At 30.2% G+C, this 57671-nt stretch carries 54 protein-coding genes and 3 pseudogenes (2 of these 57 cut by a window edge); 40 read left to right on the top strand and 17 right to left on the bottom strand.

Going from position 1 to position 57671, the window contains the following annotated elements; all coding sequences use genetic code 11:
* Nucleotides 1–375 carry the 3' portion of a serine hydrolase domain-containing protein gene (locus tag CUEA01_RS21715; RefSeq protein ID WP_234124221.1) on the top strand. 609 nt of this gene lie to the left of the window's left edge, so the window shows 375 of its 984 coding nt (coding positions 610–984); the start codon falls outside the window, past its left edge; the stop codon is at nt 373–375.
* A 226-nt stretch (nt 376–601) separates the two neighbouring features.
* Here the strand turns inward: CUEA01_RS21715 and CUEA01_RS21710 are convergent, their stop codons facing one another.
* From CUEA01_RS21710 to CUEA01_RS21695, 4 genes are read right to left on the bottom strand one after another with little or no spacing between them, the layout of a single operon-like run.
* Nucleotides 602–1738, bottom strand: coding sequence for a 4Fe-4S binding protein (locus CUEA01_RS21710; protein WP_234124220.1), 1137 nt, complete (start codon nt 1736–1738; stop codon nt 602–604).
* On the bottom strand, nt 1735–2124 hold the full coding sequence (locus CUEA01_RS21705) for an SHOCT domain-containing protein (RefSeq protein ID WP_234124218.1): 390 nt from the start codon (nt 2122–2124) through the stop codon (nt 1735–1737). The genes CUEA01_RS21710 and CUEA01_RS21705 overlap by 4 nt, the downstream gene beginning before the upstream one ends.
* Nucleotides 2125–2141: 17 nt before the next feature.
* Nucleotides 2142–3935, bottom strand: a complete 1794-nt coding sequence (locus tag CUEA01_RS21700; protein WP_234124217.1) for an ATP-binding protein — start codon at nt 3933–3935, stop codon at nt 2142–2144.
* Nucleotides 3928–4620 (bottom strand): response regulator transcription factor, encoded by a 693-nt coding sequence (locus CUEA01_RS21695; RefSeq protein ID WP_234124215.1) that lies wholly within the window; start codon nt 4618–4620, stop codon nt 3928–3930. Before CUEA01_RS21695 ends, CUEA01_RS21700 begins: the two co-directional genes overlap by 8 nt.
* A gap of 269 nt (nt 4621–4889) precedes the next feature.
* On the opposite strand from CUEA01_RS21695, the gene CUEA01_RS21690 reads away from it, so the two are divergent.
* From CUEA01_RS21690 to CUEA01_RS21680, 3 genes are all read left to right on the top strand, one after another.
* The gene (locus CUEA01_RS21690) at nt 4890–5372 is read left to right on the top strand and encodes a hypothetical protein (RefSeq protein ID WP_234124212.1); all 483 of its coding nucleotides are present in this window, start codon (nt 4890–4892) and stop codon (nt 5370–5372) included.
* A gap of 226 nt (nt 5373–5598) precedes the next feature.
* Entirely contained in the window at nt 5599–6477 is an 879-nt protein-coding gene (locus CUEA01_RS21685) for a cation diffusion facilitator family transporter (RefSeq protein ID WP_234124210.1), read from the top strand.
* Between the two features lie 218 nt (nt 6478–6695).
* Nucleotides 6696–7508: a metallophosphoesterase family protein gene (locus CUEA01_RS21680; protein ID WP_234124765.1), complete on the top strand. Its 813-nt coding sequence runs from the start codon at nt 6696–6698 to the stop codon at nt 7506–7508.
* A 115-nt stretch (nt 7509–7623) separates the two neighbouring features.
* On the opposite strand, the gene nhaA is transcribed toward CUEA01_RS21680, so the two are convergent.
* The gene (gene nhaA / locus CUEA01_RS21675; protein ID WP_234124208.1) at nt 7624–8820 is read right to left on the bottom strand and encodes a Na+/H+ antiporter NhaA; all 1197 of its coding nucleotides are present in this window, start codon (nt 8818–8820) and stop codon (nt 7624–7626) included.
* Between the two features lie 258 nt (nt 8821–9078).
* Between nhaA and CUEA01_RS21670 the strand changes: the two genes are divergently transcribed.
* Nucleotides 9079–10386: an IS110 family RNA-guided transposase gene (locus CUEA01_RS21670; RefSeq protein ID WP_234121630.1), complete on the top strand. Its 1308-nt coding sequence runs from the start codon at nt 9079–9081 to the stop codon at nt 10384–10386.
* A 97-nt stretch (nt 10387–10483) separates the two neighbouring features.
* Here CUEA01_RS21670 and CUEA01_RS21665 read toward each other — a convergent pair whose 3' ends face one another.
* The gene (locus CUEA01_RS21665; protein ID WP_234124206.1) at nt 10484–10972 is read right to left on the bottom strand and encodes a DUF421 domain-containing protein; all 489 of its coding nucleotides are present in this window, start codon (nt 10970–10972) and stop codon (nt 10484–10486) included.
* A 156-nt stretch (nt 10973–11128) separates the two neighbouring features.
* Between CUEA01_RS21665 and CUEA01_RS21660 the strand changes: the two genes are divergently transcribed.
* The 12 genes and pseudogenes from CUEA01_RS21660 to CUEA01_RS21605 form a co-directional block, all read left to right on the top strand.
* Nucleotides 11129–11608, top strand: coding sequence for a spore coat protein (locus CUEA01_RS21660; protein ID WP_234124204.1), 480 nt, complete (start codon nt 11129–11131; stop codon nt 11606–11608).
* A gap of 266 nt (nt 11609–11874) precedes the next feature.
* Complete coding sequence (locus CUEA01_RS21655; protein WP_234124202.1) at nt 11875–12150, top strand: ArsR/SmtB family transcription factor; 276 nt, start codon at nt 11875–11877, stop codon at nt 12148–12150.
* Between the two features lie 36 nt (nt 12151–12186).
* Entirely contained in the window at nt 12187–12426 is a 240-nt protein-coding gene (locus CUEA01_RS21650) for a thioredoxin family protein (RefSeq protein ID WP_234124200.1), read from the top strand.
* Nucleotides 12427–12817: 391 nt separating this feature from the next.
* Nucleotides 12818–13786 carry a permease gene (locus tag CUEA01_RS21645; protein ID WP_234124198.1) on the top strand — a complete coding sequence of 323 codons (969 nt, stop codon included), beginning with the start codon at nt 12818–12820 and terminating at the stop codon, nt 13784–13786.
* 112 nt (nt 13787–13898) lie between these two features.
* On the top strand, nt 13899–15065 hold the full coding sequence (locus CUEA01_RS21640) for an MFS transporter (protein ID WP_234124196.1): 1167 nt from the start codon (nt 13899–13901) through the stop codon (nt 15063–15065).
* 275 nt (nt 15066–15340) lie between these two features.
* A complete protein-coding gene (locus CUEA01_RS21635) occupies nt 15341–15718 on the top strand; it encodes a carboxymuconolactone decarboxylase family protein (RefSeq protein WP_234124195.1) in 378 nt (125 codons plus the stop codon).
* Between the two features lie 36 nt (nt 15719–15754).
* The gene (locus CUEA01_RS21630) at nt 15755–16306 is read left to right on the top strand and encodes a putative zinc-binding protein (protein ID WP_234124194.1); all 552 of its coding nucleotides are present in this window, start codon (nt 15755–15757) and stop codon (nt 16304–16306) included.
* A 64-nt stretch (nt 16307–16370) separates the two neighbouring features.
* Nucleotides 16371–17759: an MFS transporter gene (locus tag CUEA01_RS21625; protein ID WP_234124193.1), complete on the top strand. Its 1389-nt coding sequence runs from the start codon at nt 16371–16373 to the stop codon at nt 17757–17759.
* A gap of 90 nt (nt 17760–17849) precedes the next feature.
* Nucleotides 17850–18554 (top strand): cation diffusion facilitator family transporter, encoded by a 705-nt coding sequence (locus CUEA01_RS21620; protein ID WP_234124192.1) that lies wholly within the window; start codon nt 17850–17852, stop codon nt 18552–18554.
* Nucleotides 18551–18769 (top strand): cation transporter dimerization domain-containing protein, encoded by a 219-nt coding sequence (locus CUEA01_RS21615; RefSeq protein WP_234124191.1) that lies wholly within the window; start codon nt 18551–18553, stop codon nt 18767–18769. The genes CUEA01_RS21620 and CUEA01_RS21615 overlap by 4 nt, the downstream gene beginning before the upstream one ends.
* A gap of 284 nt (nt 18770–19053) precedes the next feature.
* Nucleotides 19054–19293 (top strand): ATP-binding protein, encoded by a 240-nt coding sequence (locus CUEA01_RS21610; RefSeq protein ID WP_234124190.1) that lies wholly within the window; start codon nt 19054–19056, stop codon nt 19291–19293.
* 69 nt (nt 19294–19362) lie between these two features.
* Nucleotides 19363–19752 (top strand): annotated as a pseudogene (locus tag CUEA01_RS21605) (permease); the annotation flags it as partial.
* 556 nt (nt 19753–20308) lie between these two features.
* On the opposite strand, the gene CUEA01_RS21600 reads toward CUEA01_RS21605, so the two are convergent.
* Both CUEA01_RS21600 and CUEA01_RS21595 read right to left on the bottom strand, forming a co-directional pair.
* Nucleotides 20309–20647: a rhodanese-like domain-containing protein gene (locus tag CUEA01_RS21600; protein ID WP_234124188.1), complete on the bottom strand. Its 339-nt coding sequence runs from the start codon at nt 20645–20647 to the stop codon at nt 20309–20311.
* 35 nt (nt 20648–20682) lie between these two features.
* Nucleotides 20683–22332, bottom strand: a pseudogene (locus tag CUEA01_RS21595) (CoA-disulfide reductase); the annotation flags it as partial.
* A gap of 253 nt (nt 22333–22585) precedes the next feature.
* Between CUEA01_RS21595 and CUEA01_RS21590 the strand changes: the two are divergent.
* From CUEA01_RS21590 to amrS, 6 genes are all read left to right on the top strand, one after another.
* Nucleotides 22586–23143 (top strand): carboxymuconolactone decarboxylase family protein, encoded by a 558-nt coding sequence (locus CUEA01_RS21590; protein WP_234124186.1) that lies wholly within the window; start codon nt 22586–22588, stop codon nt 23141–23143.
* Between the two features lie 276 nt (nt 23144–23419).
* The gene (locus tag CUEA01_RS21585) at nt 23420–23890 is read left to right on the top strand and encodes an acyl-CoA thioesterase (protein WP_234124184.1); all 471 of its coding nucleotides are present in this window, start codon (nt 23420–23422) and stop codon (nt 23888–23890) included.
* Between the two features lie 76 nt (nt 23891–23966).
* Complete coding sequence (locus CUEA01_RS21580; protein ID WP_234124182.1) at nt 23967–24605, top strand: 4Fe-4S binding protein; 639 nt, start codon at nt 23967–23969, stop codon at nt 24603–24605.
* A 345-nt stretch (nt 24606–24950) separates the two neighbouring features.
* A complete protein-coding gene (locus CUEA01_RS21575; protein WP_234124181.1) occupies nt 24951–25634 on the top strand; it encodes a Crp/Fnr family transcriptional regulator in 684 nt (227 codons plus the stop codon).
* A gap of 125 nt (nt 25635–25759) precedes the next feature.
* Entirely contained in the window at nt 25760–27169 is a 1410-nt protein-coding gene (gene amrA, locus CUEA01_RS21570; RefSeq protein ID WP_234124179.1) for an AmmeMemoRadiSam system protein A, read from the top strand.
* A 4-nt stretch (nt 27170–27173) separates the two neighbouring features.
* The gene (gene amrS, locus CUEA01_RS21565; protein ID WP_234124176.1) at nt 27174–28028 is read left to right on the top strand and encodes an AmmeMemoRadiSam system radical SAM enzyme; all 855 of its coding nucleotides are present in this window, start codon (nt 27174–27176) and stop codon (nt 28026–28028) included.
* 179 nt (nt 28029–28207) lie between these two features.
* Here amrS and CUEA01_RS21560 read toward each other — a convergent pair whose 3' ends face one another.
* The gene (locus CUEA01_RS21560) at nt 28208–31111 is read right to left on the bottom strand and encodes a glycosyl hydrolase 115 family protein (RefSeq protein WP_234124173.1); all 2904 of its coding nucleotides are present in this window, start codon (nt 31109–31111) and stop codon (nt 28208–28210) included.
* A gap of 133 nt (nt 31112–31244) precedes the next feature.
* Here CUEA01_RS21560 and CUEA01_RS21555 point away from each other — a divergent pair, with 133 nt between their 5' ends.
* The 3 genes and pseudogenes from CUEA01_RS21555 (at nt 31245) to CUEA01_RS21545 (ending at nt 34049) form a co-directional block, all read left to right on the top strand.
* A complete protein-coding gene (locus tag CUEA01_RS21555) occupies nt 31245–32078 on the top strand; it encodes an AraC family transcriptional regulator (RefSeq protein ID WP_234124170.1) in 834 nt (277 codons plus the stop codon).
* Between the two features lie 9 nt (nt 32079–32087).
* Nucleotides 32088–32363 (top strand): annotated as a pseudogene (locus tag CUEA01_RS21550) (radical SAM protein); the annotation flags it as partial.
* A 126-nt stretch (nt 32364–32489) separates the two neighbouring features.
* Complete coding sequence (locus CUEA01_RS21545) at nt 32490–34049, top strand: AAA family ATPase (protein ID WP_234124168.1); 1560 nt, start codon at nt 32490–32492, stop codon at nt 34047–34049.
* Between the two features lie 325 nt (nt 34050–34374).
* Here CUEA01_RS21545 and CUEA01_RS21540 read toward each other — a convergent pair whose 3' ends face one another.
* Nucleotides 34375–35190, bottom strand: coding sequence for a MerR family transcriptional regulator (locus tag CUEA01_RS21540; protein ID WP_234124165.1), 816 nt, complete (start codon nt 35188–35190; stop codon nt 34375–34377).
* Nucleotides 35191–35505: 315 nt separating this feature from the next.
* On the opposite strand from CUEA01_RS21540, the gene CUEA01_RS21535 reads away from it, so the two are divergent.
* Genes CUEA01_RS21535 through CUEA01_RS21520 form a run of 4 tightly spaced genes read left to right on the top strand, consistent with a single transcriptional unit; the run spans nt 35506 to nt 38668 of the window.
* Complete coding sequence (locus CUEA01_RS21535) at nt 35506–36690, top strand: ROK family protein (protein WP_234124162.1); 1185 nt, start codon at nt 35506–35508, stop codon at nt 36688–36690.
* 1 nt (nt 36691) lies between these two features.
* On the top strand, nt 36692–37528 hold the full coding sequence (locus tag CUEA01_RS21530; protein ID WP_234124160.1) for a sulfite exporter TauE/SafE family protein: 837 nt from the start codon (nt 36692–36694) through the stop codon (nt 37526–37528).
* On the top strand, nt 37528–37887 hold the full coding sequence (locus CUEA01_RS21525) for a DUF1634 domain-containing protein (RefSeq protein WP_234124157.1): 360 nt from the start codon (nt 37528–37530) through the stop codon (nt 37885–37887). The genes CUEA01_RS21530 and CUEA01_RS21525 overlap by 1 nt, the downstream gene beginning before the upstream one ends.
* 13 nt (nt 37888–37900) lie before the next feature.
* Entirely contained in the window at nt 37901–38668 is a 768-nt protein-coding gene (locus CUEA01_RS21520; RefSeq protein ID WP_234124154.1) for a prolipoprotein diacylglyceryl transferase, read from the top strand.
* A gap of 1 nt (nt 38669) precedes the next feature.
* On the opposite strand, the gene CUEA01_RS21515 is transcribed toward CUEA01_RS21520, so the two are convergent.
* Nucleotides 38670–39548 carry a LysR family transcriptional regulator gene (locus tag CUEA01_RS21515; RefSeq protein ID WP_234124149.1) on the bottom strand — a complete coding sequence of 293 codons (879 nt, stop codon included), beginning with the start codon at nt 39546–39548 and terminating at the stop codon, nt 38670–38672.
* Between the two features lie 118 nt (nt 39549–39666).
* Here CUEA01_RS21515 and CUEA01_RS21510 point away from each other — a divergent pair, with 118 nt between their 5' ends.
* The 9 genes from CUEA01_RS21510 to CUEA01_RS21470 all read left to right on the top strand — a co-directional run bounded on the left by CUEA01_RS21510 (nt 39667) and on the right by CUEA01_RS21470 (nt 49454).
* Entirely contained in the window at nt 39667–41220 is a 1554-nt protein-coding gene (locus CUEA01_RS21510; protein ID WP_234124147.1) for a nitrite/sulfite reductase, read from the top strand.
* A gap of 45 nt (nt 41221–41265) precedes the next feature.
* The gene (gene hemA, locus CUEA01_RS21505) at nt 41266–42462 is read left to right on the top strand and encodes a glutamyl-tRNA reductase (RefSeq protein WP_234124146.1); all 1197 of its coding nucleotides are present in this window, start codon (nt 41266–41268) and stop codon (nt 42460–42462) included.
* On the top strand, nt 42420–43100 hold the full coding sequence (locus CUEA01_RS21500; protein ID WP_234124145.1) for an NAD(P)-dependent oxidoreductase: 681 nt from the start codon (nt 42420–42422) through the stop codon (nt 43098–43100). The genes hemA and CUEA01_RS21500 overlap by 43 nt, the downstream gene beginning before the upstream one ends.
* Nucleotides 43069–43941 (top strand): hydroxymethylbilane synthase, encoded by an 873-nt coding sequence (gene hemC, locus CUEA01_RS21495; RefSeq protein WP_234124144.1) that lies wholly within the window; start codon nt 43069–43071, stop codon nt 43939–43941. Before CUEA01_RS21500 ends, hemC begins: the two co-directional genes overlap by 32 nt.
* Before the next feature lie 4 nt (nt 43942–43945).
* A complete protein-coding gene (cobA, locus tag CUEA01_RS21490; RefSeq protein ID WP_234124143.1) occupies nt 43946–45412 on the top strand; it encodes a uroporphyrinogen-III C-methyltransferase in 1467 nt (488 codons plus the stop codon).
* Nucleotides 45405–46673, top strand: a complete 1269-nt coding sequence (hemL, locus tag CUEA01_RS21485; protein WP_234124142.1) for a glutamate-1-semialdehyde 2,1-aminomutase — start codon at nt 45405–45407, stop codon at nt 46671–46673. The genes cobA and hemL overlap by 8 nt, the downstream gene beginning before the upstream one ends.
* Nucleotides 46674–46687: 14 nt before the next feature.
* Complete coding sequence (hemB, locus tag CUEA01_RS21480) at nt 46688–47653, top strand: porphobilinogen synthase (protein ID WP_234124140.1); 966 nt, start codon at nt 46688–46690, stop codon at nt 47651–47653.
* Between the two features lie 362 nt (nt 47654–48015).
* Nucleotides 48016–48792: a sirohydrochlorin cobaltochelatase gene (locus CUEA01_RS21475; RefSeq protein WP_234124139.1), complete on the top strand. Its 777-nt coding sequence runs from the start codon at nt 48016–48018 to the stop codon at nt 48790–48792.
* 89 nt (nt 48793–48881) lie between these two features.
* Entirely contained in the window at nt 48882–49454 is a 573-nt protein-coding gene (locus CUEA01_RS21470; RefSeq protein ID WP_234124138.1) for a class I SAM-dependent methyltransferase, read from the top strand.
* A gap of 174 nt (nt 49455–49628) precedes the next feature.
* Here the strand turns inward: CUEA01_RS21470 and CUEA01_RS21465 are convergent, their stop codons facing one another.
* The 6 genes from CUEA01_RS21465 to CUEA01_RS21440 all read right to left on the bottom strand — a co-directional run bounded on the left by CUEA01_RS21465 (nt 49629) and on the right by CUEA01_RS21440 (nt 56291).
* Nucleotides 49629–51155 carry a sensor histidine kinase gene (locus CUEA01_RS21465; protein ID WP_234124137.1) on the bottom strand — a complete coding sequence of 509 codons (1527 nt, stop codon included), beginning with the start codon at nt 51153–51155 and terminating at the stop codon, nt 49629–49631.
* Nucleotides 51156–51270: 115 nt separating this feature from the next.
* A complete protein-coding gene (locus tag CUEA01_RS21460) occupies nt 51271–52656 on the bottom strand; it encodes a sensor histidine kinase (protein ID WP_234124136.1) in 1386 nt (461 codons plus the stop codon).
* On the bottom strand, nt 52637–53317 hold the full coding sequence (locus tag CUEA01_RS21455) for a response regulator transcription factor (RefSeq protein WP_234124134.1): 681 nt from the start codon (nt 53315–53317) through the stop codon (nt 52637–52639). The genes CUEA01_RS21460 and CUEA01_RS21455 overlap by 20 nt, the downstream gene beginning before the upstream one ends.
* 204 nt (nt 53318–53521) lie before the next feature.
* Nucleotides 53522–54097: a phosphatase PAP2 family protein gene (locus CUEA01_RS21450; RefSeq protein ID WP_234124131.1), complete on the bottom strand. Its 576-nt coding sequence runs from the start codon at nt 54095–54097 to the stop codon at nt 53522–53524.
* Nucleotides 54098–54176: 79 nt separating this feature from the next.
* Nucleotides 54177–54818 carry a DedA family protein gene (locus CUEA01_RS21445; RefSeq protein WP_234124129.1) on the bottom strand — a complete coding sequence of 214 codons (642 nt, stop codon included), beginning with the start codon at nt 54816–54818 and terminating at the stop codon, nt 54177–54179.
* Between the two features lie 786 nt (nt 54819–55604).
* A complete protein-coding gene (locus CUEA01_RS21440; protein WP_234124127.1) occupies nt 55605–56291 on the bottom strand; it encodes a DUF421 domain-containing protein in 687 nt (228 codons plus the stop codon).
* Between the two features lie 212 nt (nt 56292–56503).
* Here CUEA01_RS21440 and CUEA01_RS21435 point away from each other — a divergent pair, with 212 nt between their 5' ends.
* A protein-coding gene (locus tag CUEA01_RS21435; protein WP_234124125.1) for an amino acid permease crosses the window boundary here: on the top strand, nt 56504–57671 show its 5' portion. Its footprint extends 179 nt past the window's final position; only the first 1168 of its 1347 coding nucleotides appear in the window; it begins with the start codon at nt 56504–56506; its stop codon lies off the right edge, out of view.

Raw genomic sequence — 57671 nt, 5'->3', positions numbered from 1 at the left:
GGTTGGGTAAAGGATCCAAAAGGAAATTCTACAGGTGGATGGGGAATTACTTTAACACCAAGAGATATGGTTAGATTTGGACTTTTATATTTAAAGCAAGGTATTTGGAACGGAGAACAGGTTATTCCTAAAGCATGGATTGATGAAACAATAACTGCTCATTCAGAAGCAAAATTTAACAAATTCACATTAAAGTATGGCTACTTATGGTGGTTAAAAGAGGATAATGGTCTTTTATACTCGGCTATTGGAGATGGTGGAAATATTATTTGCTGCATACCTGACAAAGAATTAGTTATTGCAATTACAGCTGAGTGTACAGGTAAACAATTCAATGCGATAAAACTACTAACAAGTTTCGAAAAAACATTGTAAAGCAATGAGACTGTCGCAATAAAAAATATCTAACCGCAATTTTTAAACATTGAGAACTAAAAGAAGAGTAGAGTGAAGGATGATTTAACTTTTGCTTTACCTAGGTAAATCTTAGAGCTTAAGTATTCAGCTTCACTAAATGCCACTTACAACGCAATTGCGTTGTCATTAAGTTTTAAGATTTTTCGCAGCGTAAGCGGAGAAAAATCAACATTCACTCTACACTCTACTCTTTACTCTCTACTCTGTTTTTTAATATTTCCCTAGCTTCTTCAACTTCAAATTCTGGAGCAAAGTTTTTTATTTCTTTAAACTTAGTATTTTTAGATACAGATTTAGGTATATTAAGTTTTTGGTATAGAGTATCTAAGCTGATTTTTAAACCTTGAGATACTTCCTCTAAAGTCATGTAGCCTTTTATTTCTTCAGGTGTTAGTTTTGTTTCTGAAGTTATTTTTTGAGGTGTATCTTGGTATATCCCAGTAAATTTAGCCGTACCTATGCTTCCAAAGAATAATAAAACTACAAGGAGTACAACGTATAAAGGTTTAATAGATTTATTTTTAACTTTAAATTGTAATGTATTATTTTTAGGACAAGAAAGTATGCATTTTTGGCAGCTAATACATTCAGCAGATTTAACTTCTTTAAGCTCTGAAACTTTAATATTAACAGGGCAATTTTTGTTGCATAAACCGCAGTTAACACAAGTGTCTTCATTTCTTACAATTTTTGATGGACTTAATTTTGAAATTAATCCATAAAAGGCACCCATAGGACAAAGGTATTTACAAAAGAATCTATCATATAATAAAGAACCAATTAAAATAATTATGAGTATTATGGATGCAATTAGATATTCTCCAGTAAGTGTTTCTATGCCTTCAGAAATATGCCCATATGCAGCCCAAGGGTCATAAGTGTTCACCCACAAACCTGAAGTCTTAAATGCAAAATATAGAGTCGCTATTAAAATTACATATTTAATATATCTTAAAGGCTTGTCTACATTTTGGGGAATAATGAATCTCTTTTTAAATATCTTTTTACCAATTGCACCAAAGAATTCTTGAAGCGCACCGAAGGGACAAATGAGACCACAAAAGCTTCTTCTAAAAATTAATGATAGTAATACTGTTATTATAAGAAGAATAAGGGTGCCAGAAAATATTTTTTCTATGAAGGTTCCGCTGAAAATTAAACCATAGAGTGATTCTAATGCACCGTATGGACAAAGAGCATGTATAGATGGAGCTTTGCCGCCTCCAAGTACTTGATGAAGATAAGCTTCAATTGTAATTATTACTAAAAATACTGCAAGCAAGATGTAACGGAAATTTTTTATAAATTTATTATTTTTCATTTGTTTCCCTCCATGTTTAATTTAAATTCTTTGTAGGAAATAATGCCTTTTGCAAGCTGCTCACATATTAAGTCATTATTTTTATTACTTTCAATTTCGGCTTTGATATTTAAAAATTCTTGGGTAGTAATTAAACAGTTAGCATACCTTTCAAGAAGAATAGGGGTGTAAGAATTAGAGTATTTAGCATCTTCAATAATAGATTTCCTTTCAATAAATTCATCAGCGGTAATTTCACTTGAGGCATATTCTTCTTTAAGTATATTAATGAGCTTTTCTTTAAAAGGATTTACATTTGATTGATTTTTTAAAATTAAAAAAATTAGAATAAATATAATTATTAATAAAAATATCAAAATGTATGAACCATAAAAACCAATACCCACATGGCGGCCCCGCATCATCATAATCTCACCTCATCTTTCTGTAAAGTGTAAAAAGAAATAGTTATTTTAGTACCTTTTTTTAGTTTACTCTCGATTGTAAATTGTCCATTTAAAACTTTTACTAATCGTTTTGCTATTGAAAGGCCAAGACCAGTACCTTCAATATTTGAAGCCCTTGATTTATCAGCTTTGAAAAATTTTTCTCCCAAATATTCAATTTCATTTTGTGGTATACCTACTCCATTATCCCAAATAGTTATATATAAACCTTTGATATCTGAGTAAGTTGATACCTTAAGAATCCCGTTATTTGGTGAAAACTTAATTCCGTTATCTAAGAATATTATAAGTAGTTGTTTTAATTTGTCGTAATCGTTAAACAAGGGTGGTAAATCAGGCTGCAATGACAGTTCTAGATTTATATTTTTTTTATTTAATAAAGTTCTAAGACTTCGAAGAGTATCATTAATTAGCATATTCACATCTAGTTTAGAGAACTGAACTTCTAATTTTCCAGCTTTCAATCTGCTTAAATTAAGTAGGTCTTTTACCATTCTTTCCAGTCTATTTGCCTCTTTTAAGAGTATGGAACAATTATCTATTATTTGAGTTGGTTCAGTAATTCCGTCTATAATTGATTCTAAATTCCCTTTTATAACAGTTAAAGGTGTTCTAAATTCATGGGAAACATTTGAAATGAAGTCTTTACGAAGTTGTTCAAGTTTTTCCTTTTCACTTATATCTTGAATAAGGATAACACCCCCTATAACTTCCTTTAGGTTGCTTTTTATTGGGGATATGGATAAATTTAATACTTTGCTTTGGTATTCTCTTATAACAGAGGCTTTTGCATCAGTGGTTATGGCCAATTTAAATTCTTCAAGCATGTTTAGTTTAATGAGTTTTTGTTTAATGATTGCCTCATTACTAATACAAAGCATTTTTTTAGCAGAAGCATTGATATTTATAATGTTAAAGTCCCCATCTATAGCTAAAATCCCCTCACTCATACTTATCAATATGTTGTTTAACTTAGTTTTTTCTTCGAAAAGTTTACCGATTGTATATTTAAGCTTTAAGGATAATAAATCAAAGGAACTTGATAATTCTCCAATTTCATCTTTTTTATATATGTTTGTTTTTATTCCGTAATTACCTCGTGCAAGTTCAAGGGCAGAGGAATTTATTTTTCTTATTGGCTTTGATATATTTTTAGAAAAATAGTAGCTCATGAGCCCTGCAAGTAACATTTCAACTAAAAGAGCTAAAATTATATATATAAAAAATTTGTCCATAGAATTTGATAAATCATACAAAGAAGAATTGAGAATTACTGCGCCTATTACGCTGCCACTGCTATTTTTTATTGGAACTGTTATCGCCATCATGTACTGCTTGTAATAGGGATTGTAAATTTCATCATATGCTTCTTTGGACCTTAGAGCTTTTGATATAATTGCAGTATATGCATTTTTAACCTCTATATCATTAATGTAAGTAAGAACGCTGCTTTTTCTATCCGATGCAGTTACAATATTTTTATTTGAGTCAAGTATCCAAAGCTTAGCATTATCAATTGAATCTATTAAATTTATTATGTCTATAAATTCTTTTTTATTAGCGTTTTTTGACATATATGGACTAAGAGTTTTGGAGATTTCCAAAGCATGGTTTTTCATATTGTTTCTTTTTATAGAATATATATTGTTTTTAAAAATATTCAATGAAATAATACCTATTACGAGTGTTGAAATAATGACGATTGTTATAAAGCCAGCAGTAAGTTTAAAGGTTATATTTTTTTTAAACATCTTCCACCTCGAATTTATATCCAATTCCCCAAATAGTTTTGATATCCCAATTATACTGTCCAGCAAGAGCAAGCTTTGCCCTAATTCTTTTTATATGTGTGTCTACTGTTCTAGGATCTCCAAAGTAGTCCATTCCCCATATGTTATCAAGCAAATCATTTCGTGAAACTATTTTATTTGGCGAACTTGAAAGCATCCATAAAACTTCAATTTCTTTTTTCGTTAAGTTAATGCTTTTGTTATTTAACTTCACGGAGTAATTATCAATATCGATTTCAAGAGGAGGATATTTAATTAAGGATAATTTATTATTTTCCGGTATAGAAATTCTCCTTAAAACAGCATGTATTCTTGCCACTACTTCTCCAGGACTAAAAGGTTTTACAATATAGTCATCAGCCCCAGAATTTAATCCTAAAATTTTATCAGCATCTTCACTTTTAGCTGTAATCATTATTATTGGTGTGTTTGATTGTTCTCTAATCTTAGTACAAACCTCAATTCCATCTTTTATAGGCATCATAATATCAAGTAATATTAAATTAGGATTATATTGTTTGAATTTTGATAATGCTCCTTCTCCATCAAGTGCAAAAACCACAGTGAATCCTGCTTTTTCTATATATGGTTTTAAAATTTTAATTATTTCTATATTATCATCAGCAATTAAAATGTAATTATTCATTTCATCACCTCTCAATTTTGATTAGATTGTAGCATACATGTTAATTACAATTGTGAAATGATTGTGACGTAATTAAAGATATACCATTGTGAAATTTAAAATTTATGTGTACCAAAATGCCGTCTTCTAGGCATTTTGGTGCAAATTGATTTTGGTAGTTGAACTGGTATATCTGAAGATAACACAATTAGGACACTTTTTAATATTCCAATTGATTTATCATAGTATTATCAAAACAAAAAACAATTATTAATGGGAGGAAATATAAAATGAAAATTAAAAAATTATTAGTAGCTTTTGCAATGACAGCTGTGATTGGTGTAGGAGTAAGTGCTTATGCAGAAACAACAACTAATACTGAAAATCATGGACAAGGTCTTGGAAGAATAACTTCAATGAGAGGATATGATTATGTTTCAGCTGTGTTAAAGGACAAGCTTCATATGACAGATAAGGAAATAACGGATGGATTGAATTCTGGAAAAACTATGTATGATTTAGCAAAGGGTAAGGGCATGTCTATTGAAGAATTTAGAAAAGCATTAATTGAAGAAAAATCAAAAGCTATTGATTCAGCAGTGGAAAAAGGCTCGGTTACAAAAGAGCAGGGAGAGTCTTTAAAAGCAAATATAAATACTAACATAAATAATTGTGATGGAACTTCTGGCAGTGTTAGAAGAGGAAATGGTCAAATGTCAGGAGGCAATCATAGAGGTGGAGCAAATTGCTATATTAATGCTGAGAATAAGTAGGTAGAGTAATTATAATTAATTGAATAAGAGCTATTACATTAAATAAAAATTTAGTGTAATAGCCCTTTTTATATTTACAAAATTATATTAAAAAGCACTATTTGCTTATATATCATATAAAGTAGTTCTAGTTTTAGAATACAAAATTTGAGTCCTTAAAATAATAAATAATAAAGGGATTATAGGAAAGTATATATGATAGAACTTAATTATAGGAGGAAGTTTTATGGATAGAAAAGTGTCGATAGCTAGGATTTCTATAATATCTAATTCAAGCCTTATTGTATTGAAGTTAATAGTTGGAGTTTTAACTGGTTCTGTAAGTATAATTTCAGAAGCAATACATTCAGGAATGGATTTAGCAGCAGCAATTATTGCATTTTTTTCAGTAAAAATATCAAGTACACCAGCAGATGAAGAGCATCCATATGGACATGGGAAAATTGAAAATATATCTGGGGTAATTGAAGCCTTGCTTATATTTATAGCTTCAATATGGATAATATATGAGTCAACATTAAAAATAATGCATCCATCACCTATTGAAGCTGCTGGTATGGGATTTTTAGTTATGATTGTTTCATCAGTAGTTAACTTTTTTGTGTCTAAAAAACTATATAAGGTTGCGGAGGAGGAAGATTCTATAGCACTAAAAGCAGATGCACTTCATCTTAAAGCAGACGTATATACTGCATTAGGTGTTGGAATAGGATTATTGTTAATTTGGATTACAAAAATATATTTTCTAGATCCAGTTTTTGCTATTATGGTTGCAATATTTATTTTAAAGGAAGCAGCTCATCTATTAAAAGAAGCATTTAATCCATTACTAGATGTAAGATTAGAAGATGCAGAAATGGATATAATTAAAGCTGCAATAAATAAGCATGAAAACTTATTTTGTGATTTTCATAATCTTAGAACAAGAAAATCAGGAAATGTTAGGTACATAGATATTCATATAGTATTTCCTGCTGATACTTCTATAAGGGAAGTTAACGATATTTGTGATGTATTGGAAAAAGAACTTGAAAATTCATTGAGAAATGTTGAAGTAATGATACATGCTGAGGCATGTGAAAAAAAGTGTGATAGCTGTAAATAAAGATAAACCACCTTGAAACTTAAAATTTATTTGTACCAAAATGCCGTCTTCTGGGCATTATGGTGCACATAAATTTTAATAGTTGAAATGGTATATCTATATTAAAAGTAGTTGCAAAAATCCTTAACAAATACATTCAATTTTGCATAGAGTATATAGAGATATACTACTTGTTTATCAAAGCAAAAGATTAAAAATTGGGGGTAATGTATTTGAGGATGTATGAAGAGCAATTACAATTACTTGAGGAAAGAAAAAAATATCTTAATCCTAAAAATTATAATATAGTTTTTATGGGAGACAGCTGGGTTGAGCAAAATGGTCATACAAGTATTCAAATTTTTAAAAATGCTATGGAAGAAGCTAAGAAATATAATCCTTTGTTAATTTTACACGGTGGAGATATTGTATTTAGTGGAAGTGAAAAAGATAATTTTCAATTTTTTATTGATACTAAAAATAGTGCTGCGCCTAATTTACCACTCTTTACGGCAATAGGAAATCATGAAATGAATATACAATTAACAGGAGATGCAGCTGTCGCTAATTTTGTAGAAATGATTGGTCCACTGCATTTCACGTTAAATATACCAAGATATGACTTAACACTTATTGCATTAGATTCATTATATCATCATGTATATCACGATTATGGACTAACTAAAGAGGAACTTGAGTATTTGAGAGAAAATTTGCGGGGGAGGTACCAAAATACACTGGTAGGTATGCATGTGCCTCCAGCAACAGATGAATGGATTCCAGAGCCGGGAGATGACTCATTTTTCACAAAAGGAAGCCAAGCCTTTTTTAGAGAGGTTAAAGAAAAAATAGTAGCTGCCCTTGTAAGTCACGTTCACACCTTTGCTACTACAAAGTATAAAGGTACAAGATTGTATTTATCAGGTGGAGGTGGAGCTGCCTTGGTGAAAAAGTCTATATTTCATATCTTAGTCATTAATATTACAAATTATAGTAGTGGCAGTAGGTTATGCTTTAGTGTAGTTCCTGTTGGAGAGGAATCACCAGTATAAAGAGTACAGTTGACAGAGTACAGTGAAGGTGTATTTATTTTCTTCTGTACCTTATACTTGTACTCTGTAATTCCTTTAATTGTACCACAAATAGAGTTTTCTTTTAGTGCATTCTTTAATGATAATTTTTTAGTTGTATAAGTTTAAAAACTATAGCACCTAATATTGCAGATAAGATTGAAGATATCATAATACTTAATTTTGCTGTAGATAGTACAGTTTCATCTACAAATGATAGCGATGAAACAAACATTGACATAGTAAAACCAATACCACCTAGCACACTTGCACCATATAAATGGCTTTTATTTACATGAGATGGAAGTTTAGCAATTTTAAGTTTTATCAAGATGTATGAAATTCCAAATATGCCTATTTGTTTACCAATAAATAAACCTAATATAATACCTAAACCAATCGGTTTAAATAGAATTGTCGATAAGTTATTGATATCAATAACTATACCAGAATTGGCTAGTGCAAATATTGGCATAATTACAAAGCTAGACAATGGAACTAATTTGTATTCAAGTTTGTGCAAAACAGATGTCTTGAATTCGTTAATATCTTTTCCTATTGGAAGTACCATTCCAAGTAATACACCAGCAATTGTTGAATGTATACCTGATTTTAACACACAAATCCATAGAAAAATTCCACCAATAATATATATAGAAGTATAATTAACTTTAAATTTATTAGCTAGTATAATTGAAATTAAAATAAAGAAACCTATAAGTAAAGCAATCCAAGAAATTTGAGTAGTATAAAAAATAGCAATTACAAGGATAGCTCCTAAATCATCAACTATAGCTAAAGCTGTAAGAAAGACTACTATTCCTTTAGGTGCTTTTCTTCCAACCAACGAGAGTATTCCTAATGCAAATGCAATATCAGTTGCTGTTGGGATTCCCCATCCTTTAATGGTTGGTTCTTTATAATTAAATATTATATAAATAATTGCTGGTATAATCATGCCTCCTATGGCTGCTGATATAGGCAATATAGTATTTTTGAAAGATTTAAGTTCTCCAAATAATAACTCTCTCTTTATTTCCATACCAACTACTAAAAAGAATATTGCCATTAATCCATCATTAATCCAATGGAGAATTGACATTGTTAGAGAAAATTTTTTATAACCAATACATATAGAAGTATGAAGTATATTATTGTATATTGTAGCATAACTAGAATTTGCAATTATTATTGCAATAAGTGCAAAGATTAAAAGTATCACCCCACTCATAGATTCAGTTTTAAAAAAATATAGAAAAGTTTTTAAATTTTTATTGTAACTTTTATTTTTCATAATTTATCTCATTCCTTTCGCTTCGCTCAAGGCACAAACAAGTTATGAAAAACTGTTGCACCTATCCTCCATTTGGTATAATATTTTTTATGGAATAGCAATATACTACAGAGCACGGGAGGAGAAGTGGCGAATTTATTTCGACCCCGTATAATTATATGTGCCGTCATCCTTTCAAGCACAAACAAGTGGGACATTGAGCCCGGACTCTTATCATTGGTAATAAACCATGTTTATTTAGTCGTAGGATGACAGTCAATGTTGCTATTTCCTTTTTATTTAGGTGGTGATGTTATTATGAGGCTTATTTACCCCATATGCTGTGGACTTGATGTCCACAAAAATGTTATCGTTGCAACTATTGTCTCTACTGATAAAAATAGAATATCTGAGTACAAACAAAAATCCTTTACTACCATCAACTCTGATATTCAGAAGTTTCACAACTGGCTAATTCAAAATAACTGCAAACATGTCTGTATGGAATCCACTGGTAAGTATTGGATTCCTATTTTTAATTATCTTGAAGCTGACATTGATGTGTGTTTAACACATCCCAAATATGTCAAAGCAATCAAGGGTAAAAAAACAGACAAAAAAGATTCCAAGTGGATTGCTGACCTTTATAAATTTGATTTAGTCAGATGTTCTTTTATTCCACCAAAAGATTTTCGTCAATTGCGTGAGCTGGCTCGCTATCGCTTTAAACTTGTTTGTATGAAATCTTCTGAAAAGAACCGAATTCAAAACTGTATGACTGTCTCAAATATTGGAATTGCAAGTATCTTGTCTGATCCTTTTGGTAGAACAGCAACAGAAATTATGACCTATTTGCTTGTAAACACTTCTGATACTATTGAAGATAAAGCAATTCGCAAACTTATTAAAAAAGGTGCTAATGCAAAATCTGACGAAATTATTAATGCTATCAAAGGGTACAATATAGAAACTGATCAAGCTAAAAAATTAAAACTTGCCAGATCTCATCTTGAATATCTTAATAATATGATTTCTCAAACTGAGATAGAGCTTTACGTACGCATTAAACCTTACTATGAATTTGTAAAATTCATTTCTTCTCTGCCTGGTATTACTGAACTTAGTGCCACAATAATCCTTGCAGAAACTGGTGTTAATATGGCTATCTTTGATGATGCTAAACACCTTTGTTCCTGGTGTGGGCTTTCCCCAGCTAACAATGAATCTGCTGGCAAGAAAAAATCTGTACGCATTGCAAAAGCAGGTGTCTACTTAAAACCTATGATGGTACAGTGTGCTCTTGCTGCAATTAAAAGTAAAAAGCAACCTTACTTTGCAATAAAATATGGACGCATTAAAAAACGTCGTGGACACAAAAAAGCTATTATCGCAATTGCCAGAATGATGATGGTATGCATCTACCACATGATTTCTGAAAAACAATCTTTTACTCCAACTGATTATACGGAATTGATGGATCCGCATTTTAATCAGCAAAAAGTAACTCTAAATGATACAAATGTTTTTGCTTACCTTGAATCTAAAGGATATGACACTTCCTTATTAGTTAAATGCAACGATAACTAATACTAATTTCTTAATACTGTAAAAAACAGGTTTTTAGGAACCTTTAGTTAAAGTCGCCTCAAAATTCAACTTATTTTTCACTCTTTTTTCCCTCACACTATTCAATGCCGTATTTATCTGGATATTCTTTAGCATTATTCTTTTTTGATATGCATAGCTTTTTAGTATTATCTAATCCTGCGTAAAAAACATCAGAAAAATTTTTGATATTTTGACTTTTAAGTTGAGCTTTTAACCATTCTTCATTCAATCCAGAACTTGATAAATTTTCTTTCATCACATTTCCGTCTATTATTATGTCTTTTGTAAGCCCTGTACTTATTGTTTGAATATTCATATGATATGGAGTGAGTGGCTGTTTATCTGCTTTTGGCAGCACGGATAGTTTCCCGTCTGTTTCCATTATTGCAAATTCTACATCAGCTAGATTAAAGATGTTCTTTTCTCTTAACTTCATTAATAATTCATTAATTGTTAATCTAGTTTTTTTCATGTTCTCTTCCAAAATGGTTCCAGTTTGAATTAGTATAATCGGCTCCGAATTCACCAATTTTCTTGCTATTGTATTTAATATAACGTTTTCCACCCGTACTATGCCTCCTATAATGATATAGTTACCTATATACTATTTTTATAACAGTTTTTCAATTATTTAACAAAAGTATTCATGTTGATTCTATTTATGAAAACAATATGAATATATATAGTCATGCTACACATACTACCATTGGAGGTGTTAATTATGAATATTAGCTTAAGCACAAAGGAAAGATTTTTATTACAGGATGCTAAGAGTCATGAGACATTGTGTGTGGAGAAATATACCAATTACGAAAATCAAGCATCTGATACACAACTTAAAGATATATGTTATAATCATGCAAAACAAGAACAGGAGCATTTAAATAGTGTTAATGAATTATTAAGTGGTAGAATTCCGAACTTAAGTAATAGTCAGAGTAGTAGTAACTCAAGTACTAATCAGCAGCAAAATGTACAAAGTCAAAATAATGCAGGAATGGGTTCCACAAATGATAAAGATATATGTTCAGATTTACTTATGACAGAAAAATACGTATCTAGTACATATGATACAACCATTTTTGAGTTCAGAGATACAAATGCTCGTAATGTGCTTAATCATATCCAGAAAGAAGAGCAGGAGCATGGTGATGCGATTTTTAAGTATATGGAGAGCAAAGGTATGTATACTGTTAAATAATCATTTTGATATACATTAAAATATTTCAATTAAGTGAAAATATAAAACTTAACCTAAGTCTAGTATGAAGTTAAATTACAAATGAAAATGCTATAAACAAAATGAATGAAATTATTATTGAAATAATACTATATGGTAAAATTGTTATAATTATTATTACACAAAACATAATGTATAAAAATTTTTTTGTTGACTAACATAATGTTAAAGCATATAATAACTATATAAGTATTTAGTTATATAGTTATTAATTGTGGAGGGTAATTATGGATGAACAAGAAAAAAGCATTAGAATTTTTAAAGCATTAGGGCATCCTATAAGGTATAAAATTGTTAAATTTTTATATGATGGACCAAAGTGCGTATGTAAGTTAAATGAAGATATAGAATTTAGTCAGGCAAATTTATCACAGCATTTAAAAATATTAAAAGAAGCAGGTATCGTATCTTCTGAAAAAATTGGTATGAATGTGCATTACAAAATTAGTAATGAAGAAATAAAAAATATTATTAATAGTGTAGATAAGCTTGTTAAAAGTTAGTATGAAGACTTTAAATAAATTTAGGAGGTAAAGATTATGGAAATAAAAATTTTAGGAACAGGATGTTCAAATTGTAAAAAGCTTGAGGCAAATGCAAAGGAAGCTATTAAAGAGCTTAATGTAGATGCCCAAATTACAAAAGTAGAAGATATTAAAGACATTATGAAATACGGTGTCATGAGAACTCCTGCTATTGTTATTAATGAAAAAGTTAAGATGTTTGGTAAGGTTTGTACTGTTGATGAAATTAAAAAATACATTAATGAAGCGAAGTAACAATACTTCGTCGCGTTAAAAAAATTCTATAAATCTAAGGTTCAAAAATCATAAAATACTAAGATATTTCAATAACTCGCTGTGAAGACGCTCAGACAGATTGAAATATCTAAGTATTTTACAATTTTTGAACCAAGATTTATTAGAATTTTTTTAAATCGTTCCTTCAGCATTGTTACTTCACTCTTACAGCAGTACAAGGAAAAAATTCCTACGTGCCTACGGAATTTTGGGTGTAAATATTTGAAATCAATTAAATCTTATATTATATATGACTTTTAATTTTTCTTAATTTTGTGCTTTGTGAAGTAATATCATTGAAGGAATAGTTTAAGTAAAGCATAAGTATTTAATTATAAGGTTATAGAATAAATAGAGGCGGTGAATTAATATGTTTACACCTATACAAATTTTTGCGGATTTTCTTATCTACAAGGTATTGGGTATTGCTAAAGAAAGTAGGCTTGGAAGTGCGCTTGATTTCTTTGTATTTGATACTATAAAAATATTTATCTTGTTACTGATAATAATTTATGTAATTACATTTATAAGAAGCTTTTTTCCACCAGAAAAAACAAGAAAAATTCTTGCTAAAAGTAAAGGTAGTACTTTTATAGGTCATATTCTTGCTGCTTTACTTGGAATTGTTACTCCATTTTGTTCATGTTCTGCAGTTCCTCTTTTCATTGGATTTGTTGAAGCAGGAGTACCACTTGGAGTTACATTTTCATTTTTAATAGCTGCACCAATGGTAAACGAAGTTGCACTAGGACTTCTTTATGGTCTGTTTGGATTAAAGATAGCTATAATTTATGTTTTATCTGGAGAAGTAATAGCTATTGTAGCAGGAATAATAATAGGAAAACTAAAAATGGAGAAGCATGTAGAAGGTTATGTTTATGAAATACAGGCAGGTTCAGATATAGAAATGCCTGATCCAACACTTAAAGAAAGATTACTTGATTCATGGACCTTTACAAAGGATTTGATAAAAAAAATATGGATATATGTAATAATAGGTATTGCCATAGGAGGTGTTATACATGGATGGATTCCAGCAGGTGCTTTAGCCAAGTATGCTGGAAAAGGTAATCCATTTGCAGTATTTGTAGCCGTGGTAATTGGAATTCCATTGTACTCTAATGCAGCAGGAGTAATTCCATTAGTCAGTGAACTTACAAGAGCAGGTGTTTCAATGGGGACTTCTCTTGCATTTATGATGGCAGTTACAGGTTTAAGTTTACCAGAGGGGATTCTTTTAAGGAGAGTTTTAAAACCTAAATTGTTAGCAGTATTTTATGTTGTTGTAGGATTAGGAATTATATTTACTGGATATATGTTTAATTTTATAATTCCATAATTTTTAGGTAGGCTATATAGATGTTAATTACAAGTAAAAGATGGATAGTTATTTAATTTTTATATTTTTACAGCTTAACTAGCGTAATAATTAACGAAAGGGAAATTTTAATATGGGAAATAAGAATATAAATAAAAATAGTATTATTATACTACTAGGGTTAGCAGGATTTATAGTTATGGCAGATAACTGGGTAGTATCACCTATACTACCTGCTGTAGCTCAAAATTTAAATATTGATATAGCTAAAGCAGGTTTGCTTATTACTGCATACATGATTCCGTTTGGAATATTTCAAATAATATTTGGACCACTAGCGGATAGATACGGTAAAAAACAAGTTATAACTTGTTCTATAATTATGTTCACAATCGCAACAGGTCTATGTGCATTAGGCTCATCACTAACTAATTTAGCAATATATAGAGGTCTTACAGGGATTTTTGCAGCTTCAGTAATGCCAATTTCTCTTGCACTTATTGGTGATATATTTCCTATGGAAGAAAGGCAACAAGCTATTGGAACATTTATGGGAATATCATTTTTAGGTCAAGGATTAAGTATGGCAATAGGGGGAACTATAGCGTATTTTTTAAATTGGAGAGGTGTATTTATAGCATATGCAGTTCTTTCATTAATACCAACTATACTTTTAATAGCTAATTATAAAAAGATATCATCAGAAAAAAATCCTAACAGTAAAATATTAAAGCCATATTTTATACTTTTATCCAATTATAAGAGTTTATTTACTTATTTTATAGTTTTACTTGAAGGAATATTTATAGTAGGAAGCTTTTCTTATACAGGTTCATATATAGCTAAAATTTACAATTTTAATTATTTTAGCATAGGTATGATATTAACTGCTTTCGGAATAATGTCTGTTATTGGAGGAAGATTAAGTGGAAAATTAGCTAATAAGCTTGGTCAGAAAAAAGTTTTAAGTTTAGGACTAATATTTGCATCGGTTGCAGATATAATAATTTTCTATTTCGGTAGTAATATTTACTTGCTTGTTTTAGGAGTAGGACTACTTGGATTAGGATTTATTTTAACACATTCAACTCTACTTACAAGAGCAACAGGATTTGCACAAAAAGCAAGAGGAGCAGCAATGTCATTGGTTGCATTTTGTTTCATGGGTGGCGGTGGAGTTGGAACTGCTATTGGTGGAAAAATAATAGTATCCTATTCTTTAAATAGTATATTTATAATATATGGATTGGCACTACTTGTTACTTTAGTATTAAGCTTTTTATTAATACGAGATGTATAAGGATGAATTTTTAAAAATGTCTTGTTTGATATATTATGAAAAAAATCATGTGAAATTATAATTTAATCATAATGGGGTACCGACAACATTTCCGACAAAACCGCCGTTAAGAACTAAAATTGCAAAAATCATTGATTTTTACTCACGATAAGCCACATATTGCCAGTTTTACATTTTAGCAAATTTGTAAAACTCATTCCTTAGCGTGGTATTCGTCGGAAATGTTGGCTGTACCCCATAATGAATTATAATTTTATAAAAACAAATAATAAATTTTGAAAGGAGAAAATATTAATATTATGGACTATGAATCAATAATGGAAAATATCAAAAAGGAAAATGGTGAAGTGCCAAACCCAATACAAGTATTAGGAGATTTAGATGAAAGTCTTGTTGTAAATCATATGATGGATAAGAAATTTGTCATGTCAAAAGGTGCAATACCAGGAAAATATAAAGCATTAATGCTTTTATCTGCAGCAATAGCATTAGATTCACAAGCTTGTATAATGATGAATACTAAAGCTGCAAAGAAAAGTGGAGCAACTGTTGAGGAAATAATGGAGGTATTTGCTTTAGCTAAATTTGCTAAAGCTGCTACGACTCTATCAAATGCTGCACCAGCTTTTGAATGGCTTTTAGAAAATAAATAACAAATAATTATTTTAATATATGGAGGTAGAAAAACTATGAAAAAAAATTTAGGATGCGGATGTGGTTCAGTTAATGAGGAACCAAAGAAAGTAGAAACTGCAAATAATGTGGGTTGCGGTTGCACTGGTGAAAAGGTAGATGTACAAAAGCCAAAAGATAATTGGTATTTACCTTATATGGATAAAAAGACAAAGGGGATTGAAGTTGAAGAGAAGAAAAGTCCAGTAGCAGTATTTTATTGTGCAGGTGCTTCAAATGTAGGCCAATCTACTATGCTTTCTTCTGTAAAGGCAGCAAATGAAGTTGGTTATGACAAAGCAGCACTACTATGTCTTGCTAGTATATCTGCTGGTCTTGCTAATATAACTAATGGAGCTAAAAATGCTAAAGGAATTGTTGCTGTTGATGGATGTCCAATGAGTTGCGCAAAGAGAACTCTTGAAAAAGCAGGGTTTAATCCAGGTGAACATATTATTATTTCTAAAGATTTAAATGTTCCAAAGAATTTTGACTTGAATTCTTCAACAGATTTAGAAATGATAAAAGATGCAGTAGTTGAAAAAATTAATAAAGTATATGATAAATAACTAATAATATTAAAGTGCTTACATTTATTTGTAAGCACTTTAGTAGCAAAAAGGAGAACTTGAAATGAGTGAAAGTAAGGAGTATGCAAAGTCTAGATTTATATTATATACAGTTATGATTGGTGCATTCTTATCAATGTTTGATAGTGGTGTTGTAAATGTAGGATTACCTGTTATTTCAGAACAATTAAAGGTTGACATTGATTCAGTTCAATGGGTAACGTCTATATATCTACTTATAATGTCAGCACTATTACCCATTTTAGGAACTTTAGCAGATAATTTTGGCAGAAGAAAAATTTATAATATGGGCTTTTTTGTAATATCTATTTTTACGTTATTATGTGGATTTTCTACAAGTTTTTATATGCTTATTATTATGAGAGTATTACAAGCTGTTGGTGGAGCAATGGTTATGGCAAATGGACTTGCCATAGTAACTGAAAATTATCCTTCATCTGAAAGAGGAAAAAATATAGGAGTTCTTGCTACTGTTATGGCAATTGGAAGTATTGCAGGTCCACCATTGGGGGGGATAATAATAGGTTTATTAGGGTGGAGAAGTGTTTTCTATTTAACATTTGTGGTTTCTATTATAGGATTTATTGCATCATATCATACAATTCCTGCTGATAATAAAGAAAAGAATAAAGATTTTAAATTCGATTATTTAGGTTCTTCATTATTAATAATTACTATTGTATCCTTTATTTATGGTTTTTCAAATATAAATAAAATGGGGATAAGTAATCCAATCATATATAGTAGTTTACTAGTATTTTTAATTGCATTTATAATTTTTATATTTTGGGAAAAGAAGGTTAGTCATCCAGTAGTACATTTAAGTTTATTTAGTGATTGGGTATTTACATCATCTATAATTGCTTCGTTAATATCTTTTTTAACTATGTATTCACCTACAGTGTTAATGCCTTTTTATTATCAGAAAGTTTTAGGAATAAGCACACAACAGTCTGGTTTATATATGATGGCATTTCCGATTGCAATGGCAATCATATCACCTTTTAGTGGAGCATTGTCTGATAAAATTGGAGCAGTGGTTTTAACATCAACTGGTTTGATGATAAATGGAATAGCGCTTATATTGCTTGCTAATATAAGTATAAACACTCCTATATATTTAGTGTTATTTTATATGTTCTTAATGGGGTTATCTTTAGGTTTATTCCAATCGCCTAACAATAGTTGTATAATGGGCAGCGTTCCTAAAAATAAGCTTGGAGCTGCAAATGGAATAACTCAGCTTGTTAAAAATTTGGGGATGGTTATAGGAATAGCTTTCTCAGTAGCATTATTTACAGCATTTTTAGGTAAAGAAACAACAGACTATAACATAAGATTTTTACAAAGTACAAGAAATGTTTATTATATAGCAGCGGTTTTAAGTTTCATTGGAGCTTCAATATCGGCTATCAGAAATAATAAAAAGTAAAAAGGTATATATGATATAACAAATTATAGATATGAAATTATACCTTTTAATTAAATTTGATTTTTACTATGAATAGGAGGAACAAAAATTATGTCAAATCATAATCATGAACATAGTCATACACATGATGTAAGCAACGTAAAAGGAATTAATCTGCTTATAACAATGCTCCTGAATCTTGCTATAACAGTGGCAGAAGTTATAGGAGGACTATATTCAGGAAGTTTATCTTTACTGTCTGATGCACTTCATAATTTAAGTGATATGCTATCTATAGTTGTAAGTTATTTTGCAATTAAAATATCACAAAAAAGCAATGATGAAAAAAGAACTTTTGGTTATAAACGTTCTACAATAATTGCGGCAGTAGTTAATTCTACAGTTTTAATTGTTATATCGTTATTTCTTTTTAAAGAGGCATATTTTAAATTTATAAATCCAGAAAAAATAAATGGTGTAATAGTTATATGGGTGGCATTAATAGGCCTTATTGCAAATGCTTTAGGAGCATATTTACTTAGTAAAGGTTCAAAGGAAGATATAAATATGAAATCTACATATCTTCACCTTATAAGTGATGCATTATCTTCAGTAGGGGTAGTTATAGGCGGAATAATTATTTATTATTTTAATATTTACTGGATTGACCCACTTCTTACTATAATTATAGGAATATATGTGCTTAAAGAAAGTTATGAAATACTAAAACAAGCAATTAATATTTTGATGCAAGGAGTTCCAGAAAACATAAATATAAATGAAATTATTGAAGAACTTGAAGAAATGAAGGCGTGAAAAACATTCATCATGTACATATATGGGGATTAAATGAAAGTAATATATTCTTTGAAGCCCATGTTAACTTAAAACAAGATATATTAATAAGCGAAACGGTAAAAATCTATGAAAATATAAAACATGAATTGAAAGAGCATTTTGATATTAAGCATATTACAATTCAGTTTGAATATAACGGCTGTAATAATACTGAAATAGTAAAGAATGAATAAAGTGGTAAAAATTGATAAGATTCTAGTGTTTATATGGGCTTGGTTTACTACTAAAATTCCAATGTTACTATTTGAAATATCAGTACTTGGAAAGATATTTGCATAAACAAGATTATTAATTTATATTCCAGGGATCATAATAAATGCTTATATATTATCAGCATTTGTTTCTAAGGATGAGATAAAAAAGATTTATAATAATTCAGAAAATCTATAAAAAATAAGAGAGCTATAAAGTGATTTCTATCACTTTATAAATAACTATTTTAGGGAGGATTAAATATATGTCAAAAACATGGTATCCAGTAATCCATTATGAACTTTGTAAAGAATGCGGAGCTTGTTTTAACAAGTGTAAACATGGAGTTTATAAAAAGGAGGAAAATAGACCAATTGTAGTTTTTCCAGAAGGTTGTGTTCAAGGCTGTAAAGGCTGCCAATCATTATGTCCTTCTGGAGCTATTCAATATGTTGGTGATAATGGACAAACTGATAATTGTGCCTGTGGTTGTTGTAATAGTTAAATGAAATTTTAATGTTAATATATGTCTTAAAGTGGGTGTAAATTTAATTTTTCATCCATTTTTGTCTTAGCGTGGGTTTTGTCGGAAATGTTGGCGCTACCCCTATATGTAATAATAGGTATTGCCATAGGAGGTGTTATACATGGATGGATTCCAGCAGGTGCTTTAGCCAAGTATGCAGGAAAAAATAATCCTTTTGCTGTATTTGTAGCTGTAATAATAGGAATTCCGTTGTATTCTAATGCAGCTGGTGTAATACCATTGGTTAGTGAGCTTACAAGAGCAGGTGTTTCAATGGGAACTTCTCTTGCATTTATGATGGCAGTTACAGGTTTAAGTTTACCAGAAGGGATTCTTTTAAGGAGAGTTCTAAAACCTAAATTGTTAGCAGTATTTTATGTTGTTGTAGGATTAGGAATTATATTTACTGGATATTTATTTAATTTTATATTATCTTAATCATGTTTGGACTTAAGATTTTTTCATTTATATCTGTTTTAAACTAATGTTTTTATTAGACGAACTAAAAGAAGAGTAGAGTGAATGATAATTTACATTTTGATTCGCTGAATGCTATTTACAACGCAATTGCGTTGTCATTAAGTTTTAAGGTTTTTCGTAGCGTTAGTGGAGAAAAATTATCCTTAACTCTCCGTTTTCTACTCTTTACTTGGAATAATGTAAAATCAATTTATTTAAGCATTGTACAGAAATAAAGGTGTAGTGCAGATACCAAAATAACATGGGACAGGTGCATTAAAAAAATGATGTGGCATACGAGTGTCGAAGAAATATTTTAAATAAAATTGTATAAAACTTAGTGGGAAATTTTTTGATAACTTTAGAACTTTCAATTGTTTGAGCAGCTTCTCAGCGAGTTATTGAAAGTTCTTAAGTTTTCGGAAAATTTGCCACTTAGTTTTATTAATTTTATTTAAGATTTCAAGATACTCGTATACCACATTATTTTTAATGCACCTGTCCCATGTTATTTGGTTTGGCACTACACCTTAGTTTAACGTTTTAAATCATAGTGCCAATTGCCAATTCCACCAAGGTTATACACTTCTTTAAATCCTAGTTGATGTAGTATTCCATAGGCCTTGGAAGACCTCATACCACTTTGACAATATACTACTATTGGAGAATCCGTTTTTAAGTTCATTTTTTTAATAGAATTCTCAAAATTTTGGACAGGAACATTTTTGCTTTTTGGTATATGCCCAGTAGAGTATTCTTCAGGTGTTCTAACATCAAATAAAATAGGGGGAGTTGAGCTTTCAAGCATTTCTTTTAATTTCTCATCATTTATTTTATTATTAGATTTTGGTGTGAACAAATTAAATATATTCATATGTTACCTCCAAGTATATTTATTTTTTATTTGCTTTTAGGAATAAAGCTTAAAAGTGATGCATTTTTATATCCACCAGTCATGTTTTTAACTTTAAATCCATTTTGAGAAAGTATTCTTGAAGCAATATAGCCTCTTAGTCCAACTTGACAATATTCAAGTATTTCTTTATTTTTATCTAATTTATTAAGATTTCTTCTTAGTTCATCTACAGGGATATTTTCAGCACCTTCAATATGACCATTATTAAATTCTGTTTTTGAACGTACATCCAAAAGAACGGTGTTTTCTTTATTGTAATTGAAATAATCCTCTGGAGTAATAGAATCCATTCTTCCAGAAAGAACATTTTCAGCTACAAAACCAGCCATATTTACTGGATCTTTTGCAGAGGAAAATGGTGGTGCATAGCATAATTCAAGTTCTTCTAAATCGTATATTGTACCGTCAAGTCGCATTACTGTAGCTATAACATCAATTCGCTTGTCAACTCCATTATAGCCTATAGCTTGAGCACCTAAAATTTTGCCTTCATTATTAAATATAAGTTTTAAGGTTAGTGGAAGGGCACCAGGATAATAGGAAGCATGTGATAATGGATGTATATAAATAACTTTATAAGGTATATTAAGCCTTTTCAAGGTTCGCTCATTATTTCCTGTACTTGCAGCTGTTAAACTAAAAATTTTAATTATTGCAGTGCCTTGAGTACCTTTATAAGTTGAATTTAATTCGGCTATATTATCGGCAGCTATTCTACCTTGTTTATTTGCTGGTCCAGCTAATGGAATAGCCGTTGCTTTTTTATTAACAAAATCAACTACTTCAATGGCATCTCCAACAGCATATATATTTTTTATATTTGTTTGCATTTTATCGTCAACTAATATATGACCTTTAATTCCTAAATTTATTCCGCTGCTTTTTAGAAAATTAGTATCGGGGGTTACACCAATAGCTAATATAACTAAATCAGCAGTAAGCTTATTATCACTGCTTAAAGTGATTTCAATGCTACTTTCAGTGTCTTTAAAAGCTTTAACTCCATCATTTAATATTAATTTTATATCATTCTTTATAAGTTCATTTTCAGCCATAACAACTATATCTGAATCAAAAGGTGCTAGAATATGATGGGCAGCTTCAACTAATGTTACCTGTAGCCCTCTTTCTTTAAGATTTTCAGCCATTTCAACGCCAACATAACCTCCACCAATAACAACGGCATTTGATATAGTGTTTTTATCAATTAATGTTTTTATTTTATCTGTATCCTGCATATTTCTTAATGTAAAGATTCTTTTACTATCTATTCCTTCAATTGGAGGTTTGATAGCTTTTGCTCCAGGAGATAATACTAAGTAGTCATAGCTTTCTTCATAACTTCCTTTGTCTTTGCTTTTTATTTGAACTGACTTCTTATGGGTATCAATACTCATAACTTCACTGTTAATTCTTACACCTATGTTAAATCTAGCAAGCATACTTTCTGGTGTTTGAACTAAAAGATTTTCTCTTTCTTTAATTGTTTCGCCTATGTAATAAGGTAAACCGCAATTTGCAAAAGATATATACTCATCGCGTTCAAACATTATTATTTCAGCATTTTCATCTAATCTTCTTAGTCTTGCAGCTGTAGATGCTCCTCCAGCAACACCACCAACAATTAATATTTTTTTACTCATGAAATTTCCTCCTTTGCTTTTGTGTTTTTAGTATTCTCTGAATTACATAAAAATATTTTTAGAAAACAAAACTTATTAGATTTAATTGTAATAACACTTGCACAAGGTTTTGGAAGGATAGAATGCTTTGATGAAAGACGATGTTATAAAATGGAAAGTGGCCAATTATTTAAATATTGACAAAGTTTAATTACAACTATAATATTAATAAAATGATAATATACCTTATAAAGATACTATAGGAGGAAAGCGTATGGATGCATTTATTAAGCCACCTAAGAAAATACCATTTTTTTTAAAGTTTGGAATTATGATTTCAAGGAGAGTTACTGGAAAGGACTTGCTTGTCCCTAAATTGCTCGCTTGGTATCCAAGAGTAGCTATAAGTTCGGGAGTTTTAGAAGCCTTGGTTGCACATGGAAAGAAAGATTTAAATGAACGTGTACTAAAAATTGTAAGGATTCAAGCTTCTCTTGCAGTATCTTGCGCTTTTTGCATAGACATGAATTCATTTGGTTATGAGAAAAGTGGTATAAGTAAACAAGAAATGAATGCTCTTTCGGGACGAGTTGATATTGACAAAGTTACTACATTTTCTGAAAAAGAGAGAATAGTTATAGAGTATGTGAAAGCTATTTGTTCAACGCCAATTAAATTAAAAAAGGAAGTTAAGGACAGCTTACTAGCTAATTTTACTGAGAGAGAGGTTGTAATATTAGCTAGCACAATTGCTCAAGTTAATTATTGGGCAAGATTAATTCATGGGTTAGGAGTTCCTCCGGAAGGTTTTTCAGATAAATGTGAATTATAAAATGAATAAAGATATATTTTGAAATTTTAGTACAATGTAATGATTAATTTTAAATTAATTGCATTGTACTTTTTTTATTTTTAATAAATGCTAGAGATAAACCGCTTCAACTATTGAAATTTATGTGCACCAAAATACCAAGAAGACGGCATTTGGGTACAAATAAATTTCAAGTTTCAAGGTAGTTTGTCTTTAGTGTGACTAAGTCACTTAAATATTTAAGCAATTATTTTATAATAAGTTCATAACAGCAAATAAATTGGAGGGAAAGCTCATATGAAAAAGTCTTCGTCAGAATCAAAAATAGTTATAAGTGAAGTTATGATGCCTAATCAAGCAAATGTTGCAGGTAATATACATGGTGGAGAGATCATGAAGTTAATGGACTCGGCAGCCTATGCAGCAGCAAGAAAATATGCTAAATCTAATGTTGTTACAGCTAGGGTTGATGAATTAGAATTTCACTTGCCAATTTTTGTTGGTGATTTAGTTACATGCACTGCTCAAGTTGTATTTGTGGGAAAATCTTCAATGGAGGTAGCCGTAAATGTTGAAGTTGAAGATTTAGAATGCGATAGCGATTATTGCAAAAAAAGAGCTTTATCAGCATTTTTTACAATGGTATCTTTAGATAAAAAGGGAAAACCGAATTTAGTACCTGAACTTATTTTAGATACTCCTGAAGAAATAAATGCATTTGAGGAAGGTAAACAAAGACATGAGAATCACAAATTAAAAAAGTATTAAGTTAGTTTAAATGAAACATGAATAGAGATACTAACTATTTATAATAATATAAAATATAACAAAATGGAGGACATTTATGAAAGGATTTTTAAAGTTGTGGAAGAAGTATTCGTTTGTACTATTAATTGCATTTGTATTGTTAGGATTAATTGATTTAAGGTTTGCAGTAGCAGCTGTTATCTGTATGGTGGCACCCGTAATTGTTTCTATATTTAAGGGTAGATTTTGGTGTGGTAATTTATGCCCAAGGGGAAATTTTTATGATAATGTAGTTTCTAAATTTAGTAATAAAAGAAAAGTACCTAAATTTTTAAAATCCTATTATTTTAGAAGTTTAGTTATAATATTCACTATGACTATGTTTACACTTGGAATTAAGAAGAACTGGGGAAATCTTTATGGTATAGGAATGGTATTTTATAGAATTATTGTTGTTACAACATTAATTGGTATAGTGTTATCTTTATTCTATAATCAAAGAACTTGGTGTAATTTTTGTCCGATGGGAACTATAGCATCCGTTATATCAAAATTAAAAAAGAATAAAAAAGTATTAAAAGTATCATCTAGCTGTGTCTCTTGTAAATTATGTGAGAAAAAATGTTCGCTTGGAATAGTTCCATATGAATATAAGGGTGATTTATTAAGCCATCCTGATTGTATACAATGTGGAAAATGTGTAAGTGCATGCCCTAAAAAAGCAATAGGATACTAGGAGAGGATATAGATTTTGTTACAATTCTTAAACATTACTAACCTTTTTTCAGAGTACAGATGACAGAGTACAGAGTACAGTTAAGGATGATTTTCTTCCGCTTTGCTACAGAAAATCTTAAAACTTAGTTTTTGATTGCTTACGCAATCGTGGAATTAATGTTGTTCAGCGTAGCTGAACAACATATAAGTTTAAGATTTACCTGACGTAAGAAAGGTAAATCAACCTTAACTGTACTCTGTCATCTGTACTTTGTACTCTGATTTAATTGGTTCGCAATAATTTCAAATTCCCCAAGAAATAATAATTAGTATTCAACTCATTAATTTAAGTTGAGGAGGGAAAATGAGCAAGTATAATGAAATATCAAACAATATAAAAGCTTTATACAAACAATATCCAGTATTAGAGAAAATTGATATGAATAATAATGGGATAATAAAATCGGAAGCAGTTTTTAAAACTATACATTTTGATGAGTATGTAAAATTAGCAGGTGGAACGTGCCTTGGGGTTTTATTTGTAGTAAAGGGAACAATAAAGATACAAAAAATTAATGAAAACGGAGATGAAACTAATCTTTATAATATACGCCAAGGGGAATTTTGCCATGAAGCTTTAAGCTGCTTATCAAATTTAGAATCTCTAAAAATAGTAGGTAAGGCAATTCAAGAGTCTAAAATATGTGTAATTCCAACGAGCATAGTGCAAAAGTATTGCATTGAAGATAATGAATTTTTATTCCATATGTATGAGGATTTATATAATAAGTTTAACAATATTATAGGAAACAAAGAAGAAATAATTCATGAAGCTTTAGAAACAAGACTTATTAAGTTACTTATTAGCAAAAATAGCAAAGTAGTTTATGCAACTCATAGTCAATTAGCTTTTGAGATTGATTCAGCTAGGGAAGTTGTTAGCAGAAAATTAAAAGGTATTGAAAAAATGGGATATATAAAATTAGAACGAGGGAAAATAGTTATACTTAAAGATTTAAATGAGATATTAAAAAAGGCTATGTTTTAAATAAGTGCGAAAATCAACACTTATTTAAAACATAGCCTTAAAAAATTATTGATGAAATTGTATATCTATATTTTAATAAAAATAGGTAAGACTAAATTAGATAAAATTTATTAGGGGTGATTTTTGTGAGTTTACAAGGTTTTTATTTACTTCCACATCCGCCTATTGTATTGCCTGAAATAGGTGAGGGAAAAGAAAAAAAGATTGCAAAGACAGGTGAAAGTTTTGATGAAATTGGAAGGGAAATTGCAAAGAAGGCACCTAGCACAATTATACTTGTAACTCCACATGGCGTTATGTTTCAAGATGCGGTTGCACTTAGTTATGAAGACGAAATTCATGGGGATTTAAAAAATTTTGGAGTCCCTAATGTTTCTATGAAGTTTGAAATTAACAAAGAACTTACTAGTAAAATATATGAGCTAGCCTACAAAGAGGGGATATCAAGTGTAATGGCCACAAATTCTCTTTTAAATAAGTACAATGCTTCTGTTAAACTAGATCACGGAGCAATAGTTCCATTGTATTTTGTAAATAAGTTTTATGAGAATTATAAGCTTGTACATATTACTTATGCTCCTTTAAGTGACATTGAGTTATATAAGTTTGGCATTTTAATTGATAAAGCAGCTCGCGAACTAAACGAAAATGCGGTTTTTATAGCAAGTGGAGATTTGTCTCATAAGTTAAAAGAGGATGGACCTTATGAGTATAGTCCTTATGGTGAAAAATTTGATACAGAATTCCTTGATGCCTTGCAAAAAGGTGATGTAGGAAGAGTATTTAGCATTGATGAAAAAACAATAGACAATGCGGGAGAGTGTGGAAGACGTTCGGCAGCTATTTTGCTTGGGGCGCTAGAAAAAAAGAAATTTAAGGGAGAACTTTTAAGCTATGAATGGACTTTTGGAGTAGGCTATGGGGTTATGAAATTTAATGTTCTTTCCGAGGATGTTTCTAGACTAGGAGAACTACAGTCAATTCGCACAGAAGCATATGAAAAGAGGAAAAATCAGACGGATCCTTATGTAAGACTTGCTAGGGAAAGTCTCACTACATATTTAAAAAGTGGCAAAAGAATTAATGAGTTGCCAGCTTATGTGACAGATGAAATGAAAAACACTAAAAGAGGAGTGTTTGTATCTTTAAAGAAGCATGGAGAACTTAGGGGCTGCATTGGAACTATATTACCTATAACGGAAAGTACTGCGGAAGAAATTGCGCGCAATGCTATTGAGGCCGGGGTACATGATCCTAGATTTTATGAGGTAGAAAATGATGAGTTAATGGACATAACTTTTTCAGTAGATGTTTTAACAGAACCTGAACCTGCTTCAAAAGAAGAATTAAATCCAAAAGAGTACGGTGTAATTGTGAGATATAAAGGCAAAACGGGACTTTTGCTTCCAGATTTAGACGGCGTAAATACAGTAGAGGAGCAGATAAATATAGCCTTAGATAAAGCTGGCATAGATCATTTGGAAGACTATACCATAGAAAAGTTTAAAGTAATTAGGCATAAGGAAGAAGTGTGATAACGTGAAAACAGAAGCTATGTTTTATGAAAAGCTTAAAGATAAAATTCACTGCTTTTTATGCCCGCATAATTGTGTTATTGAAAATGGTCATTTTGGAAAGTGTAATGTTAGAACTCATGAGGATGGAAAGCTTTTTACTATAAATTATGGAGAAGTTACATCAGCTGCTTTAGATCCTATAGAAAAGAAACCACTTTATTATTTTAAGCCTCATACTCATATTTTTTCTGTAGGAAGCTTTGGCTGTAATTTTACCTGCGGTTTTTGCCAAAATTACAGCATTTCTCAATTTAAAGCTAAAAGTCAATTTGTATCTAAGGAAGATTTAGTGCACACTGCACTTACAATGAAAGATAATATTGGCATAGCCTTTACATATAATGAACCGAGTATTTGGTATGAATATGTTTATGACGCATCAAAGCTTTTAAAGGAAACAAATCCCAATGCTTCAGTAGTAGTTGTAACTAATGGATATATAAGTGAAGAACCATTAAAAAAACTTCTTCCTTATGTGGATGCAATGAATATCGATTTAAAAAGTTTTAATAAGGATTACTATAAGGATTTATGTGGTGGAAGCTTGCAGTCAGTATTAAAAAACATTGAAATAGCCGCAAGAAATACTCATGTTGAAATTACAACGCTATTAGTTAGCGGAGAAAATGACAGCTTAGAAGAGGTAGAAGAAATTGCAAAATTTTTAAGCAGCATAAGTTTAGATATTCCGCTGCATCTTTCAAGGTATTTTCCTAGATACAAACTTGAAAATGAGCCTACAAATATAGAATTTATGAAAAAAGCAGAAGAGGTTGCTAAAAAGTATCTTAATAAGGTGAGTCTTGGAAATATATGAAAAATTTTTTTGTTGACTAATATAATAATCTTTTTGTAGAAAACCAAAATGATGATATTAGTATTACATTTTTTGTATCAACAAACGCATGGAAGGTTCTTGAAGGAAATTCATAGTTTTATGTACAAAAGTTTACACAAAACTATGAATGATATTACCAAGCTTTATATAGTTTATAACTATTTTGTCACAGGAATTTGATAGCTTTCCTTCGGAGCGAGTTGTAACTTAGAAAGCTCTTTGCTCTTAGGGTAAAGCACGATTTGTTCTAATATAACGTTTGGCTCTGTTACATAAAATCGAATTTTATTTTTACCCTTATTTAAATGCACAGTTGTATTAACTATGCGCGAATTATTCATAACACCATAATTCCATTCTTTGTTATACCACTCAGCATAATAATCATCCGATATAACATCCAATATTTGTTGTTCATTATCATTTAATGAATAACAACACTTTATTTTATCTCCTTTTTGCATAGGATTTCTTGGAGAAAAGTAAAAGGATAATATATATTGGCCTTCTTGCCTTGATATAAAGGAGTATTGTACAAAAGGTTTTTCTTTCTTTAAAAGCCAATTAGTATTAACAGGAAAGGCTTTTATAGCAGAACCATTTCTTCCTAGGTGCTGTATGACTTTCCATCCTTTTTCGTCTATATCAGTTTTAGATTCAAAATGCTCTGCTTCTATGCAAATATAGTCCTGACACTCCAAAAATGCACCAGGGTATTGTTCTACATTAGGATTTCCGGCTTTTACTGCTACTTTTGCACGCTTTTTATCTCCATTAGCAAAATTAAATAGAATTACAATTTCTACATACTCCTCACCAGATAAATGTGTACGGTCACATGAAATCATTATGCTAGTTCTACCAGCTTCGCCTACATTGGCTTGACCATGCGTGTGCGAAAAGGATAACCAAGGCTTTTTACATTGAATATCATAGCAGAAGTCCACATTTCCGCGGCTATCAATATCAAGTATAATTTCATTAATATCAGGACGAGTAAATTCATTGTTACAAATAGGTTCTTTGTCCTGCCAATGTAGTCCTAGATTATAGGCATTGTCTCCACGAAAGCTGACAATAATCTTTGAAGTTGGAATAGGCATTACCTCTTCAATCGTTGGATATGTCCAGTTATTGTCATCCCATGTCTGAAAACCATTATGAGCAGATTCAAGCATATGATTCCATTTTCCATTAAACAGGGAGTGGAATTTTTCGACATATTTTTGTTCAGATAGTATTCTTGTTTTAATGCTTTGAATATATTGATTTGCTACTATACTTCCTCGCTCCGCTAATACATGATTAAAACCAGCTTCAATGTTCATCAGCAGCAGGTTTAATGATGCAACTGCTGGATAATAAATCATACTGTCATATGCGGGTAGACACATATCTGGCATTTGCTTACGTAAGTGGTCTGCTTTTTTGATTAAAGCATTTGCTTCCTGTAATACTCGCTCACACTCATGATAATTATTTTGATAAACACCTTCATTTAATGATTCAGGTTTTCTAGCTGCATTCCATTTTGTATAGCCGTTTAAAATAGCAGAAATTATTTCTTTTTGCTCTGAAGTAATAAGAGATCCAAACTGGGTATCAATCCATTTCGCTGTATATAGTTCAGCACTATTGGTTATTTGTGTTCCCCATTTTTCAAAATCATATGCTAAATCCATAAAATAGTTAAGTGGGTACTCGTTACCTTTTATGTCACCAACATTAACAATCCATATGTCACGTATTCCATGTTCATATGCCATGGTCAATTGCTCCCAAGCCTTAACTAGGTTTGTACAATTCAGCCATTCGTAACTGATTGGGGCACCATGATAATCAAAGTGATAATATATTCCATATCCTCCGGGGTGAGGAGCTTCTGTTAATGATGGTATAGAACGAAGATTTCCATAGTTGTCATCGCTTAGTAATAATATGACATCATCAATTTCTGACCATCCACGAAGTCCAGCGAAGGTGTTATCACCGTAATAAAAATCTTCCACTTCTTTATAAATCGCGAGCATTCTTGGGACTTCTTTTAAATCTTTATTGATATAAGATTTTATTAGCTGATTCTGAGTAATGATTGCCTTTTTAAGTACATCAACATTGTCTTTTAATGTAGCATCTTCTCCCAAAAGCTTAGAATCGTTTTCGCCACGCATGCCAATCGTAATGATATTTTCAAAGTCTTTGCTTCTTTTAAGACCATCTTTCCAAAACTGAGTGATAGCATCACTATTTTTAATGAAGCTCCAAGAGGAATCATCACTGTACTTTTGATATTGCTTCTGCCATTCCTCTCCAGCTCTACAAAGAGGTTCATGATGCGATGTACCCATGATAACACCATATTCATCTGCTAATCTTGCGTTTTCTAGACCTGGGCCATCTTCCCAAAAGGATGACCTCCACATAGCTGGCCACAAATAATTTCCTTTCATACGAAGCAATAATTCAAATACTTTTTCGTAGGCATTTGCATTTATTCCGCCATATTTTTCAAAACACCATCTGCCAAAGGCCGGCCATTCATCATTAATGAAGAAACCACGATATTTAACAGATGGCTCTTTGGAAAGTATTTTAGAACTTAAGGAAATCAAAATTTCTTTTTGAGGCTTTGGTTTTGCATCTCCCCAAAATATCATTGGCGATACACCGCACATTTCAGATAAATGAAACATTCCATAGATGGTTCCACGTTTGTCATTACCTAAAATGACTAATGCATTTTTAGCTGTTGGATGATTTTGAAATGGTTCTTCTATGTTCTGCATTAGATATACTTCTTTTTTATTTTTTAAATCAGATAAATTGACTTTGCCATTTTTATTCCATGTACTTAATAGATTGCTGTTATTTATGGTTGCAATAATAATTACATTTTCACTGCTACACTTAGTTATTTCATTTCTTATTTGAGGACGTAAACCAGTCACAAGTTCTATATCATCAGCCATAATATTTGCAACACGTTTTACACCGTTTAAAGCAGCTGCCTCTACAAATATTTCAGTAACAATCCCATTTTTAAATAATTCAAATGTACTCATATGTTCTCCTTTCATAATAAGATAGCATTTTACTTGTTGTTTATCATATATTATTTTATAATTATGCTAACGCATATTCCTTGCAATTTTTGTTTTATATATTGCGTATATTGTTTATTTGAAAGGATATTTTATGCAGCAGGTAAACTATATTAAAAATTTAACTTCCTCCGTATATTGTCAAAATACAAAATCTAATTTTGCACGTAATACGGATTTTCATATTCACGATTGTTGTGAGATATATTATCTTTCAGAGGGTTCTGTGACTATCTATGTAAATCAATCTTGCTATGTGCTAAAAGCAGGAGATTTACTTTTGATGTCTAATTTAGAAATTCACAAAACTCTTGCTCATACTGGCTTTGACTTTAATAGAAAAATTGTACATGTACATCCAAACTATGCTAGGCAATATAGCACTCATCAAACAGATTTACTTACTTGTTTTTATAATCATCCAATCGGTATACAGAATTTAATTCATTTAGATACGATAAAGCAAAAACAATATGAATCATATTTTGAAAGATTGAATGCTCCTTCTTCCCAGAACTATGGTGATGATTTGCTCAAGAAAACAACTTTGATTGATCTCATGGTTTCTATAAATATTTGGCAGCAATCACAGGATAAAATTGTAGAGCCGGTATGTGATGAACGACTTGTTCCTATTATGAATTATATAGAAAATCATTTATCAGAAAACTTTTCATTAGATGATATAGCAAATGCTAATTTTATGGATCGTTATTATATGTGCCACTTATTTAAAAAACTAACGGGCAGTAGTATTTTTCAATATGTACTTATGAAGCGAATTGCCTTGTCAAAGGAGTTATTAATGAAGGGTAATACTGTCACATCTACGTGTAGTATGGCAGGTTTTAATGATTACTCAAATTTTATTCGAACATTTAAAAAAATAACAGGATATACACCGGGTTATTTTCGTAAACATATTTAATGTAGTGCATATAATGAACCGAGTATTTGGTACGAATATGTTTATGACGCATCAAAGCTTTTAAAGGAAACAAATCCCAATGCTTCAGTAGTAATTGTAACTAATGGATATATAAGTGAAGAACCATTAAAAAAACTTCTTCCTTATGTGGATGCAATGAATATTGATTTAAAAAGCTTTAATAAAGCTTACTATAAAGATTTATGCGGTGGAAGCTTGCAGCCAGTATTAAAAAACATTGAAATAGCCGCAAGAAATACTCATGTTGAAATTACAACCATTGTGAACTGTGAATTGATTAAATTTCAATTTTCATAAAAACAATCTACTTTAATGTTATAATTATTTAAGATAAGTTAAAAATTAAAATGAGAATAAGTTAAATAATTATAAAGGAATTGGGGTGATTTCATGTCTATATATTTGAATACTAGCAAGCCTTTAGAAAATTATAAAAACCTGTACAGAAGCAAATATTTTGTAGATAAATCTTTACTTATTGAGAAGTTAAGTGAAGTTATAGAAACTTCTGATAAGTATGTATGTGTAACTAGACCAAGAAGATTTGGTAAATCTAGTGCTATTAACATGATAGGAGCTTATTATTCTAAAGCGGTAGATTCAAAAGAAATATTTAATAAGCTTAATATAAGTAAATCGGATACTTATGAGAAACATTTAAATAAATATAATGTTATAGGTATAAATTTCAATAAGATACCAGATAAAAATAAAAGTTATGAAGGGTACATAGATTTAATACAAAGTGCTTTGATTGATGATATAAAGAGTATGTATCCTAATTTAGAATTTAAAAGCTATTTTACTATAAGTGATATGTTATTTTCTACAAAAGATAAGTTTATATTTATATTTGATGAGTGGGATTATATTTTTACTAACAATCTTTTTATAGAAAATCAAAATAATTTTTTGGAGTTTTTGAGAAATCTTTTGAAGGATCAGTCTTATGTAGCTTTAGTATATATGACAGGTGTTCTTCCTATAAAGAAGTATTCTAGTGGTTCGGCACTTAATATGTTTGATGAGTTTACATTTTTAAAAGATAGAACCTTTGATGAGTATTTTGGATTTACGGAAGATGAAGTTAAGATGCTTTGTAATAAAAATAAAAATATTAGTTTTAAGGAATTAGAAAGTTGGTATAATGGCTATTTAACTGCAAAAGGAGTTAAAGTATATAATCCAAGATCAGTAGTAAAAGCACTTCAAAATAACTATTGTGAAAGTTATTGGACTAATACTGGTGCTATGGACGAAGTAGCAGAGTATCTTAAATACAATACTCTAGAAATTAGAGATGATGTTATAGAAATGGTATCAGGTGAGGAAATTGATATTATAATAGATGAGGAATTTAGAGCCGGGCAAGGAGTGCCGAGAACTAAAGAAGAAATATATTCCGCTATGATAGTACTTGGTTTTTTATCCTATTATGATGGATATTTAAAAATACCTAACAAAGAGCTTATGAAGGAATTTGAAAAGGCTTTAAGGGATAAATCTTTTGGATATGTTTCTGAGATAATAGAAAATTCTAAGAGAATGTTAAAGGCAACAGTTAATGGAGATACAAAAACTGTGGAAGAGATACTACATGATATTCATAACTCAGAAATACCAATACTTCAGTATAATGATGAGAATAGCTTATCATGTGTATTAACTTTAGCATATCTTTCAGCTAGAGATACATATAGAGTAGAACGTGAGGAGAAAACAGGGAAAGGCTATGCAGATTTTGCTTTTCACCCTAGGAGAAAGAATGATATTGCTTTTATAGTTGAACTTAAAAAGAATGAAACTCCAGAGATAGCAATAAGTCAAATAAGAAAAAAAGAATATGTAGAAAAGTTCAGAAAAGAAAATGAAGGTAAGAAGATATTAGCAGTGGCAATATGTTATGACTCAAAGGAAAAAGAACATAATTGTAAAATTGAAGAAATCTAGTATTTAAGGAGCAGTCGGTGTATTAACTGGCTGCTTTTGTGTATTTGTATCTATAATATAAAAAATTAATTAGTTACAAACATTCACACCTAAAATTCCGTAGGTATGGAGGAATTTTTTCCTTGTACCACCGTGGGAGCGAAGTGACAATGCTGAAGGAACGGTTTAAAAAAATCCTAATAAATCTTGGCATTGTTAGTAATACACATATTTGGGGCTTTGCCCATTATCCTTCTTGAACTCAAAGTAAGCATTATTTTAAAATAGCCACCAAGATTTATAGGATTTTTTTAATGCGACGAAGCATTGTTACTTCGCACTTTTTTTATTTTGTCACAGGAATTTGAATTTCAGTTATATATTCATCTACGCTATCTTTTGACCATTCACCTTCTAAATACAATTCTCTGTTAGGACCGGCAATTTTGTAATTGTTGTCTTCAATCCACTTTTGAAGAGCAGCATAAGCAGAAGGTAAGCCTTCATAGCCTCCCTTATGAACAGTACAAGCCATTTCATTTGCAGAAGCAAGTTCTTTAAATTTAATTCTGTCAGTGTCAGGGGCAGTTCCAAGTACATGTTCAGCAATTTCAGCATCTACATCGCTTTCTTTAAATCCTGGATCATAGTAAATAACTAAGCAAGGTGGAGCTAGTTTTACATTGTTTTCCTTTAAATAATCACCAAGTTCTCTCCAAATGTTATGCTGAGATTCATAGTTTGGTAAAATGCTTCTTATGGAAGCTACCTTTATAGGATCAATTTTTTTTATTACAACATCATATTTTAACATGTTTAAATCCTCCTCATTAATTTTATTTATTAAATTTTCAAGCTTTAAAAGTTTTTCCTTTTCGTTTTCTATATTTTGCTTTATTTCCTTTTCTTTGATTGAGAGCATAGATAAAACAGTATCTGTGCAAAGTTTATTGTCGAGTATATTTGCAATTTCTTTTAATGAAAGCCCTAAATCCTTTAATGCAAGTATTCTATTTAGTCTTGGAAGCTGACTTGCAGAATAATATCTGTAGCCACTCTCCTCATCAATCTTATATGGTTTTAAAATTCCTAAATCGTCATAATATCTAAGAGTTTTAACTGATATTTTATTTAACTTTGAAAAGTCACCTATTTTAAACATTTAAATCTCTCCTATGTGCACATATTTGGATTACAATATTAGAATAAACCCTCCTGCTATAGGAGAGTCAACTACTTTTTTTTATATTACTTTTGTAAAGAAGCAGTATTCATCGAGAAATGTTATCTCAATTTTATTTAACAAAAAACTTATTGCCAAAATGGTTAAAAGTTATATAATGGTATTAGAGATATACCATTGTGAAACTTAAAATTTATTTGTACCAAAATGCCGGTTTCTTGGCATTATGGTGCAAATGAATTTTAATAAGTTGAGCTGGTATATCTAGAGATAAAAATATTGAAAGGAGCTTGTATGCGAGAAGTTATAAAACAATTAGAAACTCGAGATTTAGAAATATTAAATTTAATACATAAGCAAGACATGATTACAAAGAAAAACTTGCAAGCATTAACAGGTATGACCTTAACAACTTTAAATAGAGTTATGAAAAATCTTAAAGATAAAAGATTAATAATGGAAATTGGTATATCTGAATCAACTGGCGGAAGAAAAGCTGTAGAGTATAGTGTTGCCAAAACGGGAATATATGTTATAGGCGTCGATATATCAAGAACTTACGTAAGAATAATTGTGTCAAATTTAAAGCTTAATATTTTAGCAAAAGAGGAATTTTTCATGGATGATAGTTTTTCACCAGAAAAGACTATTGAAAAAATTATGCACATGCTAGAACAAAAATTAACAGAGCTATCAATAGAAAAAAGTGAAGTATTAGGCATTGGAGTTGGTACTGTAGGACCACTTAATAGAGAAAAAGGCATTATGTTAAATCCTAAAAATTTCTTTAACGAAAGTTGGAATAATGTATACTTAAAGGATATGCTTGAGAGTAAAATTTCAATTCCATGTTTCATAGATAATGGAGCTAATACGGCTGTTTTATCTGAGTATTTATTTGGTGAAGGAAAAAATCTGAAAAATATTGTATACATACACTGTGGAATTGGAATAAGATCAGCAGTTATAACTGATGGAAGTATTATTAGGACAATAAATGATTCCGAAGATGCTTTTGCACATATGATTGTGGATTTAAATGGAGAAAAGTGTATTTGTGGAAATAATGGTTGCATAGAAAGTTATTCGTCTATTAAGGCTTTAATTAGAAGATTTAATTTAAGTGCAAATATGATTAATAATGAAGAGGTAAAAGAGGAAGAATATAAAAAGATATTAAACTTAGCTATGCAAAATAATAAGTTTGCCAAAGAAGTTATTAATACAGGGGCAGAGACTTTAGGAGTAGGGCTTGCTAATCTAGCCAAATTGCTAAATCCTCAATTAATAATTTTATGTGGACCATTGGTTAATAACTATGAATTGTACTATAAAACGGCTATTAAGACTTTTTATAAAAATAATTGTTTGAATAATGAAGTTGTATTTAGCAAAGGTGGAAAATTTAAAGAGGATGCCATAGCAATTGGCTCAGCTTTAATGGTAATAGAAAAGTATTTAAATATTAGGAGGGGATAAATTGATTATTTTAGCGTTAAAAATATTTGGTATATCAATTATAGCTGGTTTGTTAGGTTCCATACTTGGACTTGGAGGTGGAATTATAATTACTCCAGTATTAACTTTATTTTTCGGTATAGATATAAAATATGCCATAGGTGCAAGTATAGTATCTGTAATAGCGACCTCAAGTGGAGCAGCTATAGCATACATAAAAGATAGCATTACAAATATAAGGATAGGAATGTTTCTTGAAATAGCTACAACAACTGGAGCAATTACAGGAGCGTTTTTGAGTGGAATAATTAGCACAAAATATCTGTACTTTATATTTGGAATACTATTATTATATTCTGCATTGGCTATGCTTAAAAAAAGGAAAGATGAACTTCCAGAAAATGTACCAATGCATCCTGTAGCTAAAAAGCTTAAATTAAATGGTGAATATTATGATAAAATTCTACAAAAACAAGTTGAATATAATGTAACTGGTGTTTATGGTGGCTTAGGAATGATGTACGTGGCAGGTATTATATCAGGACTTCTTGGTATAGGTAGTGGAATATTTAAGGTTATGGCAATGGATTTATTTATGAAGCTCCCACTAAAGGTATCAAGTGCAACTAGTAACTTTATGATAGGAGTAACTGCGGCTGCAAGTGCTGGTGTATATTTACTTAGAGGAAATATAGATCCAAAGATTTCTGCACCAGTAGCTCTTGGTGTTTTGTTTGGTGCAACAATTGGTACTAGGGTTATGCAAAATTTAAAAAGTAAGACTATAAGAAAAATGTTTATACCTGTTCTTGCGTATGTTTCTATAGAGATGATAGTGAAAGGATTTGGTGTTAAATAATGAAAAATAAAGAAATCGAGGAAATGGAGATTGTAATAAGCAAGTTTTTAATGATGGGTGTTTTGTTAAGTGCTGCTATAATATTAATTGGCTTTATAATGCTCGTAGTAACTGGAAATAGTGGATATAGTGGTAACAGTTTTCCAACAAGTCCAATAAAAATATTACAAGGCGCTGTAGAACTTAAAGCATATGGAATAATATTAACTGGATTATTAATTTTAATTGCAACACCAGTACTTCGTGTAGGAGTTTCGATTATTGTATTTATAAAAGAAAAAGATTATTTATATGTAAAAATTACTTCGCTTGTTTTTATAATATTAATCATAAGCTTTGTACTTGGAAAAGTGGAGTAGTGGGAGGAAAATAATGCATCCAATATTATTTAAAGTAGGGCCTATTACTATACATAGCTATGGGTTTATGATAGCAATTGGAATGATAGCAGCAATAGTACTATCATTGTATAGGGGCAAAAAATTAGGATTTAACACAGAAGTAATTATGGATTTGGGGCTGTATGGTATATTTGGAGGAATAATAGGTGCTAAGGTTTTGTTTTGGATAGTAGAATTCCCTAATATAATTCACGACACCAATTATATTTTTAAAACCTTAGGAAATGGTTTTGTAGTATATGGTGGTATCATAGGTGGAATATTAAGTGGATATATTTATTCAAGAATAAAAAAGATTGATTTTTTTAATTATTTAGATTTAATTGTGCCAGCAATTGCACTTGCTCAAGGTTTTGGAAGAATAGGATGTTTTGAAACCGGATGTTGTTATGGAAGAGAAACAAGCAGCAGTATTGGTGTAATATTTCAAAATTCATCCTATGCACCAAATGGGGTACCATTGATACCTACACAGCTTTTTTCAAGTGCTGGAGATTTTTTAATAGCAGCAATACTTCTTTATTATGCATCTAAGTTTAAATCCAAAAGAAAAGGACAAGTATCGGCACTTTATATGATTTTATACAGTATAGGAAGATTTACTATTGAAATATTTAGAGGTGATCCAAGAGGCAGTGTTGGAATTTTATCAACCTCTCAATTTATTTGTATATTTATGTTTCTTATAGGTATATATGTTTTTGCTTTTTTTAATAAAGGGAAAAAGCATGGAAATTAAACTATTGAAATTTTTCATGTAATTTTTTAAGAAATAATTCTGCTGCTTTAGATAGATTTTTGTCATGGACAATATATGAAAAATATCTATAGTACTCAGTTTTTAAAGGTATGATTTTTAGTTCATTATTTTTTACAGCATCATCAACCACTAAAGAAGAAATAAAAGTTATACCTAGATTGTTTTTTACAGCTTCTTTAATAGAATAATTACTTCCTAGGGTTATTAAATTTTTGGGAGATATACCGTGAGAATTTAAAAATATATTTAGATTTTCACCAGTTCCAGAGCCTTTTTCCCTATGTATCCAGGTTTGTTTTGATAAATATGATTTTAAATCTATAGCTTCTTTATATGTAGACGAAAAAGGCGCAACTATAACCATGGTATCTTTATAGAAATTGTTGTAAATGTAATTTTCTACCGGAACAGTGCCCTCGATTAAAGCTATATCTATATCATAATTCTTAAACTTTTCATAAATGTGTTCTGTATTCTCTATAGTCACTTCTAGTTTTATATTTGGAAACTCCTTTATAAATTCACCTAACATTGAAGGAAGAAGAAATTCACCTATAGTCATACTTGCACCTAGTTTTAGGGTGCCGCAGGGAGAACCATCGTAGTTTAAAAGTTCTTCTTTTGTTTCATCTAAAAATGATATAATTTGTTTAGCGCGTTTATACAGTATTTCACCTTCAGCAGTAATAAAAATAGTTCTTTGTTTATTTGACCTTTCTATTAACCTTGTTTTAAAATAATTTTCAAGATTAGATATGTGAAGGCTTACACTAGGCTGAGATATGTTAATAGCATTTGCAGCTTTAGTAAAACTTTTTTTATCTACAACGGTTATAAAAGTTTTTAATTCTTCTATCAAAAATATCACCTTACCAATTAGAAAAATTAATAGGTATAATCAAAAATATATATTATACTTATTGGTTAGAAAAAAGTATACTATATCTATAGTAATTATGCAATAAGGAGTGATTTTATTGAAAACTTTAAATGAAGTTTTATTAGGTGAGGTTAAAGGTTTTAGAGAGCTTGGACATAAATTTTTAGAAGGAGAAGTTAGCAAAATGGACTTTAAGGGTGCTTCTGGTGGGATGGGTGTATATGCTCACAGAAGTGGCAAGGAGTTTATGATTAGATTTAGAATGCCTTCTGGTATAGGAACAAGAAAAGATTTTGAGTTTGTTTATGATAAGGCTAAAATGTATGATTTAAAAAAAATACACCTTACAACACGTCAAGCAATTCAGCTTCATGGAATTAGTATTGATGAGGTTTGTGATGCCATGGAGGATGGAATAAATAAAGGAGTATATACAAGAGGTTCAGGTGGAAATTTCCCAAGAAATGTTGCTATATCTCCATTATCAGGAGTCCAAAAGGGAGAAGCTTTTGATGTAACTCCTTATGCATTAGCAGTTGGAAAGCACTTTTTACAAAAGATATATACTTATAAGCTTCCTAGAAAATTAAAGGTAGCATTTTCTAATAATAATGAAGATTTACCACATGCAGAAGCTGCTGATTTAGGCTTTGTTGCTGTAAAAGAGGGAGAAAAGGAATATTTTAAAGTTTATATTGCTGGTGGAATGGGAAGAAACTCTAGGCTTGGTGTTGAGTTTCCTGAACTTGTAAAGACAGAGGATGTTTTATATCATATAGAGGCTATGACAGAACTCTTTATAAAAGAAGGGGATTACAAAAATAAAAATAAGGCTCGTTCAAGATACATAGTTGAAAGAATGGGAGAAGAAGAATTTATAAAATGCTACAAGGAACATCTTGAAAATGTAAATAAAACTATGGAATTAAAACTTACAGTTAATAAAAAGGAATATAATAAAGTTGGAGAAAAAACTTCAATAGAAAGCAAGAGATTATTTGAACAGAAACAAGCTGGACTATATAGTGTATATGTTCATCCAGTTGGTGGACAACTAGCAATTGAAGATTTTAAGCTTATTTTAGATGAAACAAAAGATATTCAAGATGTAGAAATAAGACTTGCAATGTCAGAGGGTTTATTTATTAGAAATTTAAATGGCAAAGAAGCAGAAAAAATATTAGAACTTACAAAGCACATTGGAGGAGAAACTCGTTTAGAACAGTCCGTAGCTTGCATAGGAGTTCCAACTTGTCAAATGGGTATGCTTAACAGTCAAGACACTTTACAGGAAATAATAAATTATTTTAGAGAAAAGAATTTTACAGAGGATGTGTTACCTCAAGTTCATATATCAGGATGTACAAATTCCTGCAGTGCACATGAAATAGGAGCAATAGGCTTCTGCGGAAAAAAGAAAAATATTAATGGCCAGATAAAAGATGCTTTTGAATTACACTTGGATGGAAAACTTGGTATAAATAAAGCTAAACTTGCTGATTACAGTGGAGATATACTAAGAGAAAGCTTGCCAGAATTTTTATATGAAATGGCAGTAAGCGTAAGCAAGGCAAATAAAGATTTTTATACCTGGGTAGAAAATGATAAAGCAGAAGTAAAAACTATTTTAGATAAATATGTGGTAAAATAGTGAAAGTAAGAATGTTTTAAAACACAGAGAGGAAACTGGAAAAGCATGATACGAGTCTTAGGCTTAAAGAAAAATTTAAAAATTGATGTAAGAGAAAAATTTTCAATAATACAAAGGCGCATAGAAGAAAAGACACTACTTCTAGGAGAGGTTTGCACCGAAGTTGTCATAATAAGTACTTGCAACAGAACAGAAATTTATTTTGACAGCAATAAAAACACAAATGTTGTTATAGATGATATATTTGAAAAGCTTAATTGGAATAGGAACTTTAAAGATAGCTTTTTTTATTACGAAAATGAGTTAGCCGTTAAGCATTTAATGGAGGTAGTGTGCGGTTTTGATTCTCTTATATTAGGTGAAGACCAAATACTTGGACAAGTTAAAGAAGCATATGAAATGGCCTTAAAGCTTGGAATAATAAAAAGTAATTTAAAAAAGCTTTTTCAAATTGCTATAACCTGTGGTAAGGAATTTAGGGACAAGTCTAAGCTAAATAAAATACCAGTTTCCTCTTCATCAATAGCTGTAAATGAGGCTAGAAAAAACGGATGTGCAAGCTTCATGGTACTTGGTTTTGGAAATGTGGGAGAGCTTGTATGTAAATATATTTTGTCAGGGAAATTTGATGTTTTATACATAGTTGTACGAAATACAAGCACTGTAAATATTGAAAATGATAAAGTTAAAGTCATTCCTTTTCATGATAGGCAAATTCACTATGATGAGGTTGATTGTATAATATCTTGCACTTCAGCACCTCATCCAGTAATATGGAAAAATGAACTCCCAGATAAAAAATTAGAAGTTTTCGATCTTGCTTTGCCAAGAGATGCAGAGGAAGCAGTATATAGCATGAAGAATATAAATGTATATGATATTGATACTATAAGTTCAATTGATATTTATAATAGGGAAAAAAGAAAAAATGTTATGTTTGAAAACAAGAGCATAATGGATAAATATATTGAAGAATTTTATGAATGGAAAAAGCTACAAAAGGTTGTTAATGATATAATAAAAATAAAGAAGTTTGGTGAAAAGGTATATAAGAGAAGATATGAAACCTTTAAAAATAAAAAGAACACTAAGGACAATGAAAAATTAGCAAATACTCTTATAAAAAGCACCTCTGATGCTTACGTAAACAGAGCAATAGAAGTTCTTAAGGAAGAAGAATTAAAGGGGAGTGGAGAAGAATGTCTGAGGATAATAAGAAAGATATTTTACGAGATTCAGTAGAAAATTCCTATATAGCTTTAATATCTTCCAAAGTAAAAGTGCTTATAGTAGGTGGAGGCAGAGCAGCATTTATAAAGGCAAAAAACTTTGCTATTAAAGGCTGCAGTGTAATCGTACTTTCAAAAGAGTTTGATGAAACTTTTAAAATTTTTGATGAATATTCAAAGGTAGAATTGATAAATAATGAATATATAACAGATTATATTTGTGATGTTCATATCGTTGTAATAGCCACAAATGACGATAAAATTAATGATAAAATACGTAGAGATTGTGATAAAATAAATAAGCTTTATATGGATTGCAGTAAACCTGAAAAAGGGAAATTTATTGTACCATGCCAGCGTGCTTCAAAAAATTTTTCTATTGCTGTAAAGGTAAAAGGTAAAAGTCCTAAAACTTCAGTTTATCTTGCGGACAAGGCAAAAAAATATTTGGAGAGGTATGAAGCTTTTATTGAATTTACTGTGGAAATAAGGAATAAAGTTAAAGGTGCACATAAAAAAGAGATTATGGAATTTATATGCTCTGATGACTTTTATTTTTTTTATAGAAGAAACAAGGCAGAATTAGTACTTAAAATGTTTTATGGGGAGGATAATAAAGTTGAAGCTTACAATAGCAACGAGAAAAAGTAAACTTGCTCAAGTTCAAACAGAAATTGTAATGAAACTAATTGAAGATAAATATGGAATTCTCTCAGAAAAACTCTTAATGGAAACTCTCGGAGATAAAATATTAAATAAATCCTTGAACGATATAGGAGGAAAAGGACTTTTCGTAAAGGAAATTGAAGAGGCGCTTCTCCATGACAAAGCAGATGCAGCGGTGCACAGTATGAAGGATGTTCCATATGAATTGCCACCTATGTTTGAGATTGCAGCTGTAGTCTCAAAGGATGATCCTAGAGATGTTTTTGTAGGGAGAGATGGTATTCCCTTTAAGAAACTAAGACAAGGTGCGGTTATTGGAACTAGCAGCAGTAGGAGAGCAGCGGAGTTGAAACTTTTAAGAGCAGATATAAAGGTTGTCCCAATAAGGGGAAATGTTCAAACTAGACTAAAGAAAATGGAAGAACAAAATTTAGATGGAATAATACTAGCAGCGGCAGGACTTAAAAGGCTAGGTAAAGAGGAGATTATAACCAATTATTTTTCAACGGAAGAGATGGTACCAGCCGTTGGGCAAGGAGTTCTTGGAATAGAAATTAAAAAAGAAAGTCCCAATAAAGATATTTTTATAAAATTAGATGATTTTAAAAGCAGATGCTGTGCTTATGCAGAGAGAAGCTTTATGAAAGCCCTGAACGGTGATTGTCATTCTACTTTAGGAGCTTATGCAGAGCTTCAAGGTGAAATTATGCACTTAACAGGTTTTTTTGAACTTAATGGAAAATTAATAAAAAAAGATATAGATGGAAGTATTGAAGATCATATAGGACTTGGACAAAAATTAGCTAAGAAAATTTTGGAGGGATAAAAATATGCCAGCAGGTAAAGTGTATATAATAGGAGCAGGCCCTGGAGATGAAGAATTAATAACTGTAAAGGCAGCTAGGAAACTTAAGGAATGTACAGCTGTAATGTATGACAGACTTGTTGGAAAAGGCATACTTAAATATTTAAATGAAGATTGTAAAATTTATTATTGTGGAAAGGAACCTGGCTGTCATTACAAAACTCAAGATGAAATAAATGATATGCTTGTATCCTTAGCTAAAGACGGTAACTTGGTAGGAAGAATTAAAGGTGGAGACCCATACATATTTGGAAGAGGTGGAGAAGAGGCTTTAAGTCTTTTAAAGGAGAATATAGAATTTGAAGTACTTCCAGGGATAACTTCACCAGTTGCAGTTTTAAATTATGCAGGCATACCAGTTACACATAGAAATATATCAAGAAGCTTTCATATTTTTACAGCAAAAACTGCTGACGATTATTCTGTAAATTTTGAAGTAGCAGCAAAGCTTACTGGAACTCTTATATTTTTAATGGGCTTTGAAAAGCTTAAAATAATAACAGAAGGTTTAATTAAAAACGGTATGGCTTCAAATACTCCTTGCGCTGTTGTTATGAGAGGAACTACAAGCTTTCAGAAAAAAGCAGTTGGAACGCTTTTGAATATAAGAGAAAAATGTGAATTAAATGGAATTAAATCACCCTGCATTATAGTAGTTGGTGAAGTAGTTAATTTCAATGATAAATTAAATTGGTATGAAAAAAAGCCTCTCTTTGGAAGAAATATATGTATAACAAGATCAAAAAAGCAGAGTAAAGAAATTCATGACAAGCTTTTAGATTTGGGTGCGGAAGTTACAGAAATTAATTCAATAGAAATAAAAAATACGGCTGAAAATTTAAAAACACATATGGAGAGTTTAAGCAATTACGATTACATAGTTTTAACAAGTGTAAATGCTGTAGAAATTTTATTTGATTACCTTAGAAATCAGGATTATGATATAAGAAAAATAAAAGCTGAATTTGCTGTCATAGGAAATTCAACTAAAAATGCTTTGAAAAAAAGAGGTATTGTGCCTAGAATAGTTTCTGAAAAGCATGATGGATACGGTCTTTTTGAAGCTCTTAAAGAAAAGGTAAAAAAAGATGATACGGTATTCATTCCTAGAAGTAAAAATTCAAGGGAATATCTTAAGGTTGAACTTGAAAAAATATGTGCAAAGGTTGAGGAAACATTCATATATGAAACTGTGCCTGGAAATGTACAGGATGCGTCCATTTTTGATAATGTTGACACTGTAATATTTACAAGTCCTTCAACGGTAAAGAATATGACAAGCATAGTTGGCATGGATAAAATTAAAAGTAAAAAAGTAATAGCAATTGGACCTATAACAGGAAGTGAACTTGAAAAAATCGGTGCTGAATATTCCACTTGCAACGAATGCAGTACAGAAGGAATAATTGAGGAGTGTATAATAAATGAATAGTGAAGAGATTTTTGAAGAATCTAAAAAGTATATGCCTGGAGGGGTGAATAGTCCTGTAAGAGCATATACAGCTTTAAATATTAATCCACCAATAATAAAAAGAGGAGAAGGCTCTCACCTTTTTGATGAAGATGGAAAAGAGTACATAGATTTTGTTGGCGCTTGGGGGCCTATGATTTTAGGACATAACAATAAAAAAGTTATGGAGGCGGTAAAAGCTGCTTTAGAATATGGAGTTGGTTTTGGAGCTCCAACAGAAATGGAACTTAAGCTTGCAAAATACATATGTACCACAGTAGATAATGTTGATATGCTTAGAATGGTTAATTCAGGAACAGAAGCTACTATGAGTGCTGTAAAGCTTGCAAGAGGCTATACTGGCAGAGATAAAATAATAAAATTTGCAGGTGGATATCATGGCCATTTTGACGGCTTTTTAGTTGAAGCTGGTTCTGGCGTCATGACTGAAAATATACCTGGTTCACCTGGAGTGCCAAAGGGAAGTATAGAGAACACACTTATAGCGCAGTACAATGATATAGAAAGCGTAAAGGAGCTTTTTAAAAGATATAAAGCTGAAATAGCAGCGGTAATAGTAGAGCCAGTTGCAGGAAATATGGGCGTTGTCCCTGCTAAAAAGGAATTTTTGCTTGGACTTAGAGACATATGTACCGAAAACGGCACAATACTCATATTTGATGAGGTAATGTCTGGCTTTAGAGTTGCATACAAAGGAGCTCAAAGCTTGTACGGAATAAAACCTGATTTGACTACCTTTGCCAAAATAATGGGTGGTGGCTTTCCATGTGGAGCCTATGGTGGCAGGAGAGAAATAATGGAAAAGCTTTCTCCAATGGGACCAGTTTATCAAGCAGGAACTATGTCTGGAAATCCTATTGTAATGGCAGCTGGTTACGCTTCGCTTAAAGAGCTTCATGAGAACATTAGCTGCTATGAATATATGGACAAGCTTGGACAAAAACTTCAAAACGGCATAAAGGAAATTGCTAAAGAAAAAGGCATAAGCCTTGTAGTAAATAGATGCGTGAATATGATGACAGTATTTTTTACTTCTTGCAGTGAAGTTACTAGCTACAGTGATGCAAAGAAGTCGGATACAAATATGTTCTCTAAATTTGCAGAGCATATGATAAAAGACGGAGTATATGTACCTCCATCACAATTTGAAGCTATGTTTTTAGGAACAAAGCATACAGAAGAGGACATAGATAAGTTTTTAGAAGTTATGAAAAAATTATAATTGAAGGTGAGAAAATGTTTAGAAGACATAGAAGACTTAGAAAAAATAGTTATATAAGAGACATGGTAAGGGAAACAACCGTGAGTCCTAATGATTTTATTTACCCACTATTTGTAGTCGAAGGAGAAAATATAAAAAGAGAAATATCTTCCCTTCCAGGCTGCTATCATTATTCCTTAGATAAGTTAGATGAAATAATAACTGAAATAAAAGAAGTAGGGGTAAAGGGCATTATTTTATTTGGAATACCAGATCATAAAGATGAAATCGCATCTTCAGCTTTTGATGACAATGGAATAATTCAAAAAGCAATAAGAAAAATAAGAGAAATAGATGAAAATATATTAATAATTACAGATGTTTGTATGTGTGAGTATACAAGTCATGGTCACTGCGGCATACTTCATGGTGAGTATGTTGATAATGATGATACTATAAAGTATATTGCAAAAATAGCCCTTTCTCATGCAAAAGCTGGAGCGGATATGGTTGCACCTTCAGATATGATGGATGGAAGAATAGAAGCTATAAGAAATAGCCTTGATGAAAATGGATATGAAAATGTTTCAATAATGGCTTACAGCGCAAAATACTGTTCTGCTTTTTATGGACCATTTAGAGAAGCAGCGGATTCTGCACCTAAATTTGGAGACAGAAAGAGTTATCAAATGGACCCTGCCAATTCAAGAGAGGCTATGCTTGAAATAGAAGATGACATAAATGAAGGTGCAGATATAATAATGGTCAAGCCTGCACTGTCTTATCTTGATATAATAAACAAAGCAAGAAGTAAGTACGACGTTCCAGTTGCAGCTTATAGTGTAAGTGGTGAGTATGCCATGATAAAAGCTGGGGCGAAGCTTGGATATATAAATGAAAAGGCAATTGCCTTAGAGTCTCTCTTATCAATAAAAAGAGCAGGAGCAGATATTATAATAACTTATTATGCTATTGAAGCAGCAAAATGGCTTAGGGAGTAAAACTATTACTGGGAGATAACTTGGAATATTGAAATTGCTAATATGAAATTTATTCTGACAAACTGAAAATTGATTCAGAGTACAATTGACAGAGTACAGAGTACAGTGAAGGAGGATTTACCTTTTGCTTTGCTCAGGTAAATCTTAGAACTTAGTAGTGTCAGCTGCGCTGAACACTATGTTTTATCCAATGCGTAAGCATTAAGTTTAAGATTTTTTGAAGCGATAGCGGAAAAAAATCATCCTTCACTGTACTCTGTCATCTGTACTTTGTACTCTGCTTCAAATTCAAATTTCTCAGAGTACCCCTTAGTATTTGCAATTTTAAAGTTCTTAGAGTACCTATTTTGGGGGTCGTTAATTTGAAGCGTGCAATACTTGTTGTTAGTTTTGGTACAACCTATGATGATACAAGAAAGCTTACAATAGAAGCAGTAGAAAATAGAATTAAAAGTGAATATGACGGTTATGAGGTAAGAAGAGCTTTTACATCAAAATTTGTGATAAAAGTTCTTAAGGATAGAGACGGAATATTTGTAGATACACCAGAAGAAGCACTGGAAAAACTTTATACAGAGGGATATGAGGCGGCATTTATTCAGCCGCTTCATTTGTTATCTGGTAGTGAATATAATAAATTACGTTGTACTGTTGAAGAGTTTAAGAGAAAAAATTTGTTTCAAGAAATTAAACTAGGGAATCCTATTTTATATAAGTACGAAGATTATAAATTGTTAGTAGAAGTAATAAAAGACATAGTAGAGGGAAAGAATGCAGTAGTTTTCATGGGTCATGGTTCTTACAGTTATTCCAATACATGCTATGCAGAGCTTCAAACTTTATTATGGAATATGGGTTATAAAAATGTATTTATAGGAACTATGGAGGGGGAACCTTCTATAGCTGATGTAATTAAGTGGATTAAAGAAAATGAAATAAAAGAAGTAATGCTTGCTCCATTTATGCTAATGTCAGGTGGTCACGCAAAGAATGATATGTGTGGAGAACAAGAAACTTCTTGGAAGAATATTATTGAAAAGCAGGGAGTAAAGGTGGATGTTTATCTCCATGGTCTTGGAGAACTGCCAAAGTTTCAGGAAATTTATTTAAAGCATTTAGAAGAAATATGTTATTGTTGACTAAAAATATGCATAATTATATAATTCAAGTATACCCATATGGGGTATAAAAGATTAAGAAAAATAATTTGAATATTAGGAGGTAAACGATGATGCATAAATTTGATGCTAAAAATAAGCACAAACTAGATAATCCAAAGAGAAGAGAAATGTTGCCACCAAGAGAAACACTTATTAGACTTGGTTTGCATGAAGGCGATGTAATGGCAGATATAGGATGTGGAATTGGATATTTTACTATTCCAGCAGCTAAAATTGTTGGAGAAAATGGAAATGTATTTGCAATGGATATTTCACAGGAAATGCTAGGTGAAGTTGAAATAAAAATAAAAGATAATAATATATCTAATGTAAAAAGCATTTTGACAGAAGAAAATGATTTTAAACTAGAAGAGGGTAAAGTAACAATTACATTTATAAGCACGGTATTACATGAAATAGAGGATAAAGAGAAATTTTTAATTGGAATAAAAAAGCTTCTCTCTCCCAAGGGAAGAATAGCTATTGTTGAATGGGAAAAAGCTAAGAGTGAGTTTGGACCTCCGATTGAAGAAAGATTAGACAAAACAGATTTAAAAGAAATCTTAAATACACTTGGCTTCTCAAATATATCAACTATAAATATTGGAGAAAATTTTTATGGTTTGATAGCACAAAGATAATATTAAAATCTTTAGCTGATTTTGTTACTTGTTCTAAAGCAATAGTAGTTTCATTTACACTGCTTAAAATTTCTTCTGAACTTGAAGCTCTTAGCTTAAGAAAAAAGTATATACAATTTTATATACTTTTTTCTATTTTATAATAAAATTTTAATTTAATGAAGATATAAGTTATTACCGTTGTTTTGTAACACTTTTTATGTAAACAGAAAAAATTGATCCCTTTCCAGATTCACTTGTAACTTCAACCCTACCATTATGTGCATCAACTATGGATTTTACTATGGATAAGCCTAGTCCATAACCACCTTGAGCACGAGATCTGTGAGTTTCACTTCTAAAAAACCTATCAAAAATTTTATTAATATGTTCTTTTGAAATTCCTGTTCCATTGTCTTTTATGCTAAATACTGCGTAATTTTGTGAAGAGATGACTGTTTTATTAACAGTAACAACAATTTCACCTTTTTCTTCGTCTGTGTGTATTATAGCATTTTGAACTAAGTTGAGGATTACCTGCTTAATTTGATCTCGGCTTGCAATTATATTAACATTTTCTTCTAGGTCGAATTTAATATTTCTTTCTTTAGCTAATATATTAAGCTGAGATGAAACTTCTTTAACAATATCACTTAGATCTTCTAGCTTCATTTTTTGAGGTGTATGATGATCAAGTCTATTTAACATTAATAAGTTATTTACTAATTTTGATAATCTTTCACTTTCTGCTAAAATACTATTTAGTGCTAAATTTAGCTGTTTTTCATTTTTAGCTGCTCCCATTAATAATACTTCAACAAAGCCATGGATAGATGTTAATGGAGTTCTTAATTCATGGGAAGCATCGGATAGAAACTGCCGCATTTGTTCCCTGATTTTTTGTTCTTCATTAAAAGAGTTTTCTATTCTTTGAAGCATATTATTAAAAGCTATAGAAAGCCTATCTATTTCAATTTGACCATTATTTATTGGAAGTCTTGTATTTAATTGTTCTACATCAATACGTTCTACAGTATCTGCCATTTTATATAATGGATTTAAAATATGCTTAAACACATTACCTCCAACTAAAGCACCAATAATGAGTATTAAAATAGCTGTTGATATATATATAGACGTTTGTTTATATATTAAATCTTGTATTGGTTTTGATGATAAGCTTAGCTGGATTATTCCTAGTGGAGAATTAATATCACCTATTTTTCTAAACCCAACTATCTGCAGTTCTCCGTTTTTTGCTTTAACTAGTTTGTATCCTTCCAAGGTGCCACTTTTTTTTAGTAGAGTTTTATAATCTTCTTGTGATAATAAAGGATTCACTATAGGCATATCTATCCTTTTCCCAAGATCTAAGGAATCATTTGAATCATAGTGCTTATTTTGATTAGCACTGCTTGCTATACGGTTACCATTTTCATCAATAACTGCTGCACTCATATTAGTATCAACAATCATGCCTATAAGTTTATCTGCATTTTTTATAACATCTTGAGATGTTTTTATGCTGCTTAATGTTTTTATATTCATATTGTGAAATCTTGCATCTAATATTTGTTCCTTACTTGCGTACAAGTATTGCTTTAATGTAACATATTGAAATATTTCCATTATAATAAGAAGTAATATTAATATTAAAAGAAATCTAGATACTAATTTCCATCTTAGACTTTTTCTTTTTATTAAATAATTTGTTTTTATCACTTTACACGGCTCCTTATAGAGATAAACCGCTTGAAATTTGAAAATCAATTTGTATCAAAATGCCGTCTTCTAGGCATTTTGATGCAAATTGATTTTGGTAGTTGAAACGGTATATCTATTTCAATTTCAAAGTTACAGTTATTTTTGTCCATTTACCTTCTTCGCTTTTTACATCTATAGTTCCCTTATGAACAAGTATAATCCATTTGGCAATAGATAAACCAAGTCCTGAACCACCATTTTCCTTTGACCTAGATTTATCAACAATATAAAATCTGTCAAATATATTTTTGAGTTCATTTTCCGGAATTCCAATGCCATTGTCACTTACCGCTATTTTAACCTTGTCATCTTGCACAATTGAACTTATATCTATTTTCCCATTTTTAGGGGTAAATTTAATGCTATTATCAATGAATATTCTTAGCATTTGCTTTATCATTTTATAATCAGCTAAAATCTTTACAGTATCATTCTTGCTGCTGATTATTAAATGATTTTTTTCTATAAGTTTGGTTTCAGAAACAACCTCATCAATTAATTCATTAAGCCAAAATTCTTTTTTATCTACTAATTGAGTATCACTGTCACCTTTTGCGAGAAAGAGCAAATTTTCAATTAATCCGGCCATATTAGCAGCTTCTAGCTTAATTGCATAAATTGATTTTTCTAAAACTTCTCTATCATCTTTCCCCCATCTGTCTAATAAATTAGCATATCCTTGAATAACAGCAATTGGGGTTCTAAGTTCATGAGAAGCATCTGATACAAATTGTGTTTGCTTATCAAAAGCCTCTTGAAGTCTCTCTATCATTTTATTAAAGGTGTTAGCTAGTCTATTAAGTTCATCATCAGATTCTTTTACGTCTATTCTATCCTTTAAATTATTAATACTTATATTTTCGGCAGTTTTAGTTATGTAATCAATAGGCTTTAACATTTTTTTGCTTACTAGATATCCCAGTATAATTGAAGCTATGATACCAACAAAATCAGCTGCTGCCATAGCAACAAATAATACTTTCATGAACCAATATTCATTGTGCATATTTTTAACTATTTCAATATATACATTACCATTCTTTTTATTTTGAACGCTTATACTTTTATAGAGTAAATGTTTTTCTCTATCTTCCAAACGTTTTTTGCCTAAATTCTGAAAATGCTTTTTTATTTTATAGTTAAATTTTCCTAATAAATTGAGTGTTTTACCCGCTTTTGTACTTATTTTAACTGATATATTTTCCGTGGATGTAATATCTGAAAAAAGGGTTTTGCTGGATAAATCTATTGTTTTATTTTTGTTAAGTAATATTGTTTGCATATCTTCAATCTGTTTGTCTGCCTGACTATAAAGATAATTCTTAACACCAAATAAAATTGAAGCATTTAAAATTAATAGTACTAATGAAAACATAATTGCATAAATTGCAGTTATTTTTAAAGAAATTTTTGCACTTTTAAGCTTATTGATTATAAATTTAACTTTCTTTAATAACATAACCTACACCTCTTACAGTACTTATAAGTTTATCATCAAAATCAGTATCAATTTTGCTTCGTAAATATCTTATAAATACGTCAACTACATTTGTGTCGCCATCATAATCGTATCCCCACACTTCTTCAATTATCTGGTCTCTTGTAAGTACGATATTTTTATTCATTATAAGCATTTTTAGAAGATCATATTCTTTTTTTGTAAGCTCAATTTCTGTGCCAGCTCTCCTTACCTGATGTGTTTTATCATCTATAACAATATCCTTAACTTTAAGTAGATTTTTATCGTCTTTTGATGTGTTTTTTCTTTCATATACTCGTATTCTTGCTAGTAACTCTTCTATTGCAAAGGGTTTAGTAATGTAATCATTTGCTCCGGCATCTAATCCGAAAACTTTATCAGGTATATCAGCTTTTGCAGTTAACATTATAATAGGTAAATTAGAAAACTGCCTTATACGCCTGCATACCTCTATACCGTTTAAATTCGGAATCATAATATCAAGTATAATTAAATCATAATTGCTTTTTTCTGTTTTTTTTAAAGCTTCTCTGCCATCATATGCTATGTCTACTTCATAGTTTTCGTGGGTAAGTTCCATTTCTATAAACATTGACATTTGCTTTTCATCTTCTACTAAAAGAATTTTAAAAATTTTCATGTTATCTCCTCATTTGAGTTTTCAGCATATATAATATTATATATTTAATTATTTAATAGGCACATATGTTCTCACAAAATTCATATAGTTTAGATTTGATTATTTAATTTTCGAGCACCTAATTTTATTAATATATTATTTTCAACTATTACATATAAATTTTCAAGTTTATCTCTTAATTTTAGGTCATTTTATTAACTCCTTTTATAACATATTTTTATATAAAACAATGACTCTTTCCATATAATTTCCCTGCAAAAATATGAATACTAATTTAGAACATAATATTCCAATTACAATTCCAGCTATAACATCTGTGGGATAATGAACATATAAATATAATCTCGATATAGCTATTAACAGTGCTATTGCTATAAATAGTATCTTGTATTGACCAAAATACCTTGATAATACTTCTGCTACAGCAAATGAAGATAAAGTGTGCCCAGAAGGAAAAGAATATGATATTGGTTTTGTAATTAATAGATTAAGCTCATTGTGAATGTTACATGGTCTCATTCTCTTAACGATATGTTTTACTATTCCTTCTCCAACAATAGTGCTTATAATTAAAGTTATTATTACTATGTTTCCAATTGATCTGTAGGGTTTGTTTAATATTAAAATTAAAGCCATAGCAATCCATATGATTCCTAGATTACCCATGTATGTTATCAGTGGCATTAATCTATCTAAATATTTATTTTCAATATGCTTTTTTATATTAAGCAAAATGTAATTGTCAAATATATTTATTCTTTTTAAAATATTTGAATGCATAATCTAATCTCCTTTATGGATTTATTACTTATAATCAATAAGATATATGTATTAGGATGTTGTATCGATAACATTATCGTCATTTACATTTCTTTTTTTCTTTAATAAATGCAAGTATTCCTGGAATAATAGATATTATTATAATAGCAATTAAAATGTATGAAAAATGTGTCTTTATAAAAGGTAAGTTTCCAAAGAAATAACCGCCACCTAAAAATAATACAACCCACAAGAAAGCACCTAACATGTTGTAAATACTAAATTTTGAATAAGCCATTTCTCCTATTCCTGCAACAAATGGTACAAAAGTCCTTATAACAGGTATAAATCTTCCTAATACTATTGTTATAGAGCCATGTTTTTTGTAAAAATCATGTGCTTTTTTGAGATATTCTTTATTAATAAATTTTATGTTTTCCTTATCTAAAATTTTATTTCCAATTTTCTGTCCTACATGATAGTTAGCGGTATCTCCAAGTACTGCCGCTAGATAAAACACTAAAAACAGTGGAAATATTTTGAGTGTACCAATGGAAGCAAGTACCCCTGCCGCAAACAAAATAGAGTCCCCTGGTAAAAAAGGAGTAACAACTAATCCAGTTTCACAGAATATAATTAGAAATACAAATGCATACGTCCATATTCCATAATTTTGTATTATTATAGCTAGATATTTATCAAGATGCAGTATTACATTAATTAAACTTGTTATAATATTCATGAGTTATCCTTTCCTCCCTAAAATTTAATATTAAAAGAAGTGTCTTTTGTTTTTACATTGTAGATAGCGAGCATTAAAATTAGATTAAAAAAATATACTATGAATTAATAAATTGAATATAGAAACACTAAATAATAAATACTATAATTAATTTATTATTCAGTGTGAGTAGTAATGGGGGAAGGTGAGTATTATATTAAGATTAAAAAAATTAATGTAAATAGTAATATATTTTATAATGGATTTGAAATAGGAATATTACTAAAAGCTATTGATAGAATTTTATTACTCTTTCTAAATCCAAATAGATTAGGCAATTTAGTTACTTTTTTAACATATCATGAGATATGAGAAGATCCAAGTGATGTTATTCCAAACTTTATGATAAAGTTAAGCTAAAAATTCATTATAAGCACACAATATTTTGGAGTTTTTTATTTAATTTCCCATGGAATAGTTATTGTTTTTGGATATAAAATGGTCGAAGGCAATCAATAAGAAACCTATAATCTTATTAGAACCTTATGGAAAAATTAGTAATCCAAAAGTACGACAGCTTTTTACACAACTGAGAGATTAAAAAATGAAAAATATTACACAATTATAACAAGAAATAAAGAGTATTACGGAACAAGGAAAAAACAATTAAAAAATAACCTTACTTTTCTAGATATTTTTCAATCAAGTTTTCAAAAATATTAATGTGAGTTTGTTCATCAGATATTATTTTCAGTATAATTTTTTCAATATATTTATCCTCGATGAGTGCGACAGCCATATTTTTAACTATATAGTTTTTTTTGAAACAAAAAAATTTCCTGAAGCATTTAAACCAGCATAGAAAACTTCCTGTATATCACTAATATTATAGTTCTTTAATTTTTCTATAACCCATTGAGCGTCGTGATTAGTATCTTCTAAATTATTATAAATTATTTTTCCATCAATAATTATATCAATGACTAAACCATTATCTTTTGTTTGAATATTTAAATCGCCAGTTGTGATTGGTTGCTTATTCACTTTAGGTAATACGGTTAATTCTCCGTCGCTTTCAATTGCGGCTATTGCTACATCATCTATATTAAAAATATCTTTCTCTCTCAACTGCATTATTAATTTATTTATAGTAATCCTTACTTTTCTTAAATTATAATCTAATAGTTTACCATTGTTTATTAGTATTACTGGCTCGCCATCAACTAGCTTTCTAAATTTAATACTTTTAATATCTAAATAATCTGTTATTGCAACCATTATAGTAATAATTATTATTGAAAGTGTAGCTAATAATGGTGATTCTTGTGAACCTAATGCAATTCTTACTGCAATAGATCCAAGTGTAATTCCAACTATAAAATCAAAAAATGTTATTCTTGATATTAGTTTCCGCCCAATTATTCTTCCTAAAACTAATAGAATAATATAGGTTGAGATGCTTCTAAAAATTATTTCTATAGGTTTCCACAGCATATTTACACCTTCATATTATTTTTATATTTATATTTTTACCTAAGCATTAAGAAATATTCGTTTTATTATAGTAATTGATATGTGCAAATTTCAAGATTTAAAGTAATGCATCCCTATCTAGTGCCATATTATATAAATTTTTTGAAATTTTAATTAATTTTTTTTTATTTTGGGCATACTAACCGCATATAAAAACTAAAAGGGTGAAAACGATGAATAAAAGTTGTGAAAATACAAGTAATGATAATAATTCTAAAAAGGAGCTAAATGCCTATAGCTTAGCAGGGATAGGCATAGGTGGGATAGTTGGCTCTGGCTTTTTTTTGGGGTCAGGATTAGCAATAAGGGAAGCAGGACCAGCGGTTATTTTAGCATTTTTGGTTGGAGGATTTATAATGTCGCAAGTACTTGGAGCAATGACTAGTATAAGTATAAATCGTCCTGTTACTGGATCATTTCGAGTATATACGGAACAGTTTCTTGGTAAGTTTATGGGTTATTTATTAGGATGGATAATATACATTTCAAGTATTCTTGGTATAGCTTCTGAAGCTATGGCAGCAGCTATATTTTTAAAATATTGGTTTACACGGATTCCTATAGCATTACTAGCGTTGGGTGTCATAATTTTGGTTATTTTAATAAATAGACTGAATATGAGGTATTTCAGTTATATTGAATCGGGTACTGCGGTGCTAAAAATATTGACTATCGTAATATTCGTGGGTATAGGGGTTATATTTTTACTGTCTCATGGGATACAAGTAACTCCAAATCCTTTTAGGTCAGTAAACAATTTTTTTCCAAATAAACTATCAGGAATATTGCAAGCTATGTTGGTTGTAATATTTACCTATTCAGGTATAAGTACTATTGCAATGGCTACATCTGATGTAAAAAAACCTTGTTTATCTATACCCAAAGCAACGATTATTGTAACAGCGGGGCTTATTATTTTATATACTCTGTCAATGTGTATAATAATTTTAACAATGAATTGGAGCAATGTTAATATAGCTTCTTCACCAATAATCCAATCCCTTAAAAGTATGAATATAAATTGGGCTTCTTCAACAATTAATGCAATAATACTTATAGCAACTTTTTCAGTAATGATAGGTAATTATTACAGTTGTAATCAGGCCATTATTTCATTATCAGAGTCAAAAGAAGCACCTTCAATTTTCAAAAATACAAAGAAGAATTTCTATTGGTATGCTTGGCTTTTGACAGGAATATCATCATTAATAGTAGTGTTGTTATCTTTTTCAGTAAGTGCTAAACTATTTAATTATCTTGTTTCAGCATGCTCATATTATTCGTTTTTTAATTGGATAGTTAATCTAATCGTTTACTTGCTTTGGCTAAAAAAAAGAAGCA

Source organism: Clostridium hydrogenum (genome assembly GCF_021432385.1).
Taxonomy (GTDB): Bacteria; Bacillota; Clostridia; order Clostridiales; family Clostridiaceae; genus Clostridium_S; species Clostridium_S hydrogenum.
The sequence above is the reverse complement of the archived record's forward strand: the minus strand, read 5'-3'. Positions and strand labels throughout refer to the sequence as shown.

Coding starts and splice junctions, on each gene's coding strand:
- CUEA01_RS21540 (WP_234124165.1), bottom strand. CDS start 35,190: ATGTTTAAAATAGGTGACTTTTCAAAGTTAAATAAAATATCAGTTAAA.
- CUEA01_RS21600 (WP_234124188.1), bottom strand. CDS start 20,647: ATGAATATATTTAATTTGTTCACACCAAAATCTAATAATAAAATAAAT.
- nhaA (WP_234124208.1), bottom strand. CDS start 8,820: ATGAAAAATAAAAGTTACAATAAAAATTTAAAAACTTTTCTATATTTT.
- CUEA01_RS21450 (WP_234124131.1), bottom strand. CDS start 54,097: ATGCATTCAAATATTTTAAAAAGAATAAATATATTTGACAATTACATT.
- CUEA01_RS21580 (WP_234124182.1), top strand. CDS start 23,967: ATGAAAGGATTTTTAAAGTTGTGGAAGAAGTATTCGTTTGTACTATTA.
- CUEA01_RS21685 (WP_234124210.1), top strand. CDS start 5,599: ATGGATAGAAAAGTGTCGATAGCTAGGATTTCTATAATATCTAATTCA.
- CUEA01_RS21620 (WP_234124192.1), top strand. CDS start 17,850: ATGTCAAATCATAATCATGAACATAGTCATACACATGATGTAAGCAAC.
- CUEA01_RS21645 (WP_234124198.1), top strand. CDS start 12,818: ATGTTTACACCTATACAAATTTTTGCGGATTTTCTTATCTACAAGGTA.
- CUEA01_RS21695 (WP_234124215.1), bottom strand. CDS start 4,620: ATGAATAATTACATTTTAATTGCTGATGATAATATAGAAATAATTAAA.
- CUEA01_RS21670 (WP_234121630.1), top strand. CDS start 9,079: ATGTTGCTATTTCCTTTTTATTTAGGTGGTGATGTTATTATGAGGCTT.
- CUEA01_RS21455 (WP_234124134.1), bottom strand. CDS start 53,317: ATGAAAATTTTTAAAATTCTTTTAGTAGAAGATGAAAAGCAAATGTCA.
- hemL (WP_234124142.1), top strand. CDS start 45,405: ATGAATAGTGAAGAGATTTTTGAAGAATCTAAAAAGTATATGCCTGGA.
- CUEA01_RS21625 (WP_234124193.1), top strand. CDS start 16,371: ATGAGTGAAAGTAAGGAGTATGCAAAGTCTAGATTTATATTATATACA.
- CUEA01_RS21500 (WP_234124145.1), top strand. CDS start 42,420: ATGTCTGAGGATAATAAGAAAGATATTTTACGAGATTCAGTAGAAAAT.
- CUEA01_RS21630 (WP_234124194.1), top strand. CDS start 15,755: ATGAAAAAAAATTTAGGATGCGGATGTGGTTCAGTTAATGAGGAACCA.
- CUEA01_RS21585 (WP_234124184.1), top strand. CDS start 23,420: ATGAAAAAGTCTTCGTCAGAATCAAAAATAGTTATAAGTGAAGTTATG.
- CUEA01_RS21640 (WP_234124196.1), top strand. CDS start 13,899: ATGGGAAATAAGAATATAAATAAAAATAGTATTATTATACTACTAGGG.
- CUEA01_RS21680 (WP_234124765.1), top strand. CDS start 6,696: ATGTATGAAGAGCAATTACAATTACTTGAGGAAAGAAAAAAATATCTT.
- CUEA01_RS21555 (WP_234124170.1), top strand. CDS start 31,245: ATGCAGCAGGTAAACTATATTAAAAATTTAACTTCCTCCGTATATTGT.
- CUEA01_RS21690 (WP_234124212.1), top strand. CDS start 4,890: ATGAAAATTAAAAAATTATTAGTAGCTTTTGCAATGACAGCTGTGATT.
- CUEA01_RS21525 (WP_234124157.1), top strand. CDS start 37,528: ATGAAAAATAAAGAAATCGAGGAAATGGAGATTGTAATAAGCAAGTTT.
- CUEA01_RS21660 (WP_234124204.1), top strand. CDS start 11,129: ATGAATATTAGCTTAAGCACAAAGGAAAGATTTTTATTACAGGATGCT.
- CUEA01_RS21535 (WP_234124162.1), top strand. CDS start 35,506: ATGCGAGAAGTTATAAAACAATTAGAAACTCGAGATTTAGAAATATTA.
- cobA (WP_234124143.1), top strand. CDS start 43,946: ATGCCAGCAGGTAAAGTGTATATAATAGGAGCAGGCCCTGGAGATGAA.
- CUEA01_RS21545 (WP_234124168.1), top strand. CDS start 32,490: ATGTCTATATATTTGAATACTAGCAAGCCTTTAGAAAATTATAAAAAC.
- CUEA01_RS21655 (WP_234124202.1), top strand. CDS start 11,875: ATGGATGAACAAGAAAAAAGCATTAGAATTTTTAAAGCATTAGGGCAT.
- CUEA01_RS21460 (WP_234124136.1), bottom strand. CDS start 52,656: ATGTTATTAAAGAAAGTTAAATTTATAATCAATAAGCTTAAAAGTGCA.
- CUEA01_RS21440 (WP_234124127.1), bottom strand. CDS start 56,291: ATGCTGTGGAAACCTATAGAAATAATTTTTAGAAGCATCTCAACCTAT.
- CUEA01_RS21575 (WP_234124181.1), top strand. CDS start 24,951: ATGAGCAAGTATAATGAAATATCAAACAATATAAAAGCTTTATACAAA.
- CUEA01_RS21610 (WP_234124190.1), top strand. CDS start 19,054: ATGTCAAAAACATGGTATCCAGTAATCCATTATGAACTTTGTAAAGAA.
- hemB (WP_234124140.1), top strand. CDS start 46,688: ATGTTTAGAAGACATAGAAGACTTAGAAAAAATAGTTATATAAGAGAC.
- CUEA01_RS21650 (WP_234124200.1), top strand. CDS start 12,187: ATGGAAATAAAAATTTTAGGAACAGGATGTTCAAATTGTAAAAAGCTT.
- CUEA01_RS21700 (WP_234124217.1), bottom strand. CDS start 3,935: ATGTTTAAAAAAAATATAACCTTTAAACTTACTGCTGGCTTTATAACA.
- CUEA01_RS21520 (WP_234124154.1), top strand. CDS start 37,901: ATGCATCCAATATTATTTAAAGTAGGGCCTATTACTATACATAGCTAT.
- CUEA01_RS21445 (WP_234124129.1), bottom strand. CDS start 54,818: ATGAATATTATAACAAGTTTAATTAATGTAATACTGCATCTTGATAAA.
- hemA (WP_234124146.1), top strand. CDS start 41,266: ATGATACGAGTCTTAGGCTTAAAGAAAAATTTAAAAATTGATGTAAGA.
- CUEA01_RS21560 (WP_234124173.1), bottom strand. CDS start 31,111: ATGAGTACATTTGAATTATTTAAAAATGGGATTGTTACTGAAATATTT.
- CUEA01_RS21470 (WP_234124138.1), top strand. CDS start 48,882: ATGATGCATAAATTTGATGCTAAAAATAAGCACAAACTAGATAATCCA.
- CUEA01_RS21590 (WP_234124186.1), top strand. CDS start 22,586: ATGGATGCATTTATTAAGCCACCTAAGAAAATACCATTTTTTTTAAAG.
- CUEA01_RS21710 (WP_234124220.1), bottom strand. CDS start 1,738: ATGAAAAATAATAAATTTATAAAAAATTTCCGTTACATCTTGCTTGCA.